The sequence below is a fragment of the Microbacterium sp. LS_15 genome (assembly GCF_041954735.1).
Classification (GTDB): domain Bacteria; phylum Actinomycetota; class Actinomycetes; order Actinomycetales; family Microbacteriaceae; genus Microbacterium.
The window spans coordinates 56234-99465 of sequence record NZ_JAVAYD010000012.1 but is presented as its reverse complement, the minus strand read 5'-3'; the positions used below and the strand labels follow the sequence as shown (position 1 = coordinate 99465).

Annotated in this window: 40 protein-coding genes (1 of these 40 cut by a window edge); 22 read left to right on the top strand and 18 right to left on the bottom strand. The window is 71.1% G+C overall.

Features of this window, described 5'->3' with window-relative positions:
- Nucleotides 1–130: 130 nt before the first annotated feature.
- Nucleotides 131–607: a GtrA family protein gene (locus RAC69_RS14065; RefSeq protein WP_375087360.1), complete on the bottom strand. Its 477-nt coding sequence runs from the start codon at nt 605–607 to the stop codon at nt 131–133.
- Nucleotides 608–802: 195 nt separating this feature from the next.
- On the bottom strand, nt 803–1699 hold the full coding sequence (locus RAC69_RS14060; RefSeq protein ID WP_341933474.1) for a LysR family transcriptional regulator: 897 nt from the start codon (nt 1697–1699) through the stop codon (nt 803–805).
- A 151-nt stretch (nt 1700–1850) separates the two neighbouring features.
- On the opposite strand from RAC69_RS14060, the gene RAC69_RS14055 reads away from it, so the two are divergent.
- Nucleotides 1851–3119, top strand: a complete 1269-nt coding sequence (locus tag RAC69_RS14055) for an MFS transporter (RefSeq protein WP_375087359.1) — start codon at nt 1851–1853, stop codon at nt 3117–3119.
- A gap of 44 nt (nt 3120–3163) precedes the next feature.
- Nucleotides 3164–4795 carry an amidohydrolase gene (locus RAC69_RS14050; protein WP_375087358.1) on the top strand — a complete coding sequence of 544 codons (1632 nt, stop codon included), beginning with the start codon at nt 3164–3166 and terminating at the stop codon, nt 4793–4795.
- Between the two features lie 10 nt (nt 4796–4805).
- Here RAC69_RS14050 and RAC69_RS14045 read toward each other — a convergent pair whose 3' ends face one another.
- Nucleotides 4806–5720, bottom strand: a complete 915-nt coding sequence (locus RAC69_RS14045; protein ID WP_375087357.1) for an oxidoreductase — start codon at nt 5718–5720, stop codon at nt 4806–4808.
- Nucleotides 5717–6367 (bottom strand): TetR/AcrR family transcriptional regulator, encoded by a 651-nt coding sequence (locus tag RAC69_RS14040; RefSeq protein WP_375087356.1) that lies wholly within the window; start codon nt 6365–6367, stop codon nt 5717–5719. The genes RAC69_RS14045 and RAC69_RS14040 overlap by 4 nt, the downstream gene beginning before the upstream one ends.
- 101 nt (nt 6368–6468) lie before the next feature.
- Here RAC69_RS14040 and RAC69_RS14035 point away from each other — a divergent pair, with 101 nt between their 5' ends.
- A complete protein-coding gene (locus RAC69_RS14035; RefSeq protein WP_375087355.1) occupies nt 6469–7164 on the top strand; it encodes an SDR family NAD(P)-dependent oxidoreductase in 696 nt (231 codons plus the stop codon).
- Nucleotides 7165–7213: 49 nt separating this feature from the next.
- Here the strand turns inward: RAC69_RS14035 and RAC69_RS14030 are convergent, their stop codons facing one another.
- On the bottom strand, nt 7214–7945 hold the full coding sequence (locus tag RAC69_RS14030; protein WP_375087354.1) for a triose-phosphate isomerase: 732 nt from the start codon (nt 7943–7945) through the stop codon (nt 7214–7216).
- Nucleotides 7942–8727, bottom strand: a complete 786-nt coding sequence (locus RAC69_RS14025) for a DeoR/GlpR family DNA-binding transcription regulator (RefSeq protein WP_375087353.1) — start codon at nt 8725–8727, stop codon at nt 7942–7944. The genes RAC69_RS14030 and RAC69_RS14025 overlap by 4 nt, the downstream gene beginning before the upstream one ends.
- A 255-nt stretch (nt 8728–8982) precedes the next feature.
- Here RAC69_RS14025 and RAC69_RS14020 point away from each other — a divergent pair, with 255 nt between their 5' ends.
- The 6 genes from RAC69_RS14020 to RAC69_RS13995 all read left to right on the top strand — a co-directional run bounded on the left by RAC69_RS14020 (nt 8983) and on the right by RAC69_RS13995 (nt 15155).
- Nucleotides 8983–9480 (top strand): YjbQ family protein, encoded by a 498-nt coding sequence (locus RAC69_RS14020; protein ID WP_375087352.1) that lies wholly within the window; start codon nt 8983–8985, stop codon nt 9478–9480.
- 102 nt (nt 9481–9582) lie between these two features.
- Complete coding sequence (locus RAC69_RS14015; protein WP_375087351.1) at nt 9583–10425, top strand: ATP-binding cassette domain-containing protein; 843 nt, start codon at nt 9583–9585, stop codon at nt 10423–10425.
- Nucleotides 10422–11465 (top strand): ABC transporter permease, encoded by a 1044-nt coding sequence (locus RAC69_RS14010; protein ID WP_375087350.1) that lies wholly within the window; start codon nt 10422–10424, stop codon nt 11463–11465. The genes RAC69_RS14015 and RAC69_RS14010 overlap by 4 nt, the downstream gene beginning before the upstream one ends.
- Nucleotides 11466–11565: 100 nt before the next feature.
- Nucleotides 11566–12597, top strand: coding sequence for a sugar ABC transporter substrate-binding protein (locus RAC69_RS14005; protein ID WP_375087349.1), 1032 nt, complete (start codon nt 11566–11568; stop codon nt 12595–12597).
- A 35-nt stretch (nt 12598–12632) separates the two neighbouring features.
- A complete protein-coding gene (locus RAC69_RS14000; protein ID WP_375087348.1) occupies nt 12633–14798 on the top strand; it encodes a N,N-dimethylformamidase beta subunit family domain-containing protein in 2166 nt (721 codons plus the stop codon).
- A gap of 63 nt (nt 14799–14861) precedes the next feature.
- Nucleotides 14862–15155, top strand: a complete 294-nt coding sequence (locus RAC69_RS13995) for a hypothetical protein (RefSeq protein ID WP_375087347.1) — start codon at nt 14862–14864, stop codon at nt 15153–15155.
- A 21-nt stretch (nt 15156–15176) separates the two neighbouring features.
- Here the strand turns inward: RAC69_RS13995 and RAC69_RS13990 are convergent, their stop codons facing one another.
- From RAC69_RS13990 to RAC69_RS13955, 8 genes are all read right to left on the bottom strand, one after another.
- Nucleotides 15177–16196 carry a LacI family DNA-binding transcriptional regulator gene (locus RAC69_RS13990; protein WP_375087346.1) on the bottom strand — a complete coding sequence of 340 codons (1020 nt, stop codon included), beginning with the start codon at nt 16194–16196 and terminating at the stop codon, nt 15177–15179.
- 35 nt (nt 16197–16231) lie between these two features.
- On the bottom strand, nt 16232–17086 hold the full coding sequence (locus RAC69_RS13985) for a hypothetical protein (protein ID WP_375087345.1): 855 nt from the start codon (nt 17084–17086) through the stop codon (nt 16232–16234).
- Nucleotides 17083–18372 (bottom strand): DUF4038 domain-containing protein, encoded by a 1290-nt coding sequence (locus tag RAC69_RS13980; protein ID WP_375087344.1) that lies wholly within the window; start codon nt 18370–18372, stop codon nt 17083–17085. The genes RAC69_RS13985 and RAC69_RS13980 overlap by 4 nt, the downstream gene beginning before the upstream one ends.
- A gap of 35 nt (nt 18373–18407) precedes the next feature.
- Nucleotides 18408–19673: an enolase C-terminal domain-like protein gene (locus RAC69_RS13975; protein WP_375087343.1), complete on the bottom strand. Its 1266-nt coding sequence runs from the start codon at nt 19671–19673 to the stop codon at nt 18408–18410.
- Nucleotides 19670–20566 carry an NAD-dependent epimerase/dehydratase family protein gene (locus RAC69_RS13970; protein WP_375087342.1) on the bottom strand — a complete coding sequence of 299 codons (897 nt, stop codon included), beginning with the start codon at nt 20564–20566 and terminating at the stop codon, nt 19670–19672. Before RAC69_RS13970 ends, RAC69_RS13975 begins: the two co-directional genes overlap by 4 nt.
- Nucleotides 20563–21486: a carbohydrate ABC transporter permease gene (locus RAC69_RS13965; RefSeq protein ID WP_375087341.1), complete on the bottom strand. Its 924-nt coding sequence runs from the start codon at nt 21484–21486 to the stop codon at nt 20563–20565. The genes RAC69_RS13970 and RAC69_RS13965 overlap by 4 nt, the downstream gene beginning before the upstream one ends.
- Nucleotides 21486–22415 carry a carbohydrate ABC transporter permease gene (locus RAC69_RS13960; protein ID WP_375087340.1) on the bottom strand — a complete coding sequence of 310 codons (930 nt, stop codon included), beginning with the start codon at nt 22413–22415 and terminating at the stop codon, nt 21486–21488. The genes RAC69_RS13965 and RAC69_RS13960 overlap by 1 nt, the downstream gene beginning before the upstream one ends.
- A 76-nt stretch (nt 22416–22491) precedes the next feature.
- Nucleotides 22492–23856 carry an extracellular solute-binding protein gene (locus RAC69_RS13955; protein ID WP_375087339.1) on the bottom strand — a complete coding sequence of 455 codons (1365 nt, stop codon included), beginning with the start codon at nt 23854–23856 and terminating at the stop codon, nt 22492–22494.
- Between the two features lie 221 nt (nt 23857–24077).
- Here RAC69_RS13955 and RAC69_RS13950 point away from each other — a divergent pair, with 221 nt between their 5' ends.
- The 3 genes from RAC69_RS13950 to RAC69_RS13940 are packed head-to-tail and all read left to right on the top strand — an operon-like array spanning nt 24078 to nt 32049.
- A complete protein-coding gene (locus RAC69_RS13950) occupies nt 24078–27584 on the top strand; it encodes a sugar-binding protein (protein ID WP_375087338.1) in 3507 nt (1168 codons plus the stop codon).
- Entirely contained in the window at nt 27581–30388 is a 2808-nt protein-coding gene (locus tag RAC69_RS13945; protein WP_375087337.1) for a family 78 glycoside hydrolase catalytic domain, read from the top strand. The genes RAC69_RS13950 and RAC69_RS13945 overlap by 4 nt, the downstream gene beginning before the upstream one ends.
- Nucleotides 30389–30441: 53 nt before the next feature.
- The gene (locus RAC69_RS13940) at nt 30442–32049 is read left to right on the top strand and encodes a DHA2 family efflux MFS transporter permease subunit (protein WP_375087336.1); all 1608 of its coding nucleotides are present in this window, start codon (nt 30442–30444) and stop codon (nt 32047–32049) included.
- Between the two features lie 30 nt (nt 32050–32079).
- Here RAC69_RS13940 and RAC69_RS13935 read toward each other — a convergent pair whose 3' ends face one another.
- Entirely contained in the window at nt 32080–32667 is a 588-nt protein-coding gene (locus tag RAC69_RS13935) for a TetR/AcrR family transcriptional regulator (protein WP_375087335.1), read from the bottom strand.
- A gap of 33 nt (nt 32668–32700) precedes the next feature.
- Here RAC69_RS13935 and RAC69_RS13930 point away from each other — a divergent pair, with 33 nt between their 5' ends.
- Nucleotides 32701–33636, top strand: coding sequence for a DMT family transporter (locus tag RAC69_RS13930; RefSeq protein WP_375087334.1), 936 nt, complete (start codon nt 32701–32703; stop codon nt 33634–33636).
- Here RAC69_RS13930 and RAC69_RS13925 read toward each other — a convergent pair.
- The gene (locus RAC69_RS13925; RefSeq protein ID WP_375087333.1) at nt 33611–34615 is read right to left on the bottom strand and encodes a GTP-binding protein; all 1005 of its coding nucleotides are present in this window, start codon (nt 34613–34615) and stop codon (nt 33611–33613) included. The two genes, RAC69_RS13930 and RAC69_RS13925, sit on opposite strands and share 26 nt — an antisense overlap.
- Before the next feature lie 73 nt (nt 34616–34688).
- Between RAC69_RS13925 and ykgO the strand changes: the two genes are divergently transcribed.
- The gene (gene ykgO / locus RAC69_RS13920) at nt 34689–34811 is read left to right on the top strand and encodes a type B 50S ribosomal protein L36 (protein ID WP_341933493.1); all 123 of its coding nucleotides are present in this window, start codon (nt 34689–34691) and stop codon (nt 34809–34811) included.
- Nucleotides 34812–34898: 87 nt separating this feature from the next.
- Here ykgO and RAC69_RS13915 read toward each other — a convergent pair whose 3' ends face one another.
- Nucleotides 34899–35102: a hypothetical protein gene (locus RAC69_RS13915; RefSeq protein ID WP_375082834.1), complete on the bottom strand. Its 204-nt coding sequence runs from the start codon at nt 35100–35102 to the stop codon at nt 34899–34901.
- A gap of 119 nt (nt 35103–35221) precedes the next feature.
- Between RAC69_RS13915 and RAC69_RS13910 the strand changes: the two genes are divergently transcribed.
- The 7 genes from RAC69_RS13910 to RAC69_RS13880 all read left to right on the top strand — a co-directional run bounded on the left by RAC69_RS13910 (nt 35222) and on the right by RAC69_RS13880 (nt 41745).
- Nucleotides 35222–36559 carry an MFS transporter gene (locus RAC69_RS13910; protein WP_375087332.1) on the top strand — a complete coding sequence of 446 codons (1338 nt, stop codon included), beginning with the start codon at nt 35222–35224 and terminating at the stop codon, nt 36557–36559.
- Nucleotides 36560–36604: 45 nt separating this feature from the next.
- Nucleotides 36605–37198, top strand: a complete 594-nt coding sequence (locus tag RAC69_RS13905) for a sugar O-acetyltransferase (RefSeq protein ID WP_375087331.1) — start codon at nt 36605–36607, stop codon at nt 37196–37198.
- Nucleotides 37191–37757, top strand: a complete 567-nt coding sequence (locus RAC69_RS13900; RefSeq protein WP_375087330.1) for a TetR/AcrR family transcriptional regulator — start codon at nt 37191–37193, stop codon at nt 37755–37757. Before RAC69_RS13905 ends, RAC69_RS13900 begins: the two co-directional genes overlap by 8 nt.
- Nucleotides 37758–37864: 107 nt before the next feature.
- On the top strand, nt 37865–39592 hold the full coding sequence (locus RAC69_RS13895; protein ID WP_375087329.1) for a DHA2 family efflux MFS transporter permease subunit: 1728 nt from the start codon (nt 37865–37867) through the stop codon (nt 39590–39592).
- A 1-nt stretch (nt 39593) separates the two neighbouring features.
- On the top strand, nt 39594–40049 hold the full coding sequence (locus RAC69_RS13890; protein WP_341933499.1) for a MarR family transcriptional regulator: 456 nt from the start codon (nt 39594–39596) through the stop codon (nt 40047–40049).
- A gap of 74 nt (nt 40050–40123) precedes the next feature.
- Nucleotides 40124–40618: a MarR family winged helix-turn-helix transcriptional regulator gene (locus RAC69_RS13885; protein WP_375087328.1), complete on the top strand. Its 495-nt coding sequence runs from the start codon at nt 40124–40126 to the stop codon at nt 40616–40618.
- A gap of 38 nt (nt 40619–40656) precedes the next feature.
- Nucleotides 40657–41745 (top strand): alkene reductase, encoded by a 1089-nt coding sequence (locus RAC69_RS13880; protein ID WP_375087327.1) that lies wholly within the window; start codon nt 40657–40659, stop codon nt 41743–41745.
- Here RAC69_RS13880 and RAC69_RS13875 read toward each other — a convergent pair.
- Nucleotides 41709–42419: a class I SAM-dependent methyltransferase gene (locus RAC69_RS13875; RefSeq protein ID WP_375087326.1), complete on the bottom strand. Its 711-nt coding sequence runs from the start codon at nt 42417–42419 to the stop codon at nt 41709–41711. The two genes, RAC69_RS13880 and RAC69_RS13875, sit on opposite strands and share 37 nt — an antisense overlap.
- Before the next feature lie 37 nt (nt 42420–42456).
- On the opposite strand from RAC69_RS13875, the gene RAC69_RS13870 reads away from it, so the two are divergent.
- On the top strand, nt 42457–43232 hold the 5' portion of the coding sequence (locus tag RAC69_RS13870) for a dihydrolipoyl dehydrogenase family protein (RefSeq protein ID WP_375087325.1). It continues 712 nt past the right edge of the window; only the first 776 of its 1488 coding nucleotides appear in the window; the start codon lies at nt 42457–42459; its stop codon lies off the right edge, out of view.

The window sequence follows — 43232 nt, the reverse complement described above, 5'->3', positions numbered from 1 at the left end:
GCTCGGAAGTCGTCGCGGGCGTAGTGTGCGCGCTCCCAACTCGCGTACAACGCGCACTGCATGGGCGTGAGCAGGGAGCCGGGAGCGGGATCGCTTTCGGAGGGTCGGGAGAGGGCGTGCGCGAGGAGTGTCATGATGTCGCCTCCTGAGGCGTCCGGAAGACCAGGAATCGGTAGGTGAGGTAGCGGAACACGGTGCCCAGGATCAGGCCGACCACGTTCCCGGCGATGTTGTCGGCGAGCTGGCTCGTGAAGCCGAGGAGATAGTGCGAGACGAACAGGCAGCCGGCGGCGATCAGCAGACCGCCTCCGTTGGCCAGCAGGAACAGCAGCAGTTCCTTCGCGACCGCAGGGCGTCGGGTGCGGCGGAAGGTGAGGTACCGGTGACCGAGCCAGGCGACACCGGTGGCGACCGAGACGGAGATGACCTTGGCCCAGATCACCTGCTCCGACATCACGGTGGAGCGGAGGAGGTTGTACCCGCCGACGTCGACCACGAAGGCGAGGAGACCGACGCCACCGAACGCCGCGAGCTGCGGCACGGCTCGCCGCACAGCGGTGGCGAGTCGGGACAGCCGAGGGAATGGCGCGGAGGGGGAGAGCGTCATACTGCCCGTTCGGAGGCAGGGATGGCGCGGATTGGCGGGCTTTTCCGGACCCACGGCGTGTCTCCACGGAAACGAGCAGGAAGTTTTTTTCATGCACCCCGACCCCCGGGAATGCGAGGACCGCGCGTAAATCAGTACCGCCCCGGACGGTGCTCCGGACGCTCCGGACGCTCCGGAGGGCTGTCGGGGACGGCGTCAGAGGGCGCGGAGAGCTGCCTTCTCGTGCAGTCCCGACACGTGGTCGGCGACGAAGGCGGCGAGCTCGTCGATCACCGCTCGGATGTCGTCGCGGGCGTAGTGTGCGCGCTCCCAACTCGCGTACAACGCGCACTGCATGGGCGTGCCCCGGTGGAGGAGGGGCTTGGAGAGCAAGCCGAAGCGCGGCGGTTCGACCACCACGCACGGACCGTGTCCGGCGGCCGAACGGGCCTGCACGATCGGCGCGTCCGCGCCGAAGCTCGCCATCTCCAGCGACCACGCCTCGCCCTCGGCTGCTCGCTGGATCTGCGTCCAGGCGGCGGAGCCGACCCCCGACGTGAGGAAGGGGCCGGCGAGCAGGTCGCGCAGCTCGACCGCGTCGCCGGCGGCGAGCGGATGGTCGGAGGGGAGCTGGCAGTAGAGGGGGAGGTCCAGGATGCGGCGGCTGCGGAGTCGCGAGTCCGGCGGGCTGGTCGTCACGGCGAGGTCGGCGCCCGACCGCAGCCGGTCGTAGGTCTCGGCGGGCGTCGCGACGACCACGTCGGAGATGGGGCCGCCTCGGGCGATGAACGGCGCGAGCACGAGCACGCTCGTCATCTCGGGAGCGGCCGCGACGAACGAGCGCTCGTTCTGCACGATGCCGCTCATGACCTCCCGCGCGCGTCGGCCGCGCCGGACGAGGTCGCGGGCCATCGGCTCCAGGCGCTCGCCGGCGTACGTCGTGACCATGCCCTGCGGCATCCGCCGGAAGAGTGCGGCGCCGACCTGGCGTTCGAGCGAGGCGATCTGCCGCGACACCGTCGGTTGGGTCCTGATCAGGCGTTCTGCTGCGAGACTCACCGATCCGCAGTCGAGGACGGCGACGAACGCCTCGAGCTCCCGTTCTCCGTACATACGAGAATCGTATGTCGAGAACCGTTTTTCTCATTGGACGAGCATGGCTCCGGCCGGTGAGGATGAGCAGATCCCGACTCCCTCCGACCAGAGAGCCCCCCCGATGGCTACTTCGCACACTGAGATCAGCCCTGCCCGGCAACGTCGTTCGATGGTGGGTGCCTTCGTCGGCACGGCGATCGAGTGGTACGACTTCTACATCTTCGGCACCGCCGCCGCCCTCGTCTTCGGCCGCGTGTTCTACCCCGACGTGGCGCCGGGCGCCGCGCTGCTCGCCTCGTTCGCGACCTTCTGGGTCGGCTTCCTGATGCGTCCGATCGGCGGACTCGTGTTCGGCCACTTCGGCGACAAGTTCGGTCGCAAGAACGTGCTCGTGCTCACGCTGATCCTCATGGGAACGGCGACCACGCTGATCGGCCTGCTCCCGACGTACGCGCAGATCGGCATCCTCGCCCCGATCCTCCTCGTCGTGCTCCGCGGGCTGCAGGGCTTCGCGGTCGGAGGGGAGTGGGGCGGCGCCGTGCTGCTGTCGACCGAGAACGCGCGCGCCGAGAAGAAGGGCCTCGCCGGTGCCTGGGTGCAGCAGGGTTCGCCGGCCGGCTCGATCCTCGCGACCGTGATGTTCCTGCTGGTGGGACTGCTCCCCGACGAGCAGTTCATCTCCTGGGGTTGGCGCATCCCGTTCCTCGTGTCGGCGATCCTCGTCATCGTCGGACTCGTCATCCGCGTGAAGGTCGAGGAGTCGCCCGACTTCGAGGCGGCCAAGAAGTCGCAGGAGGTCGTGAGCGCCCCGGTGCTCGTCGCGATCCGCACCGCGCCGCTGCTCATCGGACTCGGAGTGCTCGCCTCGGTGATGGGCATCTCGAACGCGTACTTCTCGAACACGTTCCTCCTCGCCTGGACCACCGGCTCGCTCGGAATCGACCGTCAGCTCATGCTCAACATCCTGCTCGGCATGGCGGTGCTCCAGTTCATCTGGCAGCCCATCGCCGCGAAGATCGCCGAGCGCTTCGGCATCGCCAGGGTCATGCTCGCGGGGCTCGTGCTGAGCGTCGTGCTGACGGTGCCGTACTTCCTCGCCATCCAGGCGGCGTCGCCGCTGTGGATCACGGTCACCCTCTACGCCACGATCATCGGCAGCACGGCCTACTACGCCCTCCTCGCCACACTGCTGGCCTCCGCCTTCCCCGCCCGTATCCGCTACTCGGGCGTCTCGCTCGCGTACCAGCTGTGCGCCACGGTGTTCGGAGGATCCACGCCGCTCGTCGCGCAGTGGATCCTCAACTCCTCCGGCGGCAGCGTGTGGGCGGTGGCCGTCTTCTACGCCGTGATGATCCTCGTCACGATCGCCGGCGTGTGGGGGCTGCAGCGGCGCATCGCCCGCTCGGCGCACGCCGAGAGCGTCGCCGCCGTCCGCTGACCAGCCGACCGCCCGCCGACCCATCCCGAATCGCGAGAGAGACCATGCGCGTCGACACGATCTTCACCAACGCCCGCATCCGCACCCTCGACCCCGAACGGCCGACGGCGCGCAGCATCGGGGCACTCAACGGCCGGATCGTCGGCTTCGACGAGGAGCTCGAGGGAGTCGATGCGGCGCAGGTCGTCGACCTCGACGGGCAACCGGTGCTGCCGGGGTTCCACGACGCGCACCACCACCTCTCGCTCACCGGGTTCCGTCTCGCGTCGCTGAACCTGCGCCCCGGCGCCGTGAACTCGCTCGACGAGCTCTACGAGGCCGTGCGCGAGCACGCGGAAGGGCTGGCCCCCGAGGCCTGGGTGCGCGGATCGGGGTACGACCAGAACTTCCTGGAGGCGCACCCGACCGCCGAGGGGCTCGACCGGGTGGCGGGCGGGCGGCCCGTGATCCTCGAACATGTGTCGGGTCACATGATGGTGGCGAACACGCGCGCGTTCGAGCTCGCCGGATACACCGGGCGCGAGGGCGTTCCCGACATCGCGGGTGGCGGGATCCCGCGCGACCGCGATGGACGGCCGGAGGGGCTGCTGCAGGAGTCGGCGATGGCCCCGATCCTCGCGCTCGTGCGGCCGATGGGACTCGACGAGGTGCAGCGCAACCTGGGTCTCGCGAGCGACCAGGCGCTGAGCTACGGGCTCACGTCGGTGACCGAGCCGGGCATCGGCGAGATCCGGATGGTCGGCAACAGCCCGCTCGACTACCACGCCTATCAGACGGCCGTCGAGCAGCGGACGCTGCGCGTGCGTACGACCCTCATGCCCTACATCACGGTGCTGCATCCGTTCACCGACCTCCCCGACAAGGACGTGCTGGGTCTCGACCTCGGCATCCGCACCGGGCTCGGCGACGACAGACTGCGGGTCGGACCGGTGAAGATCGTCGCCGACGGCTCGTTCATCGGACGCTCCGCCGCGATGCATGCGTGTTTCCACGGCGAGGCCGAGAACTTCGGCGTGCTGCTGCACGAGCCCGATGCGCTGCGCGACTACATCGTCGGCGCCCACCTCGCCGGATGGACCGTGGCCACGCACGCGATCGGCGACCGCGCGATCACGCACGTGCTCGACGCGATCGAGCACGCGCAGAGCATCGCGCCGCGACCCGAGGTGCGCCACCGCATCGAGCACTTCGCGCTCGCGAGCGACGACGACATCGCGCGCGCGGCGCGCCTGGGTGTCATCCCGGTGCCGCAGGGCGTGTTCGTCTCGGACTTCGGCGACGGCATGGCCGCGGCGGTCGCCGCGGATCGTCGTGACGACATCTACCGGGTGAGGTCCCTCGCGGATGCCGGGATCGTGATCAACGGGTCGACCGACTCGCCGATCTCCGACGCGAACCCGCTGGTGTCGCTGCGCGACATGGTGCTGCGCAGGACGAGCGGCGGCGTCGTGCTCGGCGAGCGCGAGCGCGTGACGGTCGACCAGGCCGTGCGCGCCTACACGTTCGGATCGGCGTACGCGGTGGGGCAGGAGCACGCCACGGGCACGCTGAAGGCCGGGATGCTGGCGGACTTCATCGCGCTGAGCGACGACCTCTACGACATCGACCCCGAGCGGATCGCCGAGCAGCAGGTGACGACCACGGTCGTCGGCGGCGAGGTGGTCTTCGAGCGCTGAGCGCTCATCCTCATCCCGGACCGTCGCTGGTCGCCGCGAGCAGCGTCGTGACGAGGTCGGAGACGGGAGTGCGGATGTCGTGGCGTGCCGCCAGCCGCGACACGACGCCGTTGCGGACGTCCCACTCCAGGGGGCGTCCGGCCTCGCGGTCGGTGAGGATCGAGGTGCTCAGGTCGGCGGGCGCCGAGCGGAAGCCCGCGAGGATGCCGTCGGCGACCCCGGCATCGAGCGCGACGCCCTCGGCGAGGGCGACCTCCGCGCACTCCTGCAGATACGCCCGTGTCAGGTCGGCCAGGTCGTCGCGATGGAAGACGCCCGCGCGGCGCCCCGTGAGCGCCATGAGGCCGGCCGCCGCGTTCTGGAGCAGCTTGCGCCACGCCATCGCCGGGAAGTCGGCCGAGACCTCGACCGTGCAGAGCGTTCCGTCGAGGACGGCGGCTATCCGGTCGGCACCGCTTCCCGCGGGCACCGTGAGCCGGGCGTCGCCGCGCAGTCGCACGGTTCCGTCGGGCTGGGCCTGCGCGGGGAACCACACCACCGACGGCAGCACGATGACGCCCTCCGCCACGTGCGGCGACACCATCGCCACCTGCTCGACGCCGTTCTGCAGGACGCAGACCACGGTGTCACGGCGGCAGAGCGCGCGAAGCCACGGAGCAGCCGCGTCGATCTGCGTGGCCTTCACGGCGAGGAAGACGACGTCGGCCCCTCCGTCGACCTCCGCATCGACCCCGGCGTCGAGCTCGTCGGGCCGGGTGCGCACGGGGCCGGGCACGACGATGCGTGCGTCGCCGACCAGGAACTCCAGGGACTCGCGCGCCGTGCGACCGTACAGCGCGGGGGTGCGCCCGCTCGCGTGCAGGGCTGCGGCGATCGTCGTGCCGATCGCGCCGGGTCCGACGACGGCGATGCGCTCGACGATCACAGCACCCTGCTCAGTGACTCGGCCATCTCACGGAACCCCAGCGGCTGTGGCAGGAGTGGGGCGGGGGAGGCGGAGGGCCGGGTGCCGGCGACCACGATCGAGGCATAGCGGCGCCAGAGCTCCAGGCCGCTGTCGCGCGAGGCCACGGCGAGCGTGCCCACCATCACGCCGAGCGCGATCGTGTCCTGACGGGTGAACCCTTCCCGCACCTCGCCGGCGGCGACAGCGTCGCGGATGAGCGCATCGGCGCCGGCGGACAGCCGATCGCTGACGTCGGCGGGGAACCGGTCGAACCGGTCGGGTCCGAAGAGGACGGTGGCGAGGCTCCGATCCCGGGCGTGCAGCTCGATCATGCCGCTCAGGTAGTCGCGGAACGCCTCGCCCGGGTGGGCGATGGCGGATGCGGCGTCGAGGACGGCCATGACGGCGCCGATCTTGTCGTCGAACAGCGCATCGAGCAGCGCGGCCTTATCGGGGAATTTGCGGTAGATCGTCCCGATGCCGACGCCGGCCTCTGCGGCCACGTCGCTCAGGGTGGCGGCGGGGCCATGCGCGGCGAAGACGCGCGACGCTGCGTCGAGGATGCGACGGCGGTTGCGCTCGGCATCCGAACGCGGCCGCCGGGTTGCTGGTGCCTCGGTCGTCATGACGCGACTCTAACACAAGCGGAAACGGAACATCCGGTTCCGCTTGGTGTATCGTCGCTGTGCGCACCCGATCGGGGTGCCGGCATCTCGGAAGGAACATCATGTCTCTGCTCGTCGTCATCGGATACGGACCAGGAAACGGCCACGCCATCGCGCAGCGCTTCGGGGCGGAGGGCTGGTCGATCGCCCTCGTCGGACGGAGCGAGGATCGTCTGCGAAGGGGGGTGAGCGCACTGACGGATGCGGGGATCCCCGCTGCGGGCTTCGTGGCCGACGCCGGCGATACCGACGCGCTCCGCGGAGCCCTCTCCCGCATCCGCGCGGAACTCGGCCCGGTCTCCGCCCTCGCTCTCACCGCCTATCGCAGCATCGAGGTGCCCGACGTCCTCGACGTCGACCCGCGCGAGGTCGGCCACGTCTTCGACATCGGGGTGGCGGGGCTGCTCGCCGCCGTGCAGGAGACGGTCGACGATCTGCGCAGCACCGGGGGATCGGTCCTCGTCGTCAACGGCGCGCTGGGGCAGCACGACGACGGCATCGACGCGTTCGCGGTCTCGTTCGGCGGCGACGGGGTCGCTCTGGAGTGCTCTGCGAAGACCAAGCTCGTCGGACTGCTCGCGGCTCGCCTGCGCGCGGGCGGCGTCTACGTCGGCGAGGTCGTCATCAACGGATCGATCCAGGGTTCCCCGCACGCCGGTTCGACAGCGATCGACCCCGCCGACGTCGCCGACCGCCTGTGGGGCATGGCCGGTGCGCGCGTCGAGACCCACGTGCTCATCGCCGAACAGCGTCGCTGAGGGACGGCGCGGCTGAGGGCGGGCGCGCTCGTGAGCACGACGGCGATGGTCACCCGCGAACTGCGTCGAACCCTCTGCGGGTGGAGGCGATGAACAGCTCTGCGGCCTCCACCGGCGATGCGCTCTTCACCACGGCCGACGTCACGCCGGTGCCATGGGCACCCGCGCGCATAATGCGCTCGGCGTCGTCGGGGCTGGCGACTCCGCCCGCGTGCATCATGAGCACGTCGGGCGCCGCGACAGCGGCCTCGGCGTCGATCGCCTCGATCCACGGTCGGTCTCCGCCGCCGTCCGCACCGATGAGTCCCGGCGGCTCGTAGAGCACGATCGTCGGGGCCAGGGGCAGCAGGCTCCGCACCTCCGCGTCCGACCCCGCGCACACCATCGTGAGCAGGTCGTTCTGCTGGGCGCGGGCGATGGTGGAGCGGAGGAACCCGGAACGCACGGGGTTGCTGTCGTGATTCAGCATCACTCCGTGCGCCCCCGCATCCACCAGCGCTTCGGGGAGGGTGCGTCCGACGCTCGGACCGGGCAGCTCGGGGTGCATCTCCTGCGCGAAGACGAACACCTGCGGAGCCGCCCGACGCACGTCCGAGAGGAAGGCCGTCGGCACGGTGAGGATGACAGAGACGCCGTGCCTGGCGCCGGACTCGCCGGCTGCGACGGCGAGCTCGACGACCGCAGGAAGGCGGAGGAGGTTCTTGGGGCCGATCTCGAAGAACGGCGCGGTGAGGCGCGAGGCCGGGACGGATGCGGCGGGGGCGGCCGCGGCATCCGTCACCGTGTCGGCTCCACCAGCACGACGGACAGCGACGGCGGCATCGCGGTGAGCACCTCGTCCTGGGCGCTCGCGTCCGTCACGAGTACGCCGACCTCCTCGATCCCGGCCACGCGTGACATCAGCACCCGCCCGAGCTTGGAGTGATCGGCGACGAGCACCACTCGGTCGGCCCGCTCGATCGCGAGTCGCTTGCCGGCGCTCTCGTCGGGGTCGTAGTCGGTCAGCCCGCGGGTCGGGTGCACGCCGCTGATGCCCATCACATAGGTGTCGACGTTGTAATGGCGAAGGTCGTCCGACATCGTCGAGCTCGTCGTGAGCCGCTCCGACGACTTCAGCCGGCCGCCGAGCAGGAAGATCTCGATCGCCGACTCGTCGGCGAGTTCCTCCGCGACGAGAAGGCTGCGGGTCAGCACCGTCAGCGCTCGTCCGGTTCCGCGCAGGGCGTGCGCGACGGCGAGGGCGGTGCTCCCGCCGTCGATGAAGACGACCTCGTCGTCGGCGAGCAGGTCGGCGACGACGCGGCCGATGTGCGACTTCGTCTCGTGGGCGGCCGCGGCGCGGGTCGACAGCGCCGGCTCGCGGCTCTTGGCGTCGAGCAGCAGAGCGCGCCCACCCACCAGACGCCGGACGACGCCGTCCTCCTCGAGGGCCCCGAGGTCGCGGCGGATCGTCATCTCCGAGACGCCGAAGTGGGCGGCGAGGCTCTGGATGTCGACCTCGGTGCGATCGCTCATCATGCTCTCGATCTCCGCGCGCCTGCGTTGGGGAGTCGTCGCGCTCATCGCACCCTCCTGGACTGTCGATCTCCGTCGTCTCGGCAACAGCCGCGACGAGAATCTATCACACAATGTTTCCAGTTTGTAACATATTCACAATCTCTGCCCGGTCTGTTGCACCGAAACTGTGAAGCAATTACATTGCAGTGAAACGCATTCACATCAGCGTGACCGAAGGACACCGACGTACCTCGTTCGGGATGCCCGGCTGCGCACCGACGCGGCGCGGATCCGCCCGCCCGCACGACAAGGAACGCGATCATGGTCGTACACACCCACTCATTCACCCTCTCCACACCCGCTCGCCAGGACTTCTTCGACGTCACCGACGAGGTCGTGCGCGTCGTCGGATCATCCGGGGTGGTCGACGGCGTCCTGTACGCCTTCACGCCGCACACGAGCTGCTGCGTCCTCATCCAGGAGGAGTCGGAGGACGTCACGTACTACGGCACGCAGCTGCTGCTGCAGGACACGATGAACGTCTTCGCCAAGATCGTGCCGCCGACGCGGCACGAGGGGCAGTACCTGCACCCCGGACCCATCCACATCAGGAATGCGGCCGAGCTGCGGGGGGAGCACCCGTCGTGGGGTCTCAACACCGACGGACACATCGTCTCCTCGATCATCGGACGCTCGGAGGTCGTGCCCGTCCAGGCGGGCGAGCCGGTGCTGGGCGAGTTCGGACGGGTCTACTTCGGCGACCTGGACTCGGTCAGGGCGCGCGAGCGCACGGTCGTCCTCACCGTCATGGGCGAGTGACTTCGACGGCTCCGGTGACATGACCGCCCAGCAGGTCACCAGCGACGGCGGCTGCATCGCCGTCCGACCCTCCCGAACCCCTCCGAGGAAGGAACCACTTCGATGAATGCCGATCTCCGCAGCGGCGGCACAGTGCCCGCCGCCGCATCACCCCCGACCGATACCGCGCTGAGCACGCGCGGCATCCGGGTCTCCTACGGCCATGTCCATGCGCTGCGCGGCGCTGACTTCGACTGCCGGCCCGGTGAGGTCACCGCCCTCATCGGCGACAACGGCGCGGGCAAGTCCACGCTCGTGAAGGTGCTCTCCGGAGCGCTCGCCCCCGACGACGGGCAGGTCTTCGTGGGCGGGGAGCCGTTCCGAGCCTCCGGACCCACCGATGCGCAGGCGGCGGGGATCGAGACCGTATGGCAGGACCTCGCGCTCGCCCCCGACATGGGTCCGGTCGCCAACATGTTCCTGGGCAGGGAGACGCGCCGTAAGGGGCTGCTCGGCGCCCTGGGGTTCCTCGACAACAAGTCGATGGCCGCGACCGCCCAGCGGGAGTTCGCCCAGCTCGGCGTCACGGCCGACCCCCGTCGAGGGTCCGTCAGCGACATGTCGGGCGGACAGCGCCAGGGTGTCGCCGTCGCACGGGCCGTGAGCTGGGCCCGGACGGTCGTGCTGCTCGACGAGCCGACCGCGGCGCTCGGCGTCGTCCAGACGAGGGGCGTGCTCGACATGGTCCGTCGCGTCGCCGACCGTGGCCTCGCCGTCGTGCTCATCAGCCACAACATGTCCGACGTCCTCAGCGTCGCGGATCGCGTCGAGGTCCTCCGCCTCGGACAGCGTGTCGCGAGTTACACGCGACAGGAGGCGAGCCTCGAGATGCTCGTCTCGACCATGACCGGAGGGGCGACGCCCCCGGCGTCCGCTCCCCGCATCGAGATCGGAGAAGACCGATGACCTCGCTCGACACCATGGGCGCACCCGTCCCCGCACCGGAAGCACCGACCTGGCGCGAACGCCTGGAGCGCGCGTGGCAGCATCCGCTCTTCGTCGTCACGTGCGCGCTGATCCTGCTGATCGTCGTGTTCGCTGTCGTCAACGGGCAGCCGTTCCTGAGCGCGGCGAACGTGCGGAACATGTTCCTCGCCGGCTCCATCATGCTGATCCTCGCGGTGGGGGTGACCTACGTGATCATCACGGCGGGGTTCGACCTCTCCGTGGGGTCGGTGCTCGTCTTCTCCGGCGTGGTCAGCATGATCGTCATGCACCGTGTCGGCGGCGATGGATGGGGCACCGCGCTGCTGGGTCTCGCCGTCGCGATCGCCAGCGGCCTGCTGCTCGGATGGATCAACGGCCTCCTGGTCGCCTACGCCGACCTGAACCCCATCATCGTCACGCTCGGCATGTTCGGCGCGGCACTCGGTCTGGCTCAGGTCTTCACGGGTGGGCAGGACCTCAGCGGGATGCCGACCTCGATGTCGCAGTTCGGTGTCGGCCGGCTCCTGGGCATCCCGTGGGTGGTGATCATCGCGGCCATCGTCGCGATCATCGCCGCCATCGCGCTGCAGTCGACGGCCTTCGGTCGCCACACCTACGCCATCGGCTCGAACAAGGAGGCGGCGGTCCGTGCCGGCGTCCCCGTGCGGCGTCACCTCGCCGTCATCTACGGTCTCTCCGGGCTGCTCGCCGGCCTCGCCGGCTGGCTGTCTCTCTCGGTCTACGGCACGACCAACATCTCCGGTCACTCGCTCGATGCGCTGACGGCCGCGACCGCCGCGATCCTCGGTGGAGCCAGTCTCTTCGGCGGTGTCGGCACGATCGCGGGCACGGCCCTGGGCAACGCGATCCCGGTCGTGCTCGCGAGCGGTCTCGTCATCGCCGGGTTGCAGAGCTTCTGGCAGCAGGTCGTCACCGGTGCCGTGCTCGTCGGCGCGCTCTACCTCGACCGGCTCCGCCGGCTGCGGAGCCTGCGCAGATCGAGTTCCGCCTCGAGCTGAGCGCCACGCGGGCGCCCGGCACCCTCGGTCCTTCCCTTCCCCGTCCTTCACCGCAGTCCTCCTCTCGCATGTCCTCACCACCCGATACAGGAGTCACCTCATGAATGCACGCAGCTTCACCCGCCCGCAGAGCCGTACCCGCCGCATCCTCTTCGCCCTCGCCGCCACCACTCTGCTGGTCGGTCCGCTCGCCGCCTGTTCCGGCGACGACGCCGACGCAGGCGGAGGGACCGACGGCGACTCCGTGACCGGAGCCTCGGTCGCGATCGCCGGCCCGCAGTCGGGCGACCCCTACTACGTGCAGGTCGCGTGCGGGGCGCAGGCGGCGGGCAAGAAGCTGGGGATGGATGTCGGCGAACTGCAGGCGCCGCAGAACCAGAACCAGGCGCAGCTCACCACCATCGTCCAGAACGTGCTGACCAGCGCCCCGGACGCCCTCATCTACACGCCAGCGGATCCGGAGGCGGGCGGCATCCCGATCCAGACCGCTCGCGAAGACGGCGTGACGGTGATCGACGTCGACGCCCAGCTCGCCGACGAGAACCTGTACGACTCGTTCGTCGCCTCGAACCACTACGAGGGCGCCAAGGAGATCACGGCCTACCTCGCGGACCTCATCGGCGGCGAGGGTCAGATCGCGGCCATCGGATCGCTCGCGACGAACCCCATCACGCAGGCCCGCATCAAGGGATTCGAGGACGCGTTGAAGGACTACCCCGACATCGAGGTCGTCTCGATCTCGTACCCCGAGATCGCGGCCGACGTGATCCAGGCGAACGCGGCATCGACGCTCGTGAAGTACCCCGACCTCAAGGCCATCTACACGACCAACTACCTCAACTCCACCGGTGCGGCCGTCGCCCTGCGCAACGCGGGCGTGGTGGGCGACGTGAAGATGGTGAGCTGGGATGCCGGCGCGGCGAACGTCGAGCTGCTCCAGGAGGGCGTGCTCCAGGCGACCGTCGCCCAGCAGCCCTACGCGATGGGCGAGCTGGCGATCGAGCAGATCGCGAAGAAGCTGAACGGCGAAGAGGCGTCGAAGACCGTCGACGCGCCCGTCGAGATCCTCACGAGCGAGGACGTCGACAGCCCCGAGGGGCAGAAGCTCTGGTACAAGACCGAGTGCAACTGACCCGCCCCGACCGCCCTCTCCCTAGGAACAGCATCATGACGCTCACCGGATACCTGAACACCCTCTCCGCCGTACCGGGCGAGATGGTCGACCTGATGGTGAGCGCGAGCGCTCCCGAGGTGGAGGTCGCCCTGGTGCGACTGCGCCACGGAGACGACAACCCGCAGGGACCCGGTCGTCGGATCCTCCCGGTCGCGTCGTTCCCGACGCGGACCGTCGAGGGTGGGGAGCGCGACGTGCACCTCGGGTCCTGTGTCGCGGTGCCGAGCATCGGGCGGCAGTCGTCGAGCGGCGTCGACCTCTCGGTCCTCGTCCAGCCGACCACGCCCGCCGTCGGCCGCGAGCAGGGAGTCCTCTCCCTGCTCGCGGCCGACGGCTCGGCGGGGGTGACCGTGCTGCTGGACGCCACGGGAGCCCTCATCCTCCGCGCGGGGCAGGATGACGTCACATCTCTCGCCGTCGCCTGGCGGAGCGACAGCTGGTACCGCATCGAGGTCGGGATCTCCGTCGACGGTACCGCGCAGCTGCGCTGCACCGAGCTGCGGGGCCGACGGGAGGTCTGGTCGGGCGCCGCGCCCGAGGCTGCCGTGGCACGAGCGGTGGTGGAGTCGGCGGTCGTCGGCGCCGTCACCTGCGGCCGTGTGGGCGCGCAGTGGGTGCCGGACCGCGTCTTCAACGGCAAGATCGAGAACCCTCGCATCCACCGCACCGACGCCGGAGGGTCGAGGTCGCTCGTCGCCGACTGGCGGTTCGAGCGCGAGGTCGGCAGTGCGCTGAGCATCGACGTCTCCGGTCACGAGCGCCACGGGATCGTGGTGGGCGCCCCGCTGCGCGCGGCGACGGGCGCCTCGTGGCGCCACGAGGAGGTCGACTTCACCAAGGTGCCCGACCAGTACGGAGCGATCCACTTCCACGACGACGACCTGGATGACGCGGGGTGGCCGAGCAGCCTCCGCTTCGCCGTGCCGGACGACCTCGAGTCCGGGGTGTACGCGGTGGAGCTCCGCGCCGGCGACGCCGTCGACCACGTGCCGTTCGTCGTCCGCCCAGGTGCCGATTCGGCACGCGCTCGTATCGCGGTGCTGCTGCCGACCTTCACCTACATCGCCTACGCGAACGAGCGCATGGTCACCCGGCTGGACTTCGAGGGCGATCAGATGAGCGATCACCCGATCCACCCCGGGCACCGCGACATCGAGCTCGCGCAGCATCCGGAGTGGGGCCTCAGCATGTACGACGTGCACTCCGACGGCAGCACCTGTTCGTATTCGACCCACCTGCGCCCGATCCCCAACCTCCGCCCCGACTACCGCGCCTGGCTGCAGGACGCCCCGCGTCATCTCAGCGCCGACCTGTACCTCGTGGACTGGCTCATGGAGAAGGGCTACGGGTTCGACGTCATCACCGATCACGACCTGCACCGAGACGGTGCGCCGCTGCTCGCCGACTACGCCGTCGTCATCACCGGCAGCCATCCCGAATACGTCAGTGCGCGGATGCTCGATGCCTTCGACGCGCACGCCGAGGACGGCGGCTCGCTCATGTACCTCGGCGGCAACGGCTTCTACTGGGTGACCAGCCAGGATGCCGTGCGCCCCCACCTGCTCGAGATCCGCCGCGGCCCGGTCGGCACCAGACCGTCGGAGGGCGCACCCGGTCAGGGCTTCCACAGCACCACCGGGGAGCCCGGGGGGATGTGGCGGCAGCGCGGTCGCTGGCCGAACTCGCTGACCGGGGTCGGGATGACGGCTCAGGGTTGGGACTCGCGGGCACCGGGCTTCCGTCGGTCCGCCGAGCTGCCGCCCGAGCTCGCCTTCGTATTCGACGGGGTGACGGAGGATGTCATCGGCGACTTCGGCCTCATCATGAACGGGTCGTCCGGCGACGAGATCGACCGCTTCGACCCGGAGCGCGGAAGTCCCCGGGAAACCGTCGTGCTCGCGACCTCCACCGGGCACAGCGACTTCTACCTGCTCGCGGGGGAGGACGTCATGGCGTCCCGTGCCGGCCTCGGCGGCACGGAGAGCGCGGACGTCCGCTCCGACATGACCTGGCTCGAGAAGCCAGGAGGCGGTGCGGTCTTCAGCGTCGGATCGATCTGCTTCACGGGGGCGCTCTCGCACGACGGGTACGAGAACAACGTCTCCACCGTCATCGGGAACGTGCTGGGGGAGCTGCTCGGGCGCCGCGGCGACAGCTGACCAGGCGGCGGTTGCGCCCGCCGACGTCCTCGGTCAGATCGCGGATCCGGGTACTGTTCGATCATGGGAAAGCTCGAATACAACAGTTCGCGTCCGGCGATCGACGTCGACGACGACGTCCTGGTCCACGTGAAGATCGTCATGTCCACGAAGCTGCGGCGCCAGGAGAGCTTCATGATGACGTGGCCGGGCGGTTCCCAGCGGGTCGGCGCGATGTCGGCGTGGATCCACCCGAGCATCCCGCTGGTCCTGGAGTTCGACGAGAACCCGGCGCCGAAGGTCGACCCGCGACGCATCGAGCGCATGATGGCGCGGCTCAATGCGCGCGGCGAGCTGGTCCTCGACGAACTGGAGTGAGGACCTCCGGCGTCGTGCAGGTCAGGAGCGCGGGCCGACCGACGACTCGCCCTCGATGAGGATGCCGTCGACGCGGTGGACTCCTGGTTCGTAGGCGCCGCCCTCGATGGCGTCGGCGAGGTACTCGGCCGCGCGCTCTCCCACGGTGCTGAGCAGGGGGTCGATCGTGGTGAGCGTGCGGTCGTGTTGGTCCATGAGACCGGCGAGGTTGTCGAACCCGACGATCGCGACGTCGGCGGGGATGCGGAGCCCCGCCTGTCGGAAGACCTCGGATGCGGCCATGGCGATCGTGTCGTTGCCGCAGAACACGGCGTCGAACTCGAGCCCGGAGGCGATGAGGTCCTCGGCGGCGCGCCGCCCCCACGACCGCGACCAGTCCCCGTGGAACCCGGCTCCGCCGACGAGCTCGAGACCCTCGGCGGCGAGCACCGAGGTCAGACCCTCGGCGCGCTCCCTCGCGGAGTGGTCGTCGAGCGAGGCGCCGATGTGCGCGATGCGGCGCCGGCCGAGACCGAGCAGGTGCCGACCTGCGAGCTCTCCGGCGACCTGGCCGTTGTGCACGAACGACACGTCGTCCGGCTCGTCCGAGAAGCCGTAGGCGTACACGACCGGCACGGTGAACCCGGCCGTGACCGAGCGCATCGCGGTGCCGCTGCCGTCGCCGACGACCAGCAGGCCGTCGACCTTGCGCGCGCGGAACTTGCGCACCGTGGCCGCGACGACCGCACGGTCGAGCCGGGAGTCCGACACGAGCACCGACAGGTCGCGTGCGCCCAGCGCCGTCGTCGCGGCGGTGAGCACAGGCATCGTGAACGCGCCGGGTGCGTTGAGGGTGAGCACGCCGATGGTCGCGCTGCGCCCCTGCGCGAGGAACTGACCCAGCGCGTTCGGCTCGTAGTCCAGGCGCGCAGCGGCTTCGAGGATGCGCTCGCGAGTGGCGTCCGATGCCTTGCCCCCGCCGCGCAGCACCTTCGACGCGGTCGAGACGGAGACCCCCGCGATGGCGGCCACGTCCTTGAGGGAAATCGCTTTGCTTGACATCGCAGAACGATTGTAGCGATCCGGTGCCGCGACGCTCACTCGTGCGGCCGGATCTCCCACGCCAGGCGGCTGCGGCGCTCGCCGCGGGCGGCCACCGTCACCGACCCCGACCCGAGGGTGGCCGTGCCGTAGGCGTCGGATGCCGGTTCCAGGCCCACCGCGTCGACCGCGCCCCACCACGGGAACCCAGCGGAGCCGCGCCGCTCCTGCCAGACGAACAGGCGGGGGAGCAACGCGGCATCCCATGTCAGCGTCAGGTCGAGACCGGCCGACGCCGATGCGATCAGAACGCGTCCGGCGGCGGCGTCGAGGTCGTCGAACCGCGCCCCGGGCGCAGCAACGATCTGCACCGCGACACGCTCGGCCGCGTCTGCGCCCTCGGCCCCGAGCGTGACCTCGGCGTCGTCGAACAGCGCCCCCGCGAGCGCCGGGTGCTCGACCCAGACGACGTGCTGATCGCCGTCGCTCTCGTTGCGCAGCACGGTGTCGACGGTCACGCGCCCCTCCGAGACCGTCACCGTGCGGGTCACCCGCAACGGCGCGGTGCGCAGCAGCACCTCCGCGACGATCGCGGCGCGGCCCTCCGCGCGCACGCGCCACGAGCGCCAGGCCGCCTCGCCGTGGAACGGCTGCTCGACGGATGCCTCGGGTGACGGGTCTCCCGCGGCCGGGGTCAGCAGGTGCCACCCGCCGGCATAGCGTCGATGCCATTCGGCGCTGCTCGACGGCATCCGCCACGCATCGCCCTCTCCGCCGAGGCCCTGGTCCGCCCAGGGGGTGCGCGCGAGCAGCTCGACGCCGTGCGCCCGGATCGACGAGATCGCCCCGCCAGCGCTCGTCACGGCGACGCGGATGCCGTGCGCGGCGACGACCGCGTCGTCCGTCGTCACGGGGTCGACCGGCCGAGATCGATCACGAACAGCGCGTCGCCGGCGAACTCGGTCTGCTCGAGACGGATGCCGGGGGCGCCGTCGTGCGCGACCGGCGTCCACTGCGCCGCATCGATCCGCCGGGCGTCGAGGTCGTACACCCGCACCGCGACGACAGCGGCGGGGTCGAGCCGCAGCGTGAGAGCGAACGACTCGGGCGCGTAGACCGCGACCCGGTCACCTGTGCGCCCGACCACGGCTCCCGACGGCTCGTCCACGAGCAGGTCGGCGGCCTCGGCGAGATCGAACAGGACCTCGCCCTCGACGACACGACGCAGGAAGCCGACGTCGTCGGCGCCGGGGAACTCCATCGCCACCGAGAACGGGAACGGCATGCCGTGCACGTTCTCGGCCGTGAACGCGCTGCCGCGGCGGTGCCAGCTCCACACGCCGTGCGCGCCGTACCCGAGTCCCGAGGCCGCCCCGGCCACGACACCGGTCCAGCTGGCCCGCCGCACGTCCGCCCGGGAATGCCGCGCGCGACCGGCGAAGCGGCCCAGTCCCTCGTAGCAGGGTTCGAGGTTGATGATCGGCCGCGGCACCGAGAACGCCGCGTAGTGGCGCACGAGATCACGGGGCAGGGTGTCCCACTCCTGGTTGTGCCCCGGTTGGAGCCCGTGCAGATCGAGCAGCTCCCCGTCCGCGACGGCCTCCGGCATCCGTGCGGTGGGCGTGCTGTGCCAGGTGACGAGCGCCTCGGGGGCGAGTCGGCGCACCTCCGCGGCGGCCAGCGAATACCGGGCGAGCGCGACCTCGGAGTCGAGGTCGTCGTCGCCCGACACGATCCAGATCGGCGCGAACCGGGCGAACCGCTCGACGGCCCCGCGCACGTGGTCGAGGGTCTGCTGCTCGTCGAGCACCAGCTCGGGAGTGAGTCCCGCGCCCCAGGTCGCAGGCACGAAGTTGTTCCACAGCAGCACGAGCATCGGCGTGAAGCCGTGCTCGGCGGCCTCCTGCAGCATCCGCTCCGCCCTCGGCCAGTACTCGGGGTCGCCGCCGTCGAGGTCGAGGCGCCCGTCGCGGACGACGTACGGCGACAGCCCGCCCTCGGAGCGGTCGTGCTCGATCGGCAGCACGCTGATCAGCAGACCCGTGAAGCCCTGCCGCCGCCGCCGCACGAGGTAGTCGGTCCACTCCTCGTCGGACGGCCCGCTGAACGCGGCCCAGGTCGTGTCGGCGAGCAGGAAGGAAGGCGCTCCGTCGCGGAGCAGGGAGCGCCGGGAGGGCGCGAGGGACCACGTGGGCATGCGGGTGCTTTCGGGAGGAGTGGACAGGGACGGGGTCAGGGGGCGATCAGGGCGCCGTCGGTGGAGCGGACGCCCGCCGCCCAGCCGTCGTGGCCGGAGAGACCGGCGGGGAAGCGCGCCGCGGCGCGCTCGTCGAGGTCGACGCCCCAGCCCGGCGCGTCGCTCGGGGTGAGCCAGCCGTTCTCGATGTCGAGCATGCCGGGGAAGACCTCGTGGCTCGCCTCGTTGTACACGTGGCCCTCCTGCACGCCGAAGGCGGGGGAGGAGACATCGAGCGCGACCGCCGCGGCGACGGCGAAGGGCGATGCGTCGCCCGGCGAGTGCCACGCGGTGCGCACCCCCTCGATGTCGGCGAGCACGGCCAGCCGGCGGGCGGCGCTGAGTCCGCCCACGTCGGAGATGTGCGCGCGCAGGTAGTCGACGGCGTGGGTCCGGACGAGACGGGCGGCCTCGGTGAACGACGTGGCCAGTTCGCCGACGGCCAGGGGCACCGACGAGACGGCCGCGACCTCGGGGAGGCGATCCCAGTGCTCGGGGGCGATCACGTCCTCGATGAAGAACGGGCGATACGGCTCGAGGTCGCGCAGCAGCGCGATGGCCTGGCGAGGCGAGAGGCGCGAGTGCACGTCGTGCAGCAGCTCGACATCGTCGCCGAGCAGCTCGCGCATGCGGGCGAAGAGCTCGGGGGTGCGGCGCAGATACTCGGACACCCGCCAGCCCTGCGGATTGCGGGCCCAGTCGTAGAGCCCGGGCGCGGGCGGCGCGCCGTAGTGGCCGATGCCCTGCTGCCCGGTCTGCACGCGGATGTGACGCAGCCCCGCGGCACACAGCTGCTCCGCGTGCGCGGCCGTGGCCTCGGCATCCGGTCCCTCCGCGTGCAGGTACACCTCGGCCGCCGCGCGGACCCGGCCGCCCAGCAGCTCGTAGACGGGCATGCCCGCTCGTTTGCCGGCGATGTCCCACAGCGCCATGTCGACACCGGAGAGCGCGTTGTTGCCCACCGGACCCTCGCGCCAGTACGCGGAGAAGCGGATGAGCCGCGTCAGATCCTCGATGTCGCCCGGGTACCGGCCCACCAGCAGCGGACGGATGTGGTCGAGATACGCGACCACGGCCTGCCAGCGCTGCGTGAACGTGGCGCAGCCGAGCCCGTAGAGCCCGTCGTCGCTCGTGAGCACCTTCACCACCACGAGCGGGATGCCCTCGGGCGCCGTGACGACAGCCTGCACGTCGATGATGCGCACGTCGTCGCGTGCCGCCCAGGGCTGGGCGAAGGTCAGGGGAAGCGGGGCGTCGGTCACGGGATGTTCCTCGTCGGGGTGAGAGACGGAGCGGACAACGGGGCGGTCGCCGTGCCGTCGTGGATCGACTCCGCCGGCCGGAAGCCGAGCACGGTCGCCGCGACGCTCGCATCGACGAGGGGCGACGACCCGTCCACGGGGGAGTCGGTGGGGATGTCGGGGGCGTACCGGGCGAGCAGCGCGCTCGTCGGCTCGCCGAGCAGCGTGTCGTCGGCGCTGAGTCCCGCCACGAGGACGCCGCTGGTCGTCGCCTCGATCGCGACGCGCACGGCCCTCGCGGCATCCGCCATCGTCAGATACGCCCAGCCCTCGCGAGCCATCGACGCGGGGTCCTCGGCGACCTCGGCCGCCGCCCGTCGCAGCACCTCGGGCCACTTGACGAGCGGGAACCGCAGCGCGACCACGTCGATGCCGTGGCGGCGGTGCGCATAGCGGGCGGTCTGCTCGTCGACCCCCTTCGACAGCGAGTAGGCGTCGCCGACGTCGGTCGGGGTGTCCTCCCGCAGCGGGAAGGACGGCGGGAACGCGCGGTGCGGGTTGTTCGGGTAGCCGAGCGCGTTGATGCTGCTCGCGATCACCGCGCGACGGATGCCGCGGCTGCCCGCCTGCTCGAGCACGTTGAAGGTGGAGTCGGTGTTCACCCGGAACACCTCGTACGGGGTGCCGAGAGACGGGTGCGGGATCGCGGCGAAGTGCGCCACGGCATCCGCTCCGTCGAGCGCGGCGGCGACGTCGTCGACCGAGGTCGTGTCGCCGACGAGCACGCGGTCGGCCGGGTGGTCGGAACCGTACGAGAGGGAGAGGGCGGTGACGTCGTAGCCGGCGCGGAGGAGCTCCGCGCTCGCGGCCCGACCGATCTCGCCGTCGGCGCCGGTGACGAGGACGCGGGTCATCCCTTCACCCCTCCGGCCATGCTCGCGCCGCGCAGGAACTGCCGCTGGAACACGAGGAACAGCACCACGGGGATGATGAGCGACAGGAAGAGCGCGGCCATCTGCACGCTCAACTCGGTCTGCGCCGCGAGGCGGGGCAGCGCCACCGACACCGGCTGCAGGTCGGGGTCGGGCAGCACGAGAAGCGGCCAGAGGTAGTCCTTCCACGAGGCCACGACCGCCAGCAGCGCGACCACGCCGAGGATCGGCTTCGACAGCGGGAGCACGATGCTCCACAGGATGCGGAGGGCGCCGGCGCCGTCGATGCGCGCCGCGTCGTACAGGTCGGCGGGGATCGACTCGAGGAACCTCGCGATGATCAGCACGTTGAACGCCGTGGCGGCGGCGGGCAGCCAGATCGCCCACGGGGTGTTGAGGAGCGAGATCCCCAGCACGGGGAGCTCGCGCACCGTGAGGTACAGCGGAACGAGGGCGACGATGCCCGGCACGAACAGCGTCGCGAGGATCGCGGCCGAGAGCAGCTTGCCCCACTTCGGGCGCAGCACCGTGATGACGAAGGCGGCGGTGGTCGACACCACCAGCGTCGCCACGGTCGCACCGAGGGCGAGCACGGCGGTGTTGAGCAGGTAGTGCCCGATGCGGCCCCGCTCCCACGCGATGCCGATGTTCTCCCACTGCACGACACCGCTCGTGAAGAACGCGAACGGCTCACGGATGAGGTCCTGGGTGGGGGAGACAGCGGCCAGCGCCAGCCAGACCAGGGGGCCGAGACCGGCGACGAGGAGGGCGACGAGCACGAGCGTCTGCACGATCGCGAGGGTCACGCGCACGACGGGGCGTCGGCGGTCGGAGTCGGAGATGTTGGTGCGGGGCGCGGGTGCGGCGTCCGCGGAGCGGCGAGGGCGGGCGAGGGTACTCATCAGGCGCTCCAGCGACGGGTCAGGCGGGTGTAGAGGAAGGCGAAGACGCACAGCACGGCGGCGAGCAGGACGCTCAGCGCGGTCGCCGCGCCGTAGTCGACCCGCACGAACGCGTAGTCGTAGATCGTCATGAGCAGCGTCTTGGTCGCGCCGAGCGGTCCGCCACCGGTGAAGAGGAACGGCTCGGTGAAGATCTGCATGGTGCCGATGACCTGCAGCAGCAGCATCGTGCCGATGACGCCGCGCATCTGCGGCAGGGCGACGTGCCAGACGCGGCTCCAGATGCCTGCACCGTCGAGCTCGGCCGCCTCGTAGAGCTCGGTGGGGATGCTGGTGAGCGCGGCGATGTAGATGATGACGGCCGTGCCGGCACCCGCCCAGGTGGTCTCGAGCACGATCGACGGCATCGCGAACGCCGGGGAGGTGAGCCACGGCACGGGGCCGATGCCGATCGCCCCGAGGATCGTGTTGAAGACGCCGTCGGACGACGGGTCGTAGAAGAACTTCCACAGCAGGATGGCGACGACCGGCGGCACCATGACGGGCAGGTAGGCGAGGGCGCTGAAGTACCAGCGGTGCCCGCGGAGCTCGGCGATGAGCACGGCGAGGGCGAGGGGCACGGGGAAGCCGAACACGATCGCGAGGAGCGTGTAGTACACGGTGTTCAGCGCGGCCTGGGGGAGCTGCGGGTCGGAGAGCACGTACGCGAAGTTCTCGATGCCGACCCACTGCGCGTCCTGACCGGGCGTGACGGTCTGCACGCTCATCACGAGAGACGAGACGATGGGGCCCCACGAGAAGTACAGGTAGACGAGGATCGCGGGGGCCGCGATGCCGAGGGCGACGAGTCCGGGGCGCAGGCGGCGCCAGCGACGGGTGGTCGCGGTCGGCGCGGAGCCGGTGCGACCGTGGGAGCGGTTCTGGAACATCTGTTCTCCGGACGGGAGGGATCGGGGCGGGAGCGGTGTCCCGCCCCGATCGCGGTGGGGTGTGGCGACCTGACGGTCAGCGGCTGAGGCGACCCTGGACGTCGGTCTGCGCCTTCTCGAGCAGCGCCGGGATGTCGGCGTTCTCGTCGGTGAGCACGGCCTGGATCACGCCGTCGAGGGCGCCGTAGACCTCCTGCGCGTTGTTCACCGGCTCGGGGACGATCGGGATCTCGGTCGACGCCTCGAGGTACGGAGCGAAGTTGCTCGACGGCACGTTGATGTAGTCGGCGATCCACTCGAAGTAGGTGTCGTACGCGTCGGTGTTGACGACCGCGAGGCCGGGCAGGCCCGTGACGGAGCCGGCCTCGTTCGACGCCTTCGCGTCGGCGACCGCGACGTCCTGGTCGAAGTAGCGCTCGAGGTAGAAGAACTTGATCCACTTCACCGCGGCGGCCTTCTCCTCGTCCGAGGCGTCCGGCTTCACGATCTGCACGCTGCCGCCGGACAGGGTGCCGTTGACGCCGCCGTCCTGCGGCATCCCGCCGATGCCGAAGTCCTCGGCCGGCAGCTTCAGGTTCTGCACGACGCCGTAGTAGCGGTCGGTCGCGGCGATCATCATGCCGATCTTGCCCGCGGCGAAGTCCTGCCCCTGGGTGTCCATGTCGTACAGCGTGTTCGCGGGCAGGGTGCCGTCCTCGAAGCGCATGGCGTGCAGCAGTTCGAGGGCGTCGGTCGACGGGGTGTCGTCGAACGTCGCCTCGCTGCCGTCCTCGTTCTCGATCGTGCCGCCGAACGAGTACGTGATGCCGCTGAACTGCCATCCGCCGGTGTTCGCGGTGGTGAGGGCGGAGAATCCGGCCGCCCCGGTCTTCTCGGTGATCTGCTTCGCGGCCTCGCGCACCTCGTCCCACGTCGTGGGCGGTGCGTCGGGGTCGAGTCCGGCCGCCGTGAAGAGGGAGCGGTTGTACACGAGTCCGAACGAGTACGCGTTGGTGGGGACGGCGTAGACGTTGCCGTCGTCGTCCGACGCGAGATCGAGGATGGTCGGGTTCAGCGAGTCGAGCAGATCCTCCGAGCGGAGGGCGTCGGTGATGTCGGCGGCCTGCCCGCGCTTGATGAGGCCCTGCGGCTCGGTGAGGGGGACGCTGAGGACGTCGGGGAGCGAGCCGCCGGCCGCGAGGGCCTGGAACGTGCTGGCGTCGTACGCGGTCTCGACGGCCTCGACATCGATGTCGGGGTTGGCCTCCTCGAAGGCGGCGACGCGCTCGTCGAAGTACTCGCGGTCCTCCGGGCGGTCCGCCGAGGGGCGGTCGCCGACCTGGATCGTGATCTGACCGTCCGAGCCCGAGTCGGGCGACGGGTCGGACGAGCAGGCGGCGAGACCGGCGGCCAGGCCGCCGATGGCGACGAGAGCCGCGGCAGCGCGGATGCGCTTCGTCATGGGAACTCCTTCGTTCGGGTGGTGCTGCTGTGCGGGAAAAGCGATTGCTCTACCGATGTCTACCAGGTGAGGTGCCGGTTCGTCAAAGCCAATCTTAACGACCGACGGAAGCCGCGATGACGGGCGTCTCGATGCTTGACAAGACTCCGCAACTGTCGCAAGGATGCCGTGGGGCAACCGATTTCCCCATTTCATCGACCTTGGCTCGAAGAGGAGACAGAGTGAGATCACGCACACCCCGGTCGTCGCGCACTACGCGCCGCCGATCGCTGACCCTGAGCGGGGCGCTCATCGCGGTGGGCGCCCTCGCGCTTCCCGCGGCGGCCGTCGCCGCCGACACGACGATCGGCGTGGAGGACCTGGCCGGCTGGTCGGCCACCGCCTTCGACGGCACGACCGTGTCGCCGAGCACGCCTCGCGCGGCGGACCGCGGGCACACCGGCTCGTCGTCGGTCGAGGTTCTGCTCGACACCGCGGTGCGCGGCACCGACAGCTGGGAGATGGCCGCCCGGTCGCTCGGCGGCGTCGACCTCGACTCGGCCTCGTTCTGGATCGACGCCGAGAACCTGCACACGATCGGCGTGCAGCTCGTCGACGCCACCGGGCAGACCCACCAGACCTTCCTGCCGGTGCCCGACGTGGACGGCTGGCAGGAGATCACGCTCGCCTCGCCCACCGACGACCCCAGCCATGGAGCCTGGGGCGGCGCGGCCGACGGCGAATGGCACGGGCCGGCGCAGCAGATCGGGTTCGTCGTGAACTCCTGGGCGCGCCCCGACACCACCTCGACCACCGCCCGCGCTCTCATCGACGACATCACGATCAGCGCCGCCGACGTGACCCCCGGGTTCGCGCTGTCGGCGGGCGCCTTCGGCAACCTCTTCACGGTCGGGGATGCCGTGACGCTGCCCTATGAGACGACGGCCGACACGGTCGCCTGGCGCACCACGGCGGCCGACGGGCGCGTGGTGGCCTCCGGGCAGGAGCCCGCCGACGGCGCGCTCGACCTCGGAGCGCTCGGCCGCGGCTGGTACGGCCTCACGGTCGACGCCCTCGCCGACGGCACCCGCATCGGCGGCGCGCAGACGACGATCGCGGTGCTCGCCGACACCGACGTCGCCGAGACCGCCGACGGTCGATTCGGAGCGGTGACCCACTACGGACAGCACCGCGACTTCGCCTCGATGCCGGCGCTGGCCGTCGGAGGAGTGGCGCAGTTCCGCGACGAGCCCTACTGGAGCGATGTCGAGAAGACCCCCGGCGTCTACGACTGGTCGGTCGCCCGCGCGGAGTTCCTCGACCAGGCCCGCAGCAGCGGCGTCCGTCCCCTGCTGCTCGCCGGTTACGGGAACCCCCTCTACGACGGAGGCAACGGACCCGTGAGCGCGGAAGCCGTCGCGGCGTACTCCGCCTACGCCGCCGAGATGGCGACGGAGTTCGGCGACATGGCCTCGGGCATCGAGATCTGGAACGAGTGGGATCTCGGTCTCGGCGGCAACACGAACGTCGCCCCCGAGCACTACGTGAACCTGCTCAAGTCGGCGTCGCCGGCGGTCAAGGCGGTCGACCCCGACCTGCCCGTCATCGGACCGGCCGTCGCGATCCTCAACACCGACTGGCTCGAGGACACCTTCCGCCTCGGCGCGCTGGACTACCTCGACGGCATCGTGCTGCACCCCTACAGCTACCCGGTGGGAGCCGAGGCCCTCGACGAGACGCTGAACCGCATCGACGCGCTCGTGCGCGAGTACAACGACGGCCAGTCGATCCCGCTCTGGGTCACCGAGCACGGATGGCCGACCGGCACCAACGCCCGCGCTGTCGACGAGCAGACGCAGGCGGCGAACATCGCGAAGTCGGCGGTCATCACCGCGCTGCACGACGTCGAGCGCTACTACGTCTACGACCTCGTGAACGACGGCGTCGACGCGGCGGAGACCGAGGAGAACTTCGGTCTGCTGCACGCCGCGAACGACCCGCTGGGCGCGTACACGCCGAAGCCCGCCTTCGTGAGCTACTCGACGGCGGCCGACGTGCTGGCCGGTGCGCACTCGGCGACCCGCGACACCTCGATCGCCGACCTGTGGAACATCGGATTCGAGACTCCGGGCGGTCCGGTGCGGGCGCTGTGGTCGACGTCGCCGCGGGCTGTCACCGTGACGCTCCAGGGTGACGTGACCGTGACCGACATGTACGGCTCGTCGCGGGTCGTGCAGGCGGGCGCGGGCTCGGAGCTCGTGATCGACCTGCGTCAGGGGCCCGTGTATCTGCAGGGCGCGGTGACGGGCGTGACCGCGTCGGCCACCGCCCTCACGCTGGATCCCGCGTACCTCGGGCAGCCGATCGCCGCGCACTGGAGCATCGACAACGCCGCGTCGAGCACCGAGGGCGCGTATCGTCTCGTGTTCCCCGACGGGCAGGAGGTCGCGCAGACCGTGGCCGCCGGCCAGGTCGGCGCGGTGGACTTCGCCCTGCCCGCCGCCACGGCGCTCGGACAGCACGTCGTCGTCGGCGAGCTGTACCGCGGCAGCACGCTGCTCGGCTCGCTCACGGCCACCACCACGGTCAGCGAGCCAATCACCCTGACCGGCGCGCAGACCATCGCCGCCGACGGGGGATCCGTGCTGCGCCTCACCCTCGGGAACGCCTCCGACGAGTCCGTGACCGTCGACAGGCTGACATCGGTGCTCGGCGGATCCACTGCGACGCAGGCCGAGCAGGAGGAGGTCGCCGCGCACGCCGCGCTCGTCGTCGACATCGCGCTCGACGGCATCACCGCGCGTACGACGTGGTCGGCATCCGCCCTCGTCGGGGGCCGCGAGCTCGCGGCATCCGGCGCTGTCGCCCCGCTCGCCGTGGACGAGGCGCTCGGCGCCGCGCACCGCACGATCACGGTCGACGGAGTGCTGGACGACCTCGACGATCTCACCCCCGTGGTGCTGGAGGGGCAGACCGGGGGGCTGCTCGCCGCGTTCGCGGCGTCGACCGACCAGTCCGCCCGGTTCTGGTACACGTGGGACGAGGACAACCTCTACGTGAGCGTCGAGGTGCTCGACGACGTGCACGACCAGCCGGCAGCCGGATCCACCATCTGGCAGGGCGACTCGGTGCAGTTCACGGTCGCGGCGGGGGCGCCCGGCGCGGCGACGACCTGGCACGAGCTGGGAATGGCGCTGACCCCCGCCGGGCCGCAGCTGTACCGCTGGCTCGCCGCGGGCGATGCCGCCGGCACCGTCGCCGGCTCCCAGGTCGCGGTGGTGCGCGACGACGCCGCGCAGACCACGGTCTACGAGGCCGCGGTGCCGTGGGTGCGGCTCACCGGTGTCGCCCCGTCGTCTGCTCTGCTCAGCAGCGCGCTCATCGTCAACGAGGCGGACGGCGCTGGTCGCGACGGCTACCTGTCGTGGGGCGGCGGCATCGCGGGGGAGAAGGACTCGGCCGAGTTCCTGCCGGTGCGCCTGCTCGCCGCCGACGTCGACCCCGGCACAGCCGGTCCCGGAAGCGGAAACGGCAACGGCAGCGGAACCGGCACGGGCAGCGGAACCGGCACGGGTGGAGCCGTGAGCGGCGCCGCGACCGGCGCGGCGACGGGCGACCCGCTCGCCAGCACCGGCGCTGCGCTGCCGATCGTGCTCGTCGTGCTCGGCCTCGCGCTCGCGGCAGGTGGCTGCCTGCTCGTCGTGCGCCGTCGTCGGCAGACCGCAGCCGGGGTCGATCCGATCGCATGAGGTCCGTCCGCGTCACCGGCGTGCGGGTCGGCCGCCGCCGGGACGCGGCGGTCGCCTCCTCGCCGACGCCGCCCGTCTCCTGGACGGTCGACGCGCCCCCGGACTGGCGGGCGCGGGCGGCGGCGCTGCGCCTCGACGGCGGCGCGGAGCACCGGATCGGGCCGGACCCGGTGCTCCGCGCCTGGCCGTTCGCACCGCTCACCGCGGGGCACGGCGCGGCGCATCGGCTCGAGGTCAGGGTGCAGGGCGACGACGGCGAGTGGTCGGAGTGGAGCGACCCGCTGCCGTTCGTCGAGGCCTTCCTCACGGAGGACTGGTCGGCGCCGCTGCTGCGGCATCCGAGCCCCGGCGGACCTGCGGCGCCGCTCTTCCTGCGTCGCGAACTGCGCCTGCCGACGGACGTCGTGGGTGCCGCTCTGCTCACGACCGCGCAGGGCGTGCATCGGGTGTTCGTGAACGGCGTCGAGGTCGACGACCACGTGCTGAAGCCCGGGTGGACCTCGTATCGCGACCGCCTCGCCGCGACCGTCACCGACGTCACGGCGCTCCTGCGGCGGGAGCAGCAGGTGGCCGTGATCACCGTCGAGGCCGCGGGTGGATGGTTCACCGAGCGCTACGGCTTCGGCCCGAACGCGGCACGCTTCTACGGCGAGCAGCCGGGAGTGTCGGTGCGGCTCCTGCTGCGTCACGCCGACGGGCGGTCGACCGAGATCGACGCCGAGGGCTGGCGGGTCGACCCCGACCCGCCCCTCGTCGCGAGCGGGCTCTACGCCGGCGAGGACTGGGATGCGCGGCGCGAGAAGGCGGGGTGGATGCGCAGCGGGTTCGACGACTCCGCGTGGCCGCCCGCCCTCGTCGAGGCCTTCCCGGCGGATGTCGCGGTGGAGGTGCTCGATGCGGAGCCCGTGCGGCGGACCGCGCATCTCACGCCGGTGTCGGTGCAGCAGGACCTGCACGGCGACACCGCGATCGTCGACTTCGGCCAGAACCTCGTCGGCCGGCTGCGGCTGCGGATCGATGCGGCTGAGGGCGCGGTCATCACGCTGAGCCACGCCGAGATCCTGCAGGACGGGGCACTCGCGACCAGACCGCTGCGTGCGGCGACGGCGACCGACCGGTTCGTCGGCGACGGGTCGGGGACGCGGGAGGTCGAGCCGGCGTTCGCGGTGCACGGGTTCCGATACGCCGAGATCTCCGGTCTCTCGGGCCCGCTCGCTGCGGGCGACGTCCGGGCGGTCGTCGTCGGCAGCGACGTCCGCCGCACGGGGTGGTTCACGTCCTCGGATCCGCTGCTGAATCGTCTGCACGAGAACGTCGTGTGGAGCCTGCGGGGAAACCTGCTGTCGGTGCCCACCGACTGCCCGCAGCGCGACGAGCGACTGGGCTGGACGGGGGATGCGCAGGTCTTCGCGCCCGCCGCGGCCTCGCTCTTCGACGTCGACGCGTTCTTCGGGGCCTGGCTCGACGACCTGGCTCTCGAGCAGCGCCGCAACGACGGGGTCGTGCCGACCGTCGTGCCCGACCCCCTGGGCGCGTTCAGCGCCGTCGCGGCAGCCGGATGGGGGGATGCCGTGACGACCGTGCCCGCACTGCTCGCCGAGCGCTACGCGGATGCGGATGTGCGGCGCCGGCTCGCCCCCGCGATGCGCGACTGGGTCGAGGCGTGCGAGCGGCTGGCGACGGACGACGGCCTGTGGGAGCGCGGCTTCCAGTACGGGGACTGGCTCGACCCGACCGCGACCCGACCGGACAAGGCGAAGACGGATGCCGGACTCGTCGCCGGCGCGTATCGGGTGCGGTCGGCACGGCTCGGCGCGGAGGCGCTGCGCGATGCCGGCGACGCCGCCGGGGCGGCGGAGGCCGAGCGCGTCGCCGAGCACGCGACGACGGCGTTCCGCGCGGCGTACCTCACGCCGGCCGGCCGTCTCCTGTCGGATGCGCCGACCGCCTACGCGCTGGTGCTCGCGTTCGACCTCGCGCCGCCCGCGCTGCGGCCCGCCCTCGGCATCCGTCTCGCCCGGCTGCTGCGGGCCGGAGGCTACCGGCTCGCGACGGGGTTCCTCGGCACGCCGCTCGTGCTCGATGCGCTGCTCGACGCCGGTCAGGAGTTCGCCGCCGAGAGGCTGCTGTTCCAGACCGCGTGCCCGTCGTGGCTGTATCCGGTGACGATGGGCGCCACCACGGTGTGGGAGCGACCGGATGCCGTGCGCCCCGACGGGACACTGCACCCCTCGGGCATGGTGTCGCTCAACCACTGCGCGTTCGGGGCGGTGGCCGATGTGCTGCATCGACGGATCGGCGGGCTCGCACCCACCGCGCCCGGCTATCGGACGATGCGCATCAGCCCCTGGTTCCCGTCGGCGCTCGACCATGCGGAGGTGGTGCAGGAGACCCCGTTCGGCCGCGCGCGCGTGCGCTGGGAGCGCCGCGGCGACGGCATCCGCCTGTCGGCGGAGGTCGCCGTGGGTACGCGCGCCGAGGTCCGGCTGCCCGACCGGCCGCGGTTCGAGGCGGGTCCCGGCGTGCACGAGTGGCTGGTGCAGGACCCCGCGCCCGCGCGCGCGGACCCTCCGGATGCCGAGCGCGGCGTCGACGCCGACCTCGCCGTGCTCGCCGACGCCCCGGGCGTCTGCGGTCTCGTGTCGCGCATCCTCGCGGAGCACTCGCCCGAGATCGCGGCGGAGTTCGATGCCTACATCCGCTGGGTGCCCGGTCGCGCCCTGCGCCCAGAGCTCATCGCGGTGTCCGCTCCGCCGGAGGTGATCGAGAGGGTGGACGCCGCGCTGCGCGCCGCCGCGGGCTGAGAAGTCTCTCGAAAACCCCCTAGCCCGTAACTTATCTAGCTAAGCTAGTAGTCGTGAATCGATACGAACGTCTCCGCTGGATCGGGCTGGTCTTCATCAGCATCGCCGTCTCGCTGATCATCGTCGACTCCACGATCGTGAACGTCGCGATCCCGGCCGTCGTCGACGATCTCGGCATCACGTCGACCGAGGTGCAGTGGGTGCAGGAGTCGTACACGCTCGTGTTCGCCGCTCTGCTGCTCGTCTTCGGCAGCCTCGCCGACCGCTTCGGCCGACGGAGGGTCATGGTGGTCGGCGTGATCGTGTTCGCCGCGTCCTCGGTGCTCGCCGCGAGCGCACCGGACGGCGGCATCCTCATCCTCGCCCGACTCGCGCAGGGCGTCGGCGGAGCGATGATCCTGCCCACGACGCTCTCGATCATCAACGCGACCTTCCGCGGACGCGAGCGCGGCATCGCGTTCGCGGTGTGGGGCTCGACCATCGGCGGCATGGCGGCGGTCGGCCCGCTGCTCGGCGGCTGGCTGACCACCGAGTTCTCCTGGCGCTGGGCTTTCGGCATCAACATCCCGCTCGGGGTGCTCATCGTGACGGGCGTGCTGCTCACGGTCGCCGAGACCCGCAGCGACCGCACCGACCGCATCGACGTGGTCGGCGCGGTGCTCTCGGTCGTGACGATGGGGTCGCTCGTCTTCGGGCTCATCGAGGGGCGCACGTACGGGTGGTGGCTCGTCGACGAGCGCCCGCGGATCGGCGACGGGACGTGGCCGCTCGATCTCTCTCCGATCCCCTTCGCGTTCGCGCTCGCGCTGATCGGCCTCGTGGCCTTCATCCTGTGGGGCGTTCACCGAGAGCGCGCCGGTCGGTCGACGCTGCTGGCGCTGCGGCTGTTCTCGATCCCGTCGTTCCGCAACGGCAACATCGCCGCTGCCGTCGTCGCGCTCGGAGAGTTCGGCATCATCCTCGCCCTGCCGCTGTGGCTGCAGTTCGTGCTGGGCTTCGACGCCCTGCAGACCGGGCTGCTGCTGCTCGCCCTGGCGCTCGGCTCGTTCCTCGCGAGCGGCGTCGCCGGCGCCACGAGCGGACGGATCGCCCCGGTCTGGATCGTGCGGGCAGGACTCCTCGCCGAGATCGTGGGTGTGGCCGGCGTCGGCCTCGTGATCGCGCCCGACGCATCGTGGGTTCCCCTCATCCCGTTCCTGTTCGTCTACGGCCTCGGCGTCGGTCTCGCGACCGCACAGCTCACCGGAGTCGTGCTGGCCGACGTGCCCGTCGCCGACAGCGGGGCCGCCTCCGGCACGCAGTCCACGTCGCGTCAGCTCGGCGCGGCCCTGGGCGTTGCGATCCTCGGCACCGTGCTGTTCACGAGCACGGCCGGCATCCTGGGCGCGTCCCTCGACGACCGGGGGCTCCCTGCCGGGCAGCGCGATGAGATCGTCTCGACGGTGGTCGACAGCGCGGGGGCTGCCATCAGCGGACTCGACGCGCGACCCGACACGTCCGACATCGCGGACGACGCGAAGGCCGCGTTCTCGGACGGCACCCGCTTCGCCGCGTGGACCGCGGCCGGATTCCTCGCGGTCGGCCTGCTCTCGACGATCGCCCTCGGCAGGGGCGGATCGAAGCGCGACGACGAGGTCGCGGAACGCGGCGACGAGGGCTGAGGTGCATCGCGAGCCTGTCGGCAGGCCGCCTCAGCTGCCCGCCAGGATCCCCTCCGCGCAGCGCCGAGCGACCGCGAACGGCTCGGGGAACGTGCCCATGCCGAGCGTGACGATCGCGCCCTCGTAGAGCAGCATCAGCGTCTCGGCCGTGCGCTGCGGGTCGTCGATCCCCGCCTCGACGCAGAGGTCGAAGAACCGGTCCAGCAGCCAGACCTTCTCGCGCGAGGCCTCGGCGAGCACCGGAGCCCCCTCGTCGCCGCCGACCTCGGCGCGCGCGTTGACGGCGCTGCAGCCCTTCGGGCTGTTGGCGGTCGACCAGGCGAGCGCATGGTCGAACACGGCGAGGATGCGGGGGATGCCGGGGCCTGGCACCGCTTCGAGGTGGGCGGCGAGATCGTCGCGCCAGCGGGCGTCGCGGTGTTGGAGGTAGGAGACGACGAGCGCCTCCTTCGACCCGAACCGGTCGTAGAGGGTCTTCTTGGTCACGCCGGCGGCCTCGGCGATCGTGTCGACGCCCACGGCGTGGATGCCGCGCTCGTAGAACAGCCGCGATGCGGCGTCGAGCACGCGGCGCGCGCCGGGGGTCAGGGGAGCGAGGTCGGGGACGGGCGAGGCCATGACACGAGTATAGGGATCTGTATACTCGCGGTCATGGGTATACAGATCGGTTTACTTCGCGGAGTGGTGACGGCGGCAGCGGCGATCGTGTTCGTCGTCACCTGGAGCTCGGGCTTCCTGATACCGGCCTTCGCCACGGTCGAGGTCGCGCCGCTGACCCTGCTGGTCTGGCGGTTCGTGCCGCTCGCCCTCGTGCTGCTCGTCCTCGCCGCCGTGTCGGGCGCGGGGCGGGGCATCACGGCGCACGACCTCCGCGTGCAGGCGCTCATCGGCCTCTTCGCGCAGTTCGGGTACTGCGCGGCCGTGTACGCCGCCGTCGCGATCAGGATCGCCACCGGCACGGTCGCGCTCATCGACGCCGTGCAGCCGCTCATCGTGGCGGTGCTGGTCGGCCCGCTGCTCGGCATGCGGGTCCGCGCAGCGCAATGGGCGGGGCTCGGCGTCGGCGCGGTGGGCGTGCTGCTCGTCGTGCAGTCGCAGTTCGGCTCGTCCGACGCTCCGCCCGTCGCCTACCTGTTGCCGGTCGCGGCGATGGTGTGCCTGATCGTCGGCACCTTCCTGCAGCGGCGATCGACCGTGCAGACCGGCGTGCTCATCACGCTCACCATCCATGTGACGGTGACGGCCGCCCTCTTCCTCGTGATCGCCGCCGCGGCCGGACAGCTCGTGCCCCCGGCATCCGGCCCGTTCTGGCTGGCGGTCGTGCTCACCGCGCTGTTCCCGACGCTCGCCGCCTACGGGCTGTACTGGTGGCTGCTGCGTCGCGTCGGCATCACCGCCCTGCAGGCTCTGCTGTTCCTCATGGCGCCCGCGACCGCCGTGGGTGGCGCGGTGCTGCTGGGTGAGACCCTGACGCTCGTCACGATCTGCGGCTTCGTGCTCTGCGCGGTCGGGGTGGCCGCGGTGCTCGTGGTCGAGGCGAGGATGCAGCGCGCCTCATCGCTCAGTCCTCGGCGGGCACGCTCGTGACCCACCGAGGGAACGGGTCGGGGAGGAGGGCCCACTCCCGCGTCCCGCCGGCGAACTCGGCGTCGGAGAGCACAGCCGTGTCGAGGGCAGCCGTGAGCGCCGCGGCATCCAGGTCGATGCCGATGAAGGCGAGATCCTGGCCGAGTGCCAGCAGCTCCCGGTCGTCGCTGTCGCGGGAGAGGGGGTCGAGCGAGATCATCTGGCCGACCTGATCCCAGCTGCCCACGACGCCGGGTCGGGTCGCGAGGCGGCAGAACCCCGCCGACCGCAGCACCGCGCCGAAGTCGCCGCCCGGGAACTGCTGCTCCAGCAGCCGCCAGAGGCGCGCGGGGTGGAACGGCCTCAGCTGCTCGTACCGGAACGCGCTGACGCGGATGTCGTTCATGTGCGGCTCGTGCTCGGAGTTGAGCAGCTGCACCCAGCCGGGTTGGTTCCGCGTCTGCGAGAAGGGCGAGGGCGGTGCGGCATCCGCCGTCCGGTCGAGGCGCAGACGTGCGGCGGGTGCGAGATGGCTCAACGTCGCGAGCAGGATCGACAGGTCGCGCGTCTCGAGGCCTTCCCAGCCGGCGACGAGCACGGTGCTCGCGTGCTCGATGTGCTGCACCATCCGCAAGGACGACGCGACGTACAGCGGCGGGATGCTGTGCGCGACCGTGACGTAGTCGTCGGCGAGCAAGTCGTCGAAGAAGGATGCCGCGTCGACGACGCACACGAGCTCGGCGAGGGTGACCTCATCGGCGTCGTCGAGCATCCCGATCGCGGCCTCGATCGACGCGTCGGCCGGCAGCTCGACGACCATGCGCTCCGGGGCGGCGCCCGCCGCGCGACGGAGGGTCTCGACGGCGGCCGCGTCGCTGGACTCGGACAGGGCCGCCGCGGGGAGCCGTGAGCAGCGCTGCCGTCGGGCGACCCGTCGCGCGACGGCTGTACGACTGCTCGCCCGGAGTCCGGCGACAACGGTGATCTGGGTGCTGCTCACGGGGGGCTCGTTTCCGTTCGATGGAGGATCTGTCCTAGGTTAGATGATAACCATTCTCAATAAGGAGTCCACCATGAAGGTCCGCGCTTCGCTCAAGTCCCTCAAGAACCAGCCGGGAGCCCAGGTCGTGCGCCGCCGCGGCCGCGTGTTCGTGATCAACAAGCTCACCCCGCGCTTCAAGGGTCGACAGGGCTGAACCCCGTCGACCCTCGGTGTCGCGGCGCCCGTGCTCTCGCGGGGATGCCGCAGTGCGCGTGCCGCGGCGCGCGTGCCGCAGCGCGGGTCAGCGCGACGTGGGCGGCAGCTTGTCGACGCCGTGCCGGTTGGGCTTGCCTGGCTCGGCGGCGGTGTCGGGCGACGCGTGCGAGGGGCCGTCGGGCGCCTCGGACGTCGGGTAGTGGGGTTCCTCGATCTCGACGGCCTTGTCGCGCTCGTCGAGCGGCGGCAGGTGGTCGAGCGGCTGCTTGATGTCGTCCGGATGGCTCATGCCCCCAGGGTCGGAGCCCCGACGGCATCCCGCCAAGGGGGTTGTGTCCCCGTCCGCGGTGTGGGTGAGTGGGTGGGTACTATTTGTAACTTCCCCTTCCTTATCGAGAGACGGTGCGCGTGGCGCGTGAACACGCTCCCGGCGACGGCGCAGCGGCGCCCGCCTCGGCGACCCGGTACATCCTGCGCTCGCGGCTGCTGCGCGGGGCCTTCCTCAGCCTCGTCATCTCCGGCATCGGCATGTCGATCACCGCGCCGCAGATCACGCTGTTCCTCGTCGAGGAGCTCCACCTCACCGACTCGCAGGCGGGGCTCTACTTCCTCACCAACCTCATCGCGCCGATCACGGGCTACATCGTCGGCTCGCTGTCCGACCGCATGGGCTCGCGTCTGCTCGTGTTCCGCATCTCCGCCGTGGCGGGCTTCGTCGGCTGGGCGCTCATGGCCGTCGCGATGCAGGCGTGGATGCCGTTCGCGATCAACATGCTGCTGCTCAGCGGTGCAGGAGCGGGGGCTGCGCAGCTGCAGGCCGCCGTGCGCGACGAGCTCAACCGCGCGCCCACCCCGGCCGACAACGGCGTGGTCGCCGTCATGCGCACCGCGATGGCGTTCGGGTGGGTCGTGGGTCCTGTGCTCGGCGCCGTGCTCGGCGCGATGCTCGGGCTGCGACCGCTGCTGTTCCTCACCGGTCTCAGCATCCTGCTCTCGATCGTCCCGCTCATCGGCGCGCGAGCCGTGCCCCCGCCGCGCGGCCGCGAGTCGGAGATCCGGATGCCGCAGGCCGACGAGGCCCTCGGCGAGGACGCGTTCGAGGCGGAGGGCGACGCGCCCGCGGCGTCCGCGCCCGCGCCTGCTGTGCGCACCGCACGCCGACGTTCGATGGTGCCGCTCCTCTTCTTCACGGCGATCTACGTGCTGATCATGTGCGGTGAGACCGTGAAGCTCGCCTACCTGCCGCTCTACATGGACCGCGGTCTGCACGTCGACGCGGCGGTGCGCGGAGCGATCATCGGCCTGCAGCCCCTCGTCGAGCTGCCGCTCATGCTGCTCGCCGCGCGGCTCGCCGACCGCTTCGGGGTGACCAGGGTGCTCATGGTCGGGGCCGTGATGGCGGTCGGCGCTCATGTGTCCTACGCCTCGGCCGCCGGGATCGAGCCGCACATCGCGCCGCTCATCGTCGGACAGCTGCTCATGGCCGGCGTGATCGCGACCTTCGGGGTGCTGGGCATCACGGTCGCGCAGCGGCTGCTGCCGGATCGCGTCGGCACGGCATCCAGCGTCTTCCTCAGCGCGTACGCGATCAACGCCGCGCTCGGCGGGTTCGTCGGCAGCGTCGGGGCTGCGTGGCTGGGCATGCCGCACCTGTTCTGGATCCCGGCGGCGATCGCCGCTCTCGGGGCCATCGCCCTCGTCGTGCTCGGTCGGCTCGTGCCGCTCGGCAGGACGGAGCGGAGGTAGCCCGCCGTTTGAGTACGAACGTACGCACACTGCTACGCTCGGACCATGACGGACTACTTCGCGGGCGACCCGCGCACCCACCGTGAGCGGATGCTGGCCGGCGACCTCTACCTCGGCGACGACCCCGAGCTCGTCGCGCGCGCCGCCCGCGCCGCTCGGCTCGCCGATCTGTATCAGCGGCAGACGCTCGCGGGAGACCCGGGCGCCCGCGACTGGCTCCGCGATCTCATCGGGGATCTCGGCGAGAACGTCGCGATCCGCCCGCCGCTGCACGTCGACTACGGCGAGAACATCTCGATCGGCGCCCGCACGTTCGTCAACTTCAACCTCACGGCGCTCGACGTCGCCCGCATCACGATCGGCGCCGACTGCCAGATCGGTCCGAACGTGCAGCTGCTCACCCCCACGCACCCGATCGACCCGCAGATGCGGCGTGACAAGCTCGAGGCCGCGGAGCCGATCACGATCGGCGACAACGTCTGGCTGGGTGGGGGAGTGATCGTGTGCCCCGGCGTCACGATCGGCGACAACAGCGTGATCGGCGCGGGATCCGTCGTGACGCGCGACATGCCGGCGAACGTCGTCGCCGTCGGCAGCCCGGCACGTGTGGTGCGGACGATCGGCGAGCGCGATGCCTGAGCCGACGGGCGGGAGCCGCAGCGGTCGCAAGAACGACCCGGAGCGGCGGGACCGCATCATCGCCGCCTGCCTCGACGTGATCGCCGAGTCGGGCGTCGCCGGCGCCTCCCACCGCCGCATCGCCGAGGCCGCCGGTGTGCCGCTCGGCTCCATGACCTACCACTTCGACGGGATCGACGAGCTGCTGCACGAGGCGTTCACGCGCTTCTCGCACACCATCAGCACCCGGTTCGAGGAGCGGATGGCCGCGGCATCCGACCTGGAATCCGCCCGCGCCGCGGTCGTCGACATCATCCTCGAAGACGTGTACGGCGACCGTCGCGAGCTCGTGCTGTCGCACGAGCTCTTCACGCTCGCGGCGCGCACGCCCCGCTATCGCGCGCTCACCACCGCGTGGATGCTGAGCAGTCGCGCGGCGCTCGAACGGCATTTCGACCCCGACACCGCGCGGGTGCTCGATGCGCTCATCGGGGGTCTGTCGATCCATCGTGCGCTCGACGAGGAGCAGCGGGACCCGCAGGAGGTCGCCGTCGCGGTGGCCCGCATCACCACGCCGTGAGCGCGCCGACCTCGCCGAGATGGTTGATCTGAGTCCATAGTTGCAGTTTTGCAACTAACGGCGTATGGTTGATTCTTATCAACTTTCTACGCAGGAGCTCTTCTACTGTGACAACCCCCATCTCACCCCCATCCGAGACCACGCGGTCGGCACGCGAGGTCTTCACCGCGATCTCCGGACTCGTCGTCGGCATGTTCGTCGCCGTGCTGTCCGGCACCGTCGTCTCGACCTCGATGCCCGTCATCATCGCCGACCTCGGCGGCACCCAGTCCCAGTACACCTGGGTCATCACCGCGAGCCTTCTCGCGACCGCCGTCAGCACCCCGATCTGGGGCAAGCTGGCCGACCTCGTCGACCGCAAGGTGCTCGTGCAGCTCGCACTCGTCATCTTCACGGTCGGCACGGTCATCGCCGGATTCTCGACCGACACGAACATGCTCATCGCGGTGCGCGTGATCCAGGGCATCGGCGTCGGCGGGCTGATGTCGCTCGTCATGATCGCCGTCGCGCTGATCATCTCCCCGCGCGAGCGCGGCAAGTACATGGGCGTCGTCGGCGGCATCATGGCCCTCGGCACCATCGGCGGCCCACTGCTCGGCGGACTCCTCACCGACGTGTGGGGCTGGCGCTCCAACTTCTTCGTCGGCGTGCCCTTCGCGCTCCTCGCCCTCGTGCTGCTGCAGTTCACGCTGCACCTGCCGAAGCCGCAGCGCGACACGAAGGTGTCGATCGACTACTTCGGCATCGTGCTGCTGGCCGTCGGCGTCTCGACGCTGCTGATCTGGGTCTCCATGGGCGGCAGCCAGTTCGAGTGGGACTCCTCGACGAGCATCATGCTCGCCGTGACCGCGGGCGTCGCGATCGCCGCCTTCATCGTCGTCGAGTTCTTCGTCAAGGAACCGATCGTCCCGATGTCGCTGTTCCGCAACCGCACGTTCACGCTGTCGGTCATCGCGTCGATCGCGATCGGCGTCTCGATGTTCGCCACCTCGGTGTTCCTCGCCCAGTACTTCCAGCTCGCCCGCGGCGCCACGCCCACCGAGTCCGGCCTCATGACCATCCCGATGATCGTCGGACAGATGGGAGCGTCGATCGTCATCGGTCAGCTCGTGAGCCGCTTCGGCAAGTGGAAGGGCTGGATGATCACCGGCTCCGTGCTCGTCACGATCGGCGTCAGCCTCATGGCGACGCTCCGCTACGACACGCCCTTCGGCCTGGTCGCGACCTACATGGTCGTGCTCGGCGCCGGCCTCGGCATGGTCATGCAGAACCTGACCCTCATCGTGCAGAACGACACGGCCCCGCAGCAGCTGGGCGCGGCGTCGTCGAACGTGAACTTCTTCCGCACGATCGCCGGCACCATCGGCGTGACCATCATGGGGTCGCTGCTGTCGTCGAGCGTCGCCACCTACGTCAAGGACGGGCTCGAGGGTTTCGTGCCCTCCTCGCAGGAGGAGGTCGACGCCCTGCAGCACCTCGGCTCCGGTGACGTGCCGAAGGTCGGTCAGCTGCCCGAGACGGTCCGCTCGATCGTCGAGAGCGCCTACGGCCACGGCATCGCGGACTCGTTCATCATCGCCATCCCGCTCGCCGTCATCGCCGTGATCGCGATCGCGTTCATCAAGAACAAGCCGCTGTCGACGAAGAACGCCGCCGAGCAGCTGCGCGAGCAGGCCGAGGACTCCGCGATCGAGGTCTCGCAGGCCGAGGTCGGCTCATCGGCCTCCACCGGCACCATCCGCATCGCCGACGTCGAGGCGGGTTCGCCGAAGACCGGCACGGTCACCGTGCTCGAACGCGAGGACAAGCGCGAAGGCCGGGAGCGCGGGCGCTGACATGACCGCCACCGATGCGACGACCTCTCCGGACGTCGAGAGCGCCGTCGGCGACCTCCAGGCGCATCTGAACCTCATCTTCGCGAGGACTCGGACGCTGTGGAGGGAGTCGGCGGCGCGCATCGCCCCCGACCTACAGGTCGGCGGGTACAAGCTGCTCACCTTCATCGACCGGGCGGGCTCGGCCAGTGCGCACGAGCTCGCCGAACGGTTCGAGATGGACAAGTCCGTCATCAGTCGGCAGGTGCGGATGCTGGAGGAGCGGGGCCTCATCGAGTCCCGCCCCGACGAGCACGACGGCCGGCTGCGCGTGCTCACGGCCACGCCCACGGCCAGCGCTGCGCTCGCCGAGCTGCGCCGCGACCACAGTCGGCGTCTCGACGCGGTCATGGCCGAGCTGACGGCGGACGAGATCCGCGCGGCATCCAAGGTCTTCCGGCTGCTGTCCGAGGTCTGACGCGGGATGACGACGGCGCGGCGTGCGCCGTCGTCGGCCGTGAGTGCGCGGGTATCCGCCGTAAGCTGGCGGGCATGAGCGCCGCCGACGAACCCGCCGACGAGACCCCCGCCTCCGCCGGCGAGACCGCCGCCCTCGAGGATGCGGTGCATCGCGTCGAGCACGAGCTGGGTCGGCTGTTCGCCCGCATCCGGGTGAGCTGGCGCGAAGCGGCGATCACGGTGCATCCCGACCTCCAGCCCCTCGGCTACCAGGTGCTGACGTCGATCGCCTCGGGCAAGGCGACGTCGGCCGGTGCGATCATCGAGCGTCTGCAGACCGACAAGTCCGCCGTCAGCAGGCACGTGCGGCAGCTCGAGCAGCTGGGACTCGTCGAGAGCGTCGCGGACCCCGACGATCGACGAGCGCGTGTGCTCGTCGCGACGCCGCTCGCGCAGGAGCGCGTCGCCCTCGCCCGCTCCCGCTACGAGGCCCGTCTGAGCGAGCGTCTGCGCGGCTGGTCGTCGGAGGACCTGGACCGCTTCGTCGCCCTGCTCGGCGATCTCGGCGGCTCGCCCGAGGGCTCCTGACGGGAATACGTCGCGCGACGGCGGGCTTGTCCCTCACCGTGAGCCTTTTCGAGCCTGCCGTCTTCGGCGCCCTCCCGCTGTCCAGCCGCGTCGTCATGGCGCCCCTCACGCGCACCCGCGCCGACGACGAGGGCATTCCGACCGAGACGATGGCGGAGTACTACCGTCAGCGCTCAGGGCAGGGCCTCATCATCACCGAGGGCACCTGGCCGGTCGCGGAGGGCAAGTCGTATCAGGGCCAGCCGGGCATCGTCACGCCCGCGCAGATCGACGGATGGCGCCGCATCGCCGATGCCGTGCACGCCGAGGGCGGCACCATCGTGATGCAGCTCATGCACGGCGGACGCGTCGGCCATCCCGAGATCTCCGGTGAGCCGAGGGTCGTCGGCCCGAGCGCGATCGCCGCGCCCGGTGAGACGCACACGCCCGTCGGCAAGGCGGCGATGCCCGTCGCGCATGCGCTCACGCTCGATGAGATCCCCGAGGTGGTCGAGCAGTTCGCGCAGGCGGCGCGCAACGCGATCGAGGCGGGGCTCGACGGCGTCGAGGTGCACGGAGCCAACGGCTACCTCGTGCACGAGTTCCTGTCGCCGGTGTCGAACGTGCGCGAGGATCGGTACGGAGGGTCGCCGGAGAACAGGGCGCGCTTCGCGATCGAGGTCACGCGGGCCGTCGCCGACGCGGTCGGCGCCGACCGCACCGGCATCCGCCTGTCGCCGCAGCACAACATCCAGGGCGTGCTGGAGGAGGACGACGACGACGTCCTCGCCACGTACCTCGCGCTCGCCGAGGGCCTCGCGCCGCAGGGGATCGCCTTCGTCGACGTGCTCAGCGCCGCGCCGACGAGCGAGCTCGTGCAGCGGATCCGCCGGGCGCTCGGCGCTCCGCTGATCGTCAACTCCGGCTTCGCCGTGCCCACGACCCGCGAGGAGGCCGAGGGTCTCATCGCCGGCGGGTGGGCGGATGCCGTCGCCGCTGGACGTCCGGTGATCGCGAACCCCGACCTCGTCGAGCGGTGGAAGCAGGATGCCGAGCTCAACGAACCGCGACCGGCGCTCTTCTACGGACGCACCGCGGAGGGGTACACCGACTACCCGGCGCTGGAGGCCGTGCGCGCCGGCGCCTGATCGTCGTGGGCGGCGAATACGCCGCCCACGGCGACGATGTGCCGGCCCTTGCGCTCCGCACGGTCGACGCCGGGCGGGTCGGCCGCATCGCGCTCCAGCATCCGCCACGGACGAGCGGTGATGTCCGATCCGCCTGCGGCGCAGGCGAGGCGTGCGAGGGGCCACAGGAATCGCCATCGGCCGCGCGGCGGCTGCATGTCGACGATCACGACGCGGGCCCCGTCGCGGAGCAGGGCCTTCGCGCCGCGCCATGCCTCCGTGCGCGCCGGGATGACACTGAGCGCGTAGGTCGTCAGGAGCGCGTCGGCGAGACCCTGCCCCGGACCCCGGGCGGCCGTGATCACCGCGGAGACGTCCTCGCGTCGCAGTGCCGTCGCATCCTTCTGCAGCAGACGGACGCGGTCGTGCCAGCCGTGCGCCTCCACACGCCTCGCCGCCATCGCGAGCATCTGCGGACTGCGGTCGATGCCGATCACCAGTCCTTCCCCGCCGACGGCGGAGACCAGCCCGGGAAAGTTGAGTCCCGTCCCGCAGCCCAGGTCGATCACGATGTCGCCGGCACGCGCGCCGAGCAGCTCGAGCCCCGCGCGGCGCCCTGCCGCGTAGACCCAGCGTTCCCCCGACAGGAGGTCGTACCAGCGTGCGCCGGCGGTGTACCGCGCGAACCGTGCCATCGTCGCCCTCCGATCGCGTCCACTCTAGGCTGTCGGCATGGTCACCTCCCCGCGACGAACGGCCCGGATCCTCACCGCCGAGCAGGCGGCGACCCGCGTCTGGGACCTCGTCGTGATCGGGGCGGGGAGTGCCGGCCTCGTCGGCGCCAAGTCCGCCGCGCACCTCGGTGCCCGAGTGCTCATCGTCGAGGCGCACCGTTTCGGCGGTGAATGCCTGCACACGGGATGCGTCCCGTCGAAAGCGCTGATCGCGGCGGCCAGTGCCGCGCATTCGGCACGGGAGGGAGGCGAGCTCGGCGTCTCCGCGACGGTGCGGGTCGATTTCCCCGCGGTCATGGCGCACGTGCGTCGCGCGATCGCCGCGATCGCGCCCGTGGACAGTCCCGAAGCGCTGGCGGGTGAGGGCGTGTTCTCCGTGCAGGGGCGCGCGACGTTCGCGGCCCCCCGGACGGTGGTGGTCGACGGGCGGGCGATCCGCTTCCGCGACGCCCTCGTCGCGACCGGAAGCTCGCCGCGTCTCCCCGACGCCCCGGGCGTGGGGGGTGTGGACGTGCTGACGAACGAGACCTTCTGGGACCTCGACGAGCAGCCCGCGCGGCTGCTCGTGAACGGAGGGGGCGCCGTCGGATGCGAGATCGCGCAGGCGATGGCCAGGCTCGGGAGCACCGTGACCGTGGTGCACCGCGGCGAACGGCTTCTGGAGAAGGAAGAGCCGCGCGCATCGGCCATCGTCCTCGACGCGCTCAGGGCCGACGGGGTCGACGTGCGTTTGGGCGTCTCGGTCACGGAATGGGCGGGCGAGGAGGGCTCGAC

Coding starts and splice junctions, on each gene's coding strand:
- RAC69_RS14065 (WP_375087360.1), bottom strand. CDS start 607: ATGACGCTCTCCCCCTCCGCGCCATTCCCTCGGCTGTCCCGACTCGCC.
- RAC69_RS14060 (WP_341933474.1), bottom strand. CDS start 1,699: ATGTACGGAGAACGGGAGCTCGAGGCGTTCGTCGCCGTCCTCGACTGC.
- RAC69_RS14055 (WP_375087359.1), top strand. CDS start 1,851: ATGGTGGGTGCCTTCGTCGGCACGGCGATCGAGTGGTACGACTTCTAC.
- RAC69_RS14050 (WP_375087358.1), top strand. CDS start 3,164: ATGCGCGTCGACACGATCTTCACCAACGCCCGCATCCGCACCCTCGAC.
- RAC69_RS14040 (WP_375087356.1), bottom strand. CDS start 6,367: ATGACGACCGAGGCACCAGCAACCCGGCGGCCGCGTTCGGATGCCGAG.
- RAC69_RS14035 (WP_375087355.1), top strand. CDS start 6,469: ATGTCTCTGCTCGTCGTCATCGGATACGGACCAGGAAACGGCCACGCC.
- RAC69_RS14025 (WP_375087353.1), bottom strand. CDS start 8,727: ATGAGCGCGACGACTCCCCAACGCAGGCGCGCGGAGATCGAGAGCATG.
- RAC69_RS14020 (WP_375087352.1), top strand. CDS start 8,983: ATGGTCGTACACACCCACTCATTCACCCTCTCCACACCCGCTCGCCAG.
- RAC69_RS14015 (WP_375087351.1), top strand. CDS start 9,583: ATGAATGCCGATCTCCGCAGCGGCGGCACAGTGCCCGCCGCCGCATCA.
- RAC69_RS14010 (WP_375087350.1), top strand. CDS start 10,422: ATGACCTCGCTCGACACCATGGGCGCACCCGTCCCCGCACCGGAAGCA.
- RAC69_RS14005 (WP_375087349.1), top strand. CDS start 11,566: ATGAATGCACGCAGCTTCACCCGCCCGCAGAGCCGTACCCGCCGCATC.
- RAC69_RS14000 (WP_375087348.1), top strand. CDS start 12,633: ATGACGCTCACCGGATACCTGAACACCCTCTCCGCCGTACCGGGCGAG.
- RAC69_RS13995 (WP_375087347.1), top strand. CDS start 14,862: ATGGGAAAGCTCGAATACAACAGTTCGCGTCCGGCGATCGACGTCGAC.
- RAC69_RS13990 (WP_375087346.1), bottom strand. CDS start 16,196: ATGTCAAGCAAAGCGATTTCCCTCAAGGACGTGGCCGCCATCGCGGGG.
- RAC69_RS13980 (WP_375087344.1), bottom strand. CDS start 18,372: ATGCCCACGTGGTCCCTCGCGCCCTCCCGGCGCTCCCTGCTCCGCGAC.
- RAC69_RS13970 (WP_375087342.1), bottom strand. CDS start 20,566: ATGACCCGCGTCCTCGTCACCGGCGCCGACGGCGAGATCGGTCGGGCC.
- RAC69_RS13965 (WP_375087341.1), bottom strand. CDS start 21,486: ATGAGTACCCTCGCCCGCCCTCGCCGCTCCGCGGACGCCGCACCCGCG.
- RAC69_RS13960 (WP_375087340.1), bottom strand. CDS start 22,415: ATGTTCCAGAACCGCTCCCACGGTCGCACCGGCTCCGCGCCGACCGCG.
- RAC69_RS13955 (WP_375087339.1), bottom strand. CDS start 23,856: ATGACGAAGCGCATCCGCGCTGCCGCGGCTCTCGTCGCCATCGGCGGC.
- RAC69_RS13945 (WP_375087337.1), top strand. CDS start 27,581: ATGAGGTCCGTCCGCGTCACCGGCGTGCGGGTCGGCCGCCGCCGGGAC.
- RAC69_RS13935 (WP_375087335.1), bottom strand. CDS start 32,667: ATGGCCTCGCCCGTCCCCGACCTCGCTCCCCTGACCCCCGGCGCGCGC.
- RAC69_RS13930 (WP_375087334.1), top strand. CDS start 32,701: ATGGGTATACAGATCGGTTTACTTCGCGGAGTGGTGACGGCGGCAGCG.
- ykgO (WP_341933493.1), top strand. CDS start 34,689: ATGAAGGTCCGCGCTTCGCTCAAGTCCCTCAAGAACCAGCCGGGAGCC.
- RAC69_RS13915 (WP_375082834.1), bottom strand. CDS start 35,102: ATGAGCCATCCGGACGACATCAAGCAGCCGCTCGACCACCTGCCGCCG.
- RAC69_RS13905 (WP_375087331.1), top strand. CDS start 36,605: ATGACGGACTACTTCGCGGGCGACCCGCGCACCCACCGTGAGCGGATG.
- RAC69_RS13900 (WP_375087330.1), top strand. CDS start 37,191: ATGCCTGAGCCGACGGGCGGGAGCCGCAGCGGTCGCAAGAACGACCCG.
- RAC69_RS13890 (WP_341933499.1), top strand. CDS start 39,594: ATGACCGCCACCGATGCGACGACCTCTCCGGACGTCGAGAGCGCCGTC.
- RAC69_RS13885 (WP_375087328.1), top strand. CDS start 40,124: ATGAGCGCCGCCGACGAACCCGCCGACGAGACCCCCGCCTCCGCCGGC.
- RAC69_RS13875 (WP_375087326.1), bottom strand. CDS start 42,419: ATGGCACGGTTCGCGCGGTACACCGCCGGCGCACGCTGGTACGACCTC.